This is a genomic window from Achromobacter sp. ACM04 (assembly GCF_014851465.1).
GTDB lineage: Bacteria > Pseudomonadota > Gammaproteobacteria > Burkholderiales > Burkholderiaceae_B > Achromobacter > Achromobacter aegrifaciens.
Window position 1 is genome coordinate 672,696 of record NZ_JACUZS010000001.1, and the last position, 57,081, is coordinate 729,776.

Below are 57,081 nucleotides of genomic sequence, written 5' to 3' on the forward strand. Positions count from 1 at the left end.
TCAGCATTGACACAATAAAACGTACAAGAATATAGTGGCTTCACTTCGTCGCCGTACCCACTCATCCAAGGAGCCCTGGGCAATGAAAGACGCCGCGCAGTCCCCTCAACTTCCCGGCCCGCAGTGCCAGGCGTATCTGGCCCGGCGCAATGCCGCGGTCGCGCTGGGCGTGGCCAATGGCCCTCCGGTGTTCGCGGCCGCTGCCCGCGGCGCCACGCTGACCGACCTGGACGGCAACGCGTACATCGATTTCGCCGGCGGCATCGGCACCCTGAACGTGGGACATGCGCACCCCGAGGTGGTGGCCGCCGTCCAGGCGCAGGCGGCGCGCTACCTGCACACCTGCTTCAACATCGTCATGTATCCGGAATACATCGAGCTGGCCGAGACGCTGGTCGGCCTGGTCCCGGGATCCTGGCCCAAGAAGGCCATGCTGCAGACGACTGGCGCCGAGGCCGTCGAAAACGCCATCAAGGTGGCGCGCCGCGCCACCGGCCGGCAGGCGGTGGTGGCCTTCGAGAACGCCTTCCATGGCCGCACCTACATGGCGCTGTCCCTGACCGCCAAGGCGCCCGCCTACAAGACCGGCTTCGGTCCCTTCGCATCCGAGGTCTATCGCGCGCCGTTCCCGGTGCGCTACCGCTCGGGGCTGACCGAAGCCGAATGCGCCGAGGCCGCCTTCAATGAATTCCGCCGCCTGGTCGAAACCGAGGTCACGCCGGAGCAGGTCGCCGCGGTGATCATCGAGCCGGTGCAGGGCGAGGGCGGCTTCCATGCCGCGCCGCCCGCCTTCCTGCAGGCGCTGCGCGCCTACTGCACCCAACACGGCATCGTGCTGATCGCCGACGAGATCCAGTCTGGTTTCTGCCGCACCGGTGAATGGTTCGCCACCCAGCATGCCGGCATCGAGGCCGACCTTTACACCCTGGCCAAGTCCATGGGCGGGGGGCTGCCGATAGCGGCGCTGGTGGGGCGCGCCGACCTGATGGACGCGCCCGCCGTGGGAGGCCTGGGCGGCACCTATGGCGGCAACCCGCTGGCGTGCGCCGCGGCGCTCGCCACCATTGCCGTCATGCGGCGCGAAGACTACGCGGCGCGAGCCAGCGACCTGGGCGGCCGGGTGCGCACACGCTTTGCGGACTGGGCCGGCCAGTACGGCATCGTCGGCGACGTGCGCGGCCTGGGCGCCATGGTGGCGTTCGAAGTCGTGCGCGGCGCGGGCGACGACAGTCCCGCTGGCGATCTGGCGGCCCACATCGTGCAGGCCGCCTACCAGGGCGGGCTGGTGCTGGTGAAGGCGGGCTTTTACGGCAACGTGATCCGCTTCCTGGCGCCGCTTTCCATTACCGACGAGGAACTGGCCCGCGGCCTGGACATCCTCGGACGCGCGGTGGCCGACGCCCAGCGCATCGCCGACGCCCGCGCGTCGCAAGCGGCTTGAGGAGCGCGCCATGCATACATTGTTGAAACTGAAGAACGCGCGCAAGGTGGTCAGCCAGCTGGGCGCGGCCAAGCCGGGCATGGAAGTGCTGGTGCTGTATGACCTGCATACCCACCATAACGTGGAGCCCCTGGCCATTGCGGTGGACGAGGCGGGCGCCGGCCTGCATCTGCTGCAGATCGCCGGCTCCGCGCGCCACGGCCGGCAGTTGTCGCCGGTGGTGGCCCAGGCCATGCAGGCGGCCGACCTGGTCATCGCGCTGACCCGCGCCAATGCCGCGCACACCGATGCGCGCCAGCAGGCCACGCGCGCCGGGGTCGGCGTGATCGTGCTGCCCGAATCACACCTGCCCGATTTCTTTCTGGCCGAAGGCTGGGACTGCGATTTCGATGCGTTGCGCCCGCAGATCCAGGGGCTGGCCGACGCGCTGACCCGCGCCGACACCGCCCGCGTCACTAGCGAACTCGGCACCGACGTGACCATGAGCATCGCCGGCCGCCGCGGCCGCGCGCTGCACGGCTTTGCCAACACCACCGACATTTCGGCGGGCTATTGCCTGGAGTCCAGCCTGGCGCCCGTGGAAGGCACGGCCGAAGGCGTGATCGTGGTCAACGCCAGCATCCCCGGCGTCTCGCTGATCCGCGACGAACCCGTGCGCATCCATATGGAAAAGGGCATGGCGGTGGCGATCGAGGGCGGCGCGGTGGCGCGCCAGTTCCGCGATCTGCTGGCCAGCTTCAACGATCCGCTGGTCTACAACCTGGGCGAGCTGGGCGTAGGCATGAACCCGCGCTGCCAGCTGGACGGCACCATGCTGTCCGACGAATCGGTCTACGGCTCGATCCAGCTGGCGCTGGGCACCAGCGCCTACATCGGCGGCACCGTCAAGGCGGCGGCGCACTACGACACCATCGTCACCGACGCCACGCTGGAACTGGACGGCAGGGTGGTGCTCAAGGGCACCGAACTGCGCCTGGAGGGCGCGGCATGAGCATAGACCTGAGCCGCGACGCCGACGGCGTGGCCACCGTGCTGATGAACCGCCCGGAAAAGCGCAACGCGTTCACGCTGGACATGTACCGGGAATTCGGCCGGGTCATGCGCGAACTCGACGCCGACGACGACGTGCGCTGCGTGGTGCTGCGCGGCGCGGGCGGGGCCTTCTGTGCCGGCAGCGACATCGGCGGCTTCGAGGAAGACCGCGACGGCGCCGCGCAAGCGGCCGAATACGCGCTCTTCACCCTGTCCATGACCGACACGCTCAAGCACCTGCGCCATCCGACCGTGGCCTGCATCGAAGGCGTGTGCGTGGGCGGCGGGCTGGAGCTGGCCGCCCTGTGCGACATCCGCATCGGCGGGCGCAACAGCCGCTACGGCATCCCGGTGAATCGCATCGGGCTGACCGTGGACCACCAGGAACTGACCGACCTGATCCGCGTGGTGGGCGCTGCGCGCGTGCTGGAAATCCTGCTGGAAGGAAACATCTTCGGCGCCGAAGAAGCCATGTCCAAGGGGCTGCTGACCCGCGTGGTGGATGACGAACGCGTGGCGGAACAGACCTACGCGACCGCCCGCCGCATCGCCGCGGCGGCGCCGCTGGTCAACCGCTGGCACAAGCGCTTCGTGAGCCAGCTGCGCGAAGGACGCGCATTGACTCCGGACGAACGCAGCGAAGCCTACGAATGCTTCGGCACCGAGGACTACCGGCGCGGCCGCGAAGCCTTCGCCGCCAAGCGCATTCCTGAATTCATCGGCCGCTGATCCGGCCACCGACCCAAGACGGACCGCATATGACTCAAGCTGCATCCCCCCTTGCCGGCATCAAGATCCTGGATCTTTCGCAGATCATGGCCGGGCCGTATTGCACCATGGTGCTGGCCGACCTGGGCGCCGAGGTCATCAAGGTCGAGAAGACCGGCGCCGGCGACGACTCCCGTGAAATGGGCCCCTATGTGAACGGCGAATCCACCTGTTTCGCCCAGATCAACCGCAACAAGCAAGGCGTGGCGCTGAACCTGAAGGACCCCGAGGCGCGCGAGGTGCTGTACGAGCTGGCGCGCTGGGCCGACGTGGTGGTGGAGAACTACCGCGTGGGCGTGACCAAGTCGCTGGGCGTGGACTACGAAACGCTGTCGCGCATCAATCCGCGCCTGGTGTATTGCTCCATCTCCGGCTACGGCCATTCCGGACCCTACGCGGGCAAGGGCGGCTTCGACCTGGTGGCCCAGGGCATGAGCGGCATCATGAGCATGACGGGCGAACCCGGCGGGCGGCCCCTGAAGTCGGGCATCGCCATCTATGACGTGGGGGCGGGACTGACCGCGGTCTACGCCATCCTGGCCGCCTGCATCCACCAGATGAAGACGGGCGAGGGCCAGCACATCGACATCGCGCTGGCCGAGTGCGGACTGCCCTGGTTCGTCTGGGAAGCCGCCGCCTATTTTGCCGACGGCACGGTGCCGGAAGGCACCGGCAGCCGGCACCGCGTGTCGGCGCCATATCAGGCGTTCAACACGCGCCAGGGCTACATCATGATAGGCGCGGCCAACCAGCGCACCTGGGAACGCCTGTGCGCGGATGTGCTGGAACGGCCTGAACTGATCACCGATCCGCGCTTCATTACCAACTCCGACCGGCTGACCCACATTGCCGAGCTGGAACCCATATTGGAAGCGGAGTTTGCGCGCGCCGACGCGGCCGAATGGATCGAGCGCTGCGAACGGGCGTCCGTGCCCTGCGGCCCGATCAACGATTTCGGCCAGGCCATGCAGGACCCGCATTACCTGGCGCGCGGCATGGTGCAGGAACTGGACCATCCCGCGCTGGGCAAGATGAAGACCATCGGCATTCCGACCAAGTTTTCCAAAACGCCAGGCGCCTTGCGCACGGCGGCGCCGCTGATGGGCCAGCACACCGACGAGGTGCTGCGCCGCTTTGGCGTGGCGGAAGACAGAATTGCAGGCATGCGCGCCCGAGGAGTCATCGCGTAGCAGGCAAACCGCAGCAGGCAGTATCGAAGTCGCATCCAAGCTACAAGGGGACGCCGGCGTTTTCGACGCCGGCGGCTATTCGAAGTTGAACAAAGATGTTCACGCCGCAAGGAACCTTCATGACACAGCCCATCCATCTCTCCCGCCGCGGCTTTATCGCGGCCAGCGCCGCGCTGGCCGCCTGCGCCGCCGCGCCCTCCCTGGTCCGGGCGCAGTCGGCCCAGCCGTTCCGCCTGGGGGCGCTCAATTCCATCACCGGCGTCGGCGGCCCCTACGGGCCGGCCATGCTGGAAGCCATCAAGATCGCCATCGACGAGGTCAACGCCGCCGGCGGCGCTGCCGGCCGCAAGATCCAGCTCTACGCCGAAGACGACCAGACCAAGCCCGACGCCGCCGTGCTGGCCGTGAAGAAGCTGATCGAGATCAACAAGGTCGAGGCGGTGGTGGGCATCTGGCCGTCGTCGGTGGGCCTGGCCGCCATGCCCATCACCAATGCCGCGGGCCTCATCACCATGAACACCTGCGGCGCGCCGGAAATGCTGACCGAGAACAAGCAGGGGCTGGCCTGGATGTTCCAGGCGTCCAACGCCGTGTTCGGCCGCGCCTTTGCGGAAGTGGCGCGCCAGCGCGGCTTCAAGCGGCCGGCGGTCATGGCTTTCAATAACTCCACCTTCGTGGGGCAGGCCAACTACTTTCGTGATGCCTGGCAGGAGAAGGGCGGCAAGGTCAGCGCCTTCACCATCTACGAACCCAACCAGACCACCTACCGCACCGAGCTGACCAAGGTGCTGGCCTCCAAGCCCGACGTGATCTCGCTGAGCGCCTACCGGCCCGACGCCACCATCATCCTGAAAGAGTGGTTCCAGACCGGCCAGGACTGCAAGTTCATCATGCCCGGCTGGACCGCCAACGAAGACCTGGTGAAGGCGCTGGGCAAGGAAGCCACCGAGGGCATCATCTCGATCTCCAACGTCGCGGCCCACGAGCACCAGGCGTACAAGACCTTCGCCGCCGAATTCCGCAAGCGCACCAAGCGCGAGCCGGACATCTTTGCTTCGCAGTCCTACGACATGGTGATCACGCTGGCGCTGGCGATCGAGGCGGCGGGGGCCACCGCGGACGTGGCCGCCATCAACGGCAAGATCCGCGCCGTGACCGCGCAGGGCGGCGGTGAAAAGGTCAGCGGCTTTGCGCAAGGCCAGGCGCTGCTGCGCGCAGGCAAGCCGGTGGACTACGACGGCGCATCCTCGCGCCTGGACTTCGGCAAGCAGGGCGAGACCGTGCCGGACTTTGGCGTCTTCGACATCCGCGACGGCAAGCTGGTGCTCAATGAAGTCATCGCCGGCAAAGTCTGACGATAAAAACACTAGGGGAACACAAGTATGGATGCAATCACCGTCATCAACGCCGGGATCAACGGCGTTGTGATCGGGATGCTGCTGGCCTTGCCGGCACTGGCGATCACGCTGGTGTTCGGCATCGCCCGCTTTCCCAATGCCGCCAGCGGCGACTACATGACGTTGGGCGCCTACGCCGCCGTCTTCACGCAGGCGCTGGCCGGCGGCTCGATGCTGGCGGGCGGCCTGGCCGCCGTCGCCGGCACCACCCTGGTCAGCCTGTTCTTCTATGCCTGGGTGTTCCGGCCGCTGGAGTCGCGCTCCAACGTGTCGCGCCTGATCGCGTCCATCGGCGTGGCGTTCGCGCTGCGCAGCACGATCACCTTCTTCGCCGGGCAGGACCAGTACACCTTCGACCTGCCGCTTACGCGCGCCTGGAATTTCGGCGGCGTGCGCATTTTGCCTACCGATCTCTACATCGTCGGCACGGCGGTGGCGGCGCTGGCGCTGGTGTTCGCGCTGATGCACATGACGCCCACCGGGCGGCGCATGCGGGCGGTGGCCGACAACCCGGAGCTGGCCGCGGCCAGCGGCATACGCGGACGGCGCGTGATGATCACGCTGTGGAGCATCGCGGGCGCCTATTGCGGGCTGGGCGGCGTGCTGCTGGGCATCAAGGCAGTGGTGATCCCCGAACTGGGCTGGGAACTGTTGATGCCCATGTTCGCGGCCGTGATCCTGGGCGGCATCGGCAATCCGGTGGGCGCCATCGTCGGGATCATGGTGTTCAGCATTGCGCAGGAAATCGCCAGCCTGGTGGTGGGACCTGCCTACAAGATCGTGTTCGCCTTCGCGGTGCTGCTGTGCGTGCTGCTGCTGCGTCCCCAGGGCATCTTCGGCCGTCCGATGGCGGCGAGGTGAAATCATGGAAGCCTATCTGATTGCTATCGCCATCGGGATCCTGATCTACATGCTGCTGGCCTTTGGCCTGTCGCTGCATTACGGGTTCACCGGACTGATCAACTTCGGCCACGTCGGCTTCTTCGCCATCGGCGCCTATACCTCGGCCCTGCTGTCGCTCAAGGGCGTGCCCATCCCCATCTCCATGGCGGCGGCCGCGGCCTTCGCGGCGTTGGCCGCGTGGCCGCTGGGCATGATCGCCTTGCGGCTGGGCAGCGACTACCTTGCCATCGTGACGCTGGGCTTCTCCGAGTCGGTGCGCATGATGCTGCAGACCGAGGAATGGCTGACGCGCGGGATGCACGGCCTGCCAGGCATCCCGCGGCTGTTCGCGGGCTGGGCCTCGCCGCAGACGGTGGACCTGTGGATCATGCTGCTGCTTCTGGCGGTCAACGCCGGCGCGTTGTTCCTCATCCATCTGGTGATACGCAGCCCGTTTGGCCGCGTGATCGAGGCGGTGCGGGACAACGAAGTCGCGGTGCGGGCGCTGGGCAAGGACCCGGCCCGCTTCAAGACCCGTTCGCTGATGCTGGGCGCGGGCCTGGCCGGCCTGGCGGGCGCCTTCCAGGCGCACTACCTGACCTTCATCAGCCCCGAGCAGTTCGTGCCGCTGATCACCTTCTACATCTGGATCGCCATCATCCTGGGCGGAGTGGGGCGCTTGAGCGGCGTGGTGGCCGGCACGGTGCTGCTGGTCGGATTCCTGGAAGGTTCGCGCTTCGTGCGGGACTTCGTCGGCGGCATCTCGGAGGTGCAGATGGCCAGCGTGCGCATCGGCGTCATCGGCCTGGCGCTCATCTGCGTGGTGCTTTACCGGCCCCAGGGCATTTTCGGCAATGCTGCCGCTACCCGCAGGAGAAAGGCATGACGCTGCTTTGCATCAAAGGGCTGAGCGCCAGCTTCGGCGGCTTCAAGGCGCTGGACGACGTGTCGCTGGAAGTGCGCAAGGGTGAAATGGTGGGGGTGATAGGCACCAACGGCGCGGGCAAGAGCACGCTGTTCTCGGTGGTCACGGGCTACATTCCGCCCAGTTCCGGGTCCGTGCGCTTCGCGGACGAGGACATCACGGGTGTGGCCGTGCACCAGCGCGTGCGCCGGGGCCTGGCCCGCACCTTCCAGGTGCCGCGCGAGTTCAGCCAGCTGACGGTCTTCGACAACATGATGGCGGCGGCGCCGGACCAGCGCGGCGAAAAGCTGGCGGCGCTGGTGTTCGCCCGCCGTGAGGTGGCCCGCGAAGAGGCGCGCAACGCCGAGCGCGTGCATGAACTGCTGGCCTTCCTGAACCTGTCGCGGGTCGCGGACGAGCCCGCCGGGAAACTGTCGGGCGGCCAGAAGAAGCTGCTGGAGCTGGGACGGCTCTTGATGCTGGAGCCGCGCTGCATCCTGCTGGACGAGCCGTTCGCCGGCGTCAACCCGGTGCTGATCGAGGAGCTGTCGGCGCGCATCGTGGAACTCAACCAGCGCGGCCTGACCGTCGCCATCATCGAACATAACCTGGAAGAGCTGTCGCGCATCGTGCCGCGCATGTACGTCATGGACCGCGGCCGCGTCATCGCCGAAGGCACGCCCGACAGCGTCCTGGCCAATGAACAGGTGCGCGAGGCGTACATGGGGGGAGTGATATGAGCCAGCTCGTCATGCAAGGCCTGTCCGGCGGCTACGGCGAGGTCGATATCGTGTCCGGCATCGACATGCACGTGGCGCCGCGCGAGATCGTTACCATCGCCGGCACCAACGGCGCGGGCAAGTCCACGCTGGTCAAGGCGGTGATGGGCCTGTTGCCGCGCATCGCCGGCACCATGGCCTTTGACGGCCGCGACCTGCTCACGCTGCCGGTCGAGGAGCGCGTGCGCATCGGTATCTCCTATGTGCCGCAGGTGCGCAATGTGTTCGGCGCGCTGACCGTGCTGGAGAACCTGCAGGTGGTGGAACACGTGCAGGCGCGTGAAAAGCGCATCCGCGACATGTTCGAGCTGTTCCCGGCGCTGGCCGGGCGGCGCAAGACCCACGCCGAGAACCTGTCCGGCGGCGAACGCCAGCAACTGGCCTTCGCCCGGGCGCTGATGTCCTCGCCGCGCCTGATGGTGCTGGACGAACCGTCCGCCGCCTTGTCGCCGGCGTTGACCGAGCAGGTGTTCGCCGAAGTGCGGCGGCTGCCGCAGATCGGCGTGGGCGTGCTGATGGTGGAGCAGCGCGCGCGCCAGGCGCTGGCGTTCAGCGACCGCGGCTACATGCTGGATTCCGGCCGCATCGTGCTGACCGACACGGGGCAGGCGCTGCTGGCCAACCAGCATATGAGCGATCTGTACATAGGACGGGGCGGCCACGCGGGCGCGGACCGTCCGCCCGGCGGCAGCATCCCCGCTTGAAACCGCCAGAGCCATCCCGCCGGCAGCCGCCGGCGGGATGGCAAATTCCTATTCCCATATCCCTTTGCAGGAGCCGTATCTTGCCTAATTCCGAAGCCATGGTTTCCCCGGCGTCCGTTGCGCGCCGCCCGGCGCCCGACGCCATCGCCGCCTTGACCGCCACCCAGGGCCTGGCCGCGCTGGAGCAGGGCACGCTGACCTGCGAAGCCTGGGCGCGCGCCTGCCTGGACCGCATCGAAGAGCGCAACGGCGGCGTCAAGGCCTGGGTCCGGGTGGACGCCGAGGGCGCGCTGGCCCGCGCCCGTGAATGGGACCGCCACGGCCGGCGGCGCGCGCTGGACGGCGTGCCGCTGGGCATCAAAGACACCATCGACACGGCGGCCATGCCCACCGAATTGGGCGACCCCGAGATCTTCCCCGGCCGCCAGCCCGAGGCCGACGCGCCCGTGGTGACGCAGGCGCATGAGCTGGGGTTCAACGTGCTGGGCAAGAACACCGTGTCGCGCCACGCCATCATGCTGCCGGGGCCTGCGCGTAATCCGCATGACCTGACCCGTACGCCGGCCGCGTCCTCGGCCGGTTCGGCGGCGGCCGTTGCCGATTTCATGGCGCCGCTGTCCATCGGCACGCAGACGGCGGGTTCGATTCTGCGGCCCTCGGCGTTCTGCGGCGCGGTGGGCTTCAAGCCCACGCTGGACGCCATTCCCTACGTGGCGATCCGGCGCTATTCGCGGGTGCTGGACGTGATCGGGCCGATCTCGCGTTCGGTCGACGACGCGGCCTTGTTCATGCGGGCGTTTACCGGCGATCCCCGGTTCGATCCGGCCTCCGCATTGCGCAGCGATTTCCGCCTGGGCGTTTGGCGGCCGAAGGACTGGGCCGACACCGAGCCCTGCATGCGCGAAAGCTTCGAGGCCAATCTGCGCGCCTTGTCGGCCGCAGGCGTCAAGGTCACGGAACTGGCCATGCCCGCAGCCTTCGACACCATGGGCGAGGCGCAGGACGTGATCATGGCCTACGACCTGGCGCGCGAGTACGCCGCCATCAAGCGCGATCATGCGGCGCTGTGCGATCCCGGGCTGATCGAGTACCTGACGATGGGCGAGGGCCTGTCCGCGGCCGAGTACGCGGGGGCGCTGGATGCCGCCGACGCATGCCGCCGGGCGTTCTACGACGTTGCGCGCGAAGTCGACGCAGTGGCCATGCCGTCCACGCTGGGCGAGGCGCCGCCGGCCAGCTCCACCGGCAGCTCCGCCTTCATCCGCATCTGGTCGCTGCTGCACAACCCGTCCATCACCTTGCCGGTGGCGCGCGGCCCCAATGGCCTGCCGCTGGGCTTCCAGATGGTCGGCTTCGTGAAGGAGGACGCAAGGCTGCTGTACTGGGCGCGTTGCGCCGAGCGCATCCTGGGGTCGACCGCGCACCAGCCCTGACCGGCCTCTGGCCGCGGCTTGCGCCGCCGTGCGCCGCCGGGGCGCGGCGGATGCTTTGGCGCCTTCGGGCGCATTTTTTGCGTCTGGGCTCTGGGGTTTTCCCTATTAATTCTCAGTATTCGGGAATAAAAAGCAGAGTAAGAGCCATAAATTGATAATCTGCGCTCCGTTAGCTTGGAGCCAAATGTTGAAAGCGGATCTATCAGTCGGGGCAGGCGCGGATCGCGTGCTGTATGTGCTGGCCACCCTGGCCAGGCACGACGGCCCCCTCAGCATCGCCGCCCTGGCCGAGCAGACCGGCCTGGCGCAAAGCACCCTCTACCGCCAGGTGGCGCTGCTCAAGCGCTGGGGCTTCGTTGCCGAGCACGATGGCGAGTACGGTCCCGGCCCGCTGTGCGTGCAACTGGCCTGGGGCTTTGACCAATCCTCGTTCCTGATCCATGAAGCGCAGCCCGACATGGCCGCGCTGGCCGCCGCTTCTGGCGAAACCATAGGCTTGCTGGTGGCGGTCAAGGATCAGGCCGTGTGCCTGGACATGATCGAGAGCCAGCATCCGCTGCGCTGTTCCTTCACCAAGGGGCGCGGCCTGCCGCTGGCGCGCGGCGCCTCGGCCAAGTCGCTGCTGGCTTTCATGCCGCTTGCCCGACAGCAGGCCGCGTTGGCGTATCTGGCGGCCGAGGCCGATGTGGACGCCGGCCGGCTGGGCCACGAACTGGAAGCCATCCGCACCCAGGGCTATGCCGTCACCGACAGCGAAGTCGATGCCGGCGTCTGGGGCGTCAGCGTCCCCATTTTTCAACGCGCCAACCAGGCCGTGGCCTCGATCACGCTGATGGCGCCGTCGACCCGGGCCGCCCAGCGGCCCGAGGCATTGACCGAAATGACCGTGGCCGCGGCCCGGCGCATCTCGGCGAAGCTGCAAGCTCATTAAGACCGCCTTCTTCCATTCCACGCCGTACCCGTAGACACCCGACTGCCGTATCCATATTCCATAGAGGACCCACCATGACCACTCGCCGCACACTGCTGACCGCCGCCCTGACGCTGGGCCTCGCCTGGAGCGCCGCCCCGGCGTTTGCCCAGGACACCATCCGCGCCGTCACCGACGCGACCTTCCCGCCGATGGAGTTCGTCAAGGACGGCAAGCGCACCGGCTTCGACATCGAACTGGTGGAAGCCCTGGCCGGCGCCATGGGCAAGAAGGTCGAATGGATCGACATCGACTTCAAGGGCCTGATCCCCGCGCTACAGGCCGGCCGCGCCGACATCGCCGTGTCCGCCATCTACATCACGCCCGAACGCGCCAAGGTGGTGGACTTCACCGATCCGTACTACGCGGGCGGCCTGGTCGTGATGACCAAGAAGGACGGCCCGGTCAAGACCCTGAAGGACCTGGACGGCCGCAAGGTGTCGGTGCAGGTGGGCACCAAGTCGGTCAACTACCTGAAGGAACACTACCCGGCGGTGCAGCGCGTGGAAGTCGAGAAGAACCAGGAGATGTTCAACCTGGTGCAGATCGGCCGCGCCGAAGCCGCCGTGACCGGCAAGCCCGCCGCCAAGCTGTTCGCCCAGAGCACGCCGGACCTGACGGTGCTGAACGACCAGATCACCACCGAGGACTACGGCATCGCCGTGCCCAAGAACAAGCCGGAGCTGACCCGTGAGCTGAACGCCGCGCTGCAGAAGCTCAAGGCCGACGGCAGCTACCAGGCCATCGTCAACAAGTGGTTCGAGGCCCCCGCGAAATGAACCTGGATTTTTCTCCCGTCTTTGCCGACTTCGGCGCGCTGATCAATGGCGCCGTGGTCACCGTCGAGGTGACCGCGGGCGCCTTGCTGCTGGCCTGCGTCATCGGCCTGCTGGTGGGCGTGGGACGCCTGAACCCCAAGCGCTACGTCATCTACAACCTGTGCAGCGTTTATTTGCTGCTGTTCCGCGGCACGCCCTTGCTGGTGCAGCTGTTCATCTGGTTCTTCGGCCTGCCGCATTTCGGCATCACCCTGCCGGCGTTCGCCTGCGGCGTGCTGGGCCTGGGCATGTACTCGGGCGCCTACGTGTCCGAAATCGTGCGCGGCGCGATCCAGTCGGTGGACCGCGGCCAGACCGAAGCGGCGCGCTCGCTGGGCATGTCGTCCGGCCAGGCCATGCGCATCATCGTGCTGCCGCAGGCCGTGGTGCGCATGATCCCGCCGCTGGGCAATGAATTCATCGCGCTGATCAAGAACTCGGCCCTGGTGTCGCTCTTGACGATCCATGACCTGATGCATGAAGGCCAGAAGATCATCAGCGTGTCCTATCGCTCGCTGGAAACCTATCTGGTGGTGGCGCTGATTTATCTGATCCTGACCACGGCCACCATGCTGGTGCTGCGCAAGGTTGAACACCGCCTGCGCGCGGGAGGGATGGTGCAATGAACTCCGCAATGAACTCCGCTACGACCCGGGCCGCGGACCCGCAAGAAATGATCCGCATCCGCGGCCTGCGCAAGTCCTACGGCGACCACGAGGTCTTGCGCGGCATCGACTTCGACGTGCTGCCGTCCCAGGTGGTGGTGGTGATCGGGCCCAGCGGCTCGGGCAAGAGCACCTTGCTGCGCTGCTGCAACGGCCTGGAAGTGGCGCAGACCGGCACCATCGACATCTGCGGCCAGACCCTGCTGGACCACGGCGAGCTGTTGCCCGAGGCCGAGCTGAACCAGCTGCGCATGCAGGTGGGCATGGTGTTCCAGGGCTTCAACCTGTTCCCGCACCTGTCGGTGCTGGACAACGTGACGGTCGGTCCGCGCAAGCTGCGCGGCATGGGCCGCGAAGAAGCGCATGCGCTGGCGGCGGACCTGCTGGACAAGGTCGGCCTGGGCCAGAAGATGTCGGCCATGCCGGCCAGCCTGTCCGGCGGGCAGAAGCAGCGCGTGGCCATCGCCCGCGCGCTGGCCATGCAGCCCAAGGTCATGCTGTTCGACGAGCCGACCTCGGCGCTGGATCCGGAGCTGGTGGGCGAAGTGCTGCAGGTCATGAAGCTGCTGGCCAAGGAAGGCATGACCATGATGGTGGTCACGCACGAAATGGGCTTCGCCCGTGACGTGGCCGACGTGGTGGCGGTGATGGACGGCGGCGTGATCCTGGAATCCGGTTCGCCCGACGTGATCTTCACGCAGCCGCGCGAGCCGCGCACCCGCGAGTTCCTGCAGGCGGTGCTGAACGCGGGGCAGGGGGCGGCATGAGCGTGGCGCAATTCGACCCAAGTCTCTGGAAGGCCCGCGACGACAGCGCCGAACAAGGCGACACGCGCCGCCTGGCGCATATCGTCGAAGCGGCCAGTGGCCAAGCCCGCAAGGGCGAGGCGGTGCTGCTGGGCTTTGCCTGCGATGCCGGCGTGGCCCGCAACCAGGGCCGCATCGGCGCGGCCGAAGGCCCGTCGGCCATCCGCAAGTTCCTGGCGGGCCTGCCGGCCCACGGCCTCACGCGTTTGCTGGACGCGGGCGACGTGGCCTGCGAGGGCGACCGGCTGGAGGACGCGCAGGAGCAACTGGGCCTGCGCGTGGCGGAACTGATGGAGCAGGGCGCACGCCCGCTGGTGCTGGGCGGCGGCCATGAGATCGCCTGGGGCAGCTTCCAGGGCCTGGCGCGCTGGCTGGACGCCCGCGGCGACACGGAACCCGTGCTGGTGCTGAACCTGGACGCGCACTTCGACCTGCGTACCGGGCGGCCCGGCAGTTCCGGCACGCCCTTCGACCAGATCTCGCGCTATTGCGAGGAACGCGGCCGGGCCCTGCAATACGCCTGCCTGGGCGTATCGCGGCTGGCCAATACGCCGGCGCTGTACGCGCGCGCCGCGGAAGTCGGCGCGGTCTGGGTCGAGGACCGCGACATGCAGGAGCGCCATCTGGCCGCGCGCCTGGCCAACGTCGACGCCTTGCTGGCCCGGGCCCGGCACGTCTACCTGACCATAGACCTGGACGTGCTGCCCGCGGCGGTCATGCCCGGGGTGTCGGCGCCGGCGCCCTATGGGGTGCCGCTGGCGGTGATCGAGGAAATCGTGCTGCGGGTCAAGGCCAGCGGCAAGCTGCGCCTGGCCGACATGGCGGAGTTCAACCCGCGGTTTGACGTGGACGGCCACGGCGCGCGGGCGGCTGCCCGCCTGGCCTGGCAGTTGTTGAACGATTGAGCGGACCGGCGTCTCATCCTTCGGATGGGGGCAGGACCATACGGGGCGGTTTCCTGGGAGGAAACCGCCCCGTTTTTCGTCCTCCTTATGGCGGGCGGCAGGGCTTGCAGCTTATGGCTGGCAGGCTGGACGCTGCCGATTTGGCGGCTTAGGATAAGGGCAGCATCAGGCTTGGGTTTGCGGCCCGTTCAACCGCCGCAACAGTTATGTGTCCCCAATTAAAATATTTTCGTTTTAAATGGGGACGCTATAACTTTCGTGGATAAAATGGCGCAACTTTGTCAGGAGAGCCAGCTCATGTCTCAAACTCCCACCCACGCATTGCCGTCTTATCTGAACGCCGAGGACCTCGGCCCCTGGGGCAACTATCTGCAACAAGTCGACCGGGTCACCCCGTATCTTGGTTCGCTGGCGCGTTGGGTCGAGACCCTGAAGCGCCCGAAGCGTTCCCTGATCGTCGATGTGCCGATCGAACTCGACAACGGCAGCATTGCCCACTTCGAGGGCTACCGCGTCCAGCACAACACCTCGCGCGGCCCCGGCAAGGGCGGCGTGCGTTTCCACCAGGACGTCACGCTCTCCGAAGTGATGGCGCTGGCAGCCTGGATGTCGATCAAGAACGCTGCGGTGAACCTGCCTTACGGCGGCGCCAAGGGCGGCGTGCGCGTCGATCCGCGCAAGCTGTCGGCCTCCGAACTCGAGCGCATGACGCGCCGCTACACCTCGGAAATCGGCGTCATCATCGGACCGTCCAAGGACATCCCGGCGCCTGACGTGAACACCAACGCCCAGACCATGGCCTGGATGATGGACACGTACTCCATGAACGAAGGCGCCACCGCCACCGGCGTGGTCACCGGCAAGCCGATCGCGCTGGGCGGCAGCCTGGGCCGCGTGGAAGCCACCGGCCGCGGCGTGTTCGTGGTGGGCTGCGAAGCCGCGCGCGATCTCAACATCGACGTGTCCAAGGCGCGCGTGGTGGTGCAGGGCTTCGGCAACGTGGGCGGCACCGCCGCCCGCCTGTTCCATGAAGCCGGCGCCAAGGTCATCGCCGCGCAGGATCACACCGGCACCGTCCACAATCCCGCGGGCCTGGACGTGCACAAGCTGCTGTCCTACGTGTCGCAACATGGCGGCGTGGGCGGCTTCTCCGGCGGCCAGGCGATGGACAAGAACGAGTTCTGGACGCTGGAAACCGAATTCCTGATCCCGGCCGCCCTGGAAAGCCAGATCACCGTCGACAACGCCGCCAAGGTGCGCGCGAAGATCGTCGTGGAAGGCGCCAACGGCCCGACCACGCCGGAAGCCGACGACATCCTGGCCGAACATGGCGTCTACGTGGTGCCGGACGTGCTGGCCAATGCCGGCGGCGTGACGGTCAGCTACTTCGAATGGGTGCAGGACTTCTCCAGCTTCTTCTGGAGCGAGGACGAGATCAACCAGCGCCTGGAGCGCCTGATGCGCGAAGCCTACGCGTCGGTGTCGCAAGTGGCCAAGGAACACAAGGTCACCCTGCGCACGGCGGCGTTCATCGTCGCTTGCACGCGCATCCTGCAAGCGCGTCAGGTGCGCGGCCTGTACCCCTGATACCCGATACGGCGGGGCGTCTCCGGACGTCACGCCGAGGAGGGCAGGAGACAAAAACGGAAATCGCCCCGCAAGGGGCGATTTCCATTTGCGTGGCTGCAAGCGCATCACGTTGCGCGCATGGATAGCACACCGACATTGCAGGCCTGCGAGGGCCGCGCCCTACGTGGGGGCTGTCGGCAGGACGCCACATCCCCCTCACTTTTTTGCGGCCTAGGGAATTTCCCAGCTTGCGTTACAAGAACTGACACATTGCGTCCCTAGAATTCGTTCCTGCCATGCGCCGAGCGCGCCGCACGCGATGCGTGCCAGCCCGGATGCGCATGTCTGTTCAATCAATGGGAATTTGCAATGAAAAAGACTTTGTTCGTCACCGCCATGCTGGCCGCGTTCGGCGCAACGGCGCAAGCGGAAACCTCGGTGACGCTCTATGGCCTGATCGATACGGGTATCGGCTACCAGCGCATCAAGGGCGATGGTTACCATGAGTCCAAGGTTGGCATGGTCAATGGCGTGTCCAGCGGTTCGCGTTGGGGCCTGCGCGGCGCCGAGGACCTGGGCGACGGCCTGAGCGCCGTGTTCACGCTGGAAAGCGGCTTCAACTCGGCCAACGGCACGTCGGGCCAGAACAGCCGCCTGTTCGGCCGCCAAGCCACCATCGGCCTGAAGAGCACCTCGTGGGGCCTTCTGGAACTGGGTCGTCAGACCAACATCGCCTCGAAGTACTTCGCCGCGATCGATCCGTTCGGCGGCAGCTACGGCCAGGCCAACGTCGGCGTGGCCTTCAGCGCCGCCAACACGGTCCGCTACGACAACATGGTGCAGTACTCGACGCCGTCGTTCAGCGGCCTGCAGTTCGGCATCGGCTACTCGTTCAATGCCTCCGACACGACCACCGCGCAGACCGGCTTCAAGACCGCCGACAACACCCGCGCCATCACGACCGGCCTGCGCTATGTCAGCGGCCCGGTGAACGTGGCGCTGACGTATGACCAGCTGAACCCCGCGAACCAGTTGAACACCGACGCCACGCCCAAGTCGTGGATGATCGGCGGTTCGTACGACTTCGAAGTGCTGAAGCTGGCGCTGGCCTACGGCCAGACGCGTGACGGCTGGTTCACCGGCCAGGGCGCCAATGCCTTCGGCAGCGGCAGCCCCACGGCCAAGGGCTTTGGCACCAACGTTGCGGTGTCGGGCTTCAAGGCCAATTCCTACCTGGTGGGCCTGAGCGTGCCGATTGGCGGCGCCAGCAACATCCTGGCTTCGTGGCAGCGCGCCGACACCGACAGCACCAAGCTGACCGGCGACGACGCCACCATGAACATCTACAGCCTGGGCTACACCTACAACCTGTCCAAGCGCACCAACCTGTACGCCTTGGGTTCGTATGCCACCAACTTCGCGTTCACCGACGGCGTGAAGAGCACCGTGGCCATGGTGGGCGTGCGTCACCGCTTCTAAGACGAGAGGCGCGCATGGGCGGCGCTTGGGCGCCGCCCTGCCGCCGCGGTTGCACTGAGCGGACTGGGCGTCTTACCCGGCCACAGACGCGAAAAAAGCGGCCACCTCCCTAGCTCCATCCTCAGTCCGCTCAACCGAACCCCGGCTTGCTGCCGCAGGGAGCGCCCGCGCAGGCCGCGGGCGTTTCCAGGGGCGGCTTATGAAGCCGGCAGCAGCTCAGGCTTCAGGATCCCGCGCAGTTCCGAATACGGAATGTTCAGCTCGGGTTCGCCATGCGAGTACGGCGCGATGGAATAGGCGTCGTACTTGACCACGATGCCCTCGCGCGTCAGCGCATAGTTATCGCTTTCCTGGAACGGCCACATCTTGTTGTAAGCCGTCGGATCGCGGCGCGCATCCGGATTGCCGGCCAGCCACTTGGCATGCGCCTGGCGCAGCGCCGCCACGTACTGCGGATGGCGGCCCGGTATCAAGGCTTCTTCCAGGCTCATCACGCGGCCGTGGCTGCGCTCCCAGTTCAGGTACTGGGTGGCCGGAATGCCGTGCGCCGCGCCAGTGAGGAATTGCTCGGTGTGCAGTTCGACGGCCACGATGTCGCCTACCGTGTCCTTCACGCTGGCCTTGAAATAGGTGGCGTCGCGCGCGCGAGCCACCGACCAGAAATACTGCGTGTATTCGGACAGCGTGTCATAGGGCCCGCGGCGGTTGGCATCGGTGCCGGTCATGTAGGCCAGCACGTGGTCTACCAGCGCGGTCAGCTTGGGGATGCCGGGAAACGCGACGCTGTCGATTTCGATGCGGGGGCAATCGCCCTCGCAGCCTGGCTTGCTGGACGCCCACTTGATGCGCTCGGTGGACAGGTCGCCGACTTTTTCCGGCGTGGACGCCGAGGCCGGAGCCTGCGTGGCCAGGGTGATGTCCGCGGGCGGCGTACTGCCGCAGCCCGCCAAAGCCAGCAGGGCCGCGCCCAGGATGAGACCGCTTATCGCGCCTTGCGGCGTGAATGTGCGACGCATTGAAACTACCTCCAGAAAATCGGGGCGCGGCCGTTCAGGGCACCACGCCGGTCCACTCGGGCGTGGCGAACTTCTCGGCCGCCTGCGCCTGCGCACGCGCCAGCGTGTCGCTGCCTATCTGCCCGGGGGTGAGACGGTGCAGGCCGGCAAAAGTTTCCACCATGCGGTCGATGATCACTTCCCGCGCCAGCCCGGTCTGGGTGCGCAGGGGATCGACGCGCTTCTTGGCGCTGGTGGTGCCTTTGTCGGACAGTTTTTCGCGGCCGATGCGCAGGACCTCGACCATTTTATCCGCGTCGATGTCGTAGGACATGGTGACGTGGTGCAGCACTGCGCCGCCGCGGCGGGCCTGCGCCGCGCCGCCGATCTTGCCGATGTCCGAGGCGATGTCGTTGAGCGGCTGGTACCAGGCCTTGATGCCCAGGCCCTGCAGGGCGGTCAGCACCCAGGCGTCCAGGAAGGCGTAGGACTCCTGGAAGCTCATGCCATGCACCAGCGCCTGGGGGGCGCTGAGCGAATAGGTGATGGAGTTGCCGGGTTCCATGAACATCGCGCCGCCGCCGCTCACGCGCCGCACGACCTGGATGCCATGGCGGCGCGCGCCTTCGGGATCGACTTCGTTCTTCAAGGATTGGAAGCGGCCGATCACGACCGCGGGCGCGGCCCATTCCCAGATGCGCAGCGTGGGCGGACGCAGGCCGGCGCCGACCTCGTCGGTGATGACGGCGTCCAGCGCCATGTGCAGCACCGGGTCCTGCGGCCCTTCATGGATCAGCTGCCAGTCGTAGTCGTTCCAGTCGGTGCGCGTCATGCCAGCGCCCTCCGCAGCACCACGGCAACGGCCTCGGCCGAGAAGCCGAACATTTCGGCATCGGCGGGCAGGGCCGATTGCACGGCCAGCGCCAGTTCCAGTTCGCTGGCGTCGGCCGGCAGGCCGTTCAGGCCGCTATTGATGGCGTCCAGCGCCTCGGGCGGCTCAAGAAAAAAGTCGCCGCTGATGCGCACGTCGGCCAGGCGGCCGTCGCGCACTTCCAGATCCGCGACGACCAGTTTGCCGCCGGGGACTTTGTATTCGCCATGCATGGGCGCTCCTTGCTGTATCAGTACCAAAAACTACAGGCTGAGCTTCATGCCGTCATGGCTGGCTTTGAAGCCCAGGCTTTCATAGAACCTGCGCGCGTCGGGCCGGGCGCGGTCCGTGGTCAGCTGCACCAGGCTGCAGCCCTGGATGCGGCATTGCTCGATCGCCCATTCGAACATCTTGCGTCCGAGGCCCGCGCCGCGCGACGACGAGGCGATGCGCACGCTCTCGATCTGTCCGCGCCATTGGCCCAGCCGCGACAGGCCGGGTATGAACGATAACTGCAAACAGCCGACCAGGTTCGAGTCCTGCTCGACCACGGCCAGGAATTGATTGGGGTCCTGGCCGATTGCGGCAAAGGCGGCAGCATAGCGCGGGTCCAGCGGCAGCGCGGGATTCTCGCGCGTGGCGCCGAGTTCATCGTCGGCCAGCAGGGCGACGATGGCCGGCAGATCCCCCAGGCGCGCGCGGCGGAAAACCAGTTGCGGGTCGGGCATGGCGGCTCCTTCAGCGGGTGGTGTTCTGGGCGGTCTGGCCGAACAGGATGCGGCGCGATTCCTCGTCGCTGATGGACGGCGCCGTGTTGATGGTGTCGGCCAGGGCATAGGCGCGCTGCGTGGCGGGGCGGGCCGCGATGGCGTCGAACCAGCGCTTGAGGTGCGGGAACTCGTTCAGGTCCTGCCCCTGCTTGGCGTGCGGCACGATCCAGGGATAGGCCGCCATGTCGGCGATGGAATAGTCGCCGGCGACGAACTCGCGGTCCGCCAGGCGCTTGTTCAGCACGCCGTAGAGGCGGTTCGTTTCCTTGACGTAGCGGTCGATGGCGTAAGGGATGCGCTCTTGCGCGTAGCCGGAAAAGTGGTGGTTCTGGCCGGCCATGGGACCCAGGCCGCCCATCTGCCAGAAGAGCCACTGCGACACTTCAGCGCGGCCGCGCACGTCGGCGGGCAGGAATCGGCCGGTTTTCTCGGCCAGATACAGCAGGATGGCGCCCGACTCGAACAGCGAGATCGGCGCGCCGCCGCCGGCCGGGGCCTGGTCGACGATGGCGGGAATGCGGTTGTTCGGGGCAATGGCCAGGAACTCGGGCTTGAACTGATCGCCGCGGCTGATGTTCACCGGATGGATCTTGTAGGGCAGGCCGGTTTCTTCGAGGAACAGCGTGATCTTGTGGCCGTTGGGGGTGGTCCAGTAGTAGAGATCGATCATGGGATGTCCTGTGCGTCGCGCCGGCGGCGGCCGGCGCAGGGAAAGGCCATGATAGCGGGGCCGGCTTCGCGCCGGCCCCAATAACCGGGGGGCGGGTACGGGTTTGCCCCGGGGGCTTGCCCTGGCAGCGGCCCGCGTTCAGGCCGTGCCTGCGCGCGGCCGCCCCGGCAGGCGCCAGCTCCAGTTCAGGCTCACGCCCGCCGCCGCCAGGAAGATCATGGCCACGCCCGCGATCTGCGTGGCGTCCATGCGGTGGCCGTAGACCATGAAGTCCAGCAGGATCGCGACGGCAGGATAGATGAAGCTCAATGCCGCGGTGGACGTGGTAGGCAGCTTCTGGATGGCCGAATACATCAGGATGTACATCAGGCAGGTGTGGATCAGCCCCAGGGCCACCAGGTAGCCCCATTGCAGCGGCGCGGCGGGCAGGGCGTTGAAGTCCGCCATGGGCAGCAGCATCACCGCGCCCAGCGTCACCTGCACCAGCGCCAGCACCTGCGGCGGAATGTGCTTGAGCCGCTTGACGATGATGGCGGTGACGCCATAGAGCGCCGCCGCGCCCAGCCCCAGCATCAGCCCCGACAGATAGGCGCGGCCGTCCGCGCCGCCAGCTTCGGACAGGCGCAGCACCAGCATCAGGCCGGCGAAGGCCAGCACCGACCAGGCCAGCTTGCCGCGCGTGGGCCGCTCGCCCAGGAACAGCACGCCCAGGCCGATCAGGAAGAAGGGCTGCACGTTGTAGACCGCGGTGGCCAGCGAAATGGACGCCAGCCGATAGGCGGAAAACAGCAGCACCCAGTTCAGCACCAGCGCGGCGCCCGCGGCCAGGGCCAGCATCAGCGTGCGGGCGGTGAACAGGCCCGGCTTGAGCAGGCCGCGCGCCCAGCAATACACAAACAGGGAGAGGGCGCCGAACACGCAGCGGAAGAAGACCACGTTCCAGGCGCTTTGCCCCGACTCCAGCACAAACACGCCCAGGGTGCCGGACAGGGTCATCGCCGCGGCCATCTGGGCCAGGCCCACGCGTTCTGATGAGGGATTCATGAGGTTCTCCAGGGCCTTGCGGCCACGATATTCGATGGAGAAATTATCCCAGGCGGATCAAGCTGGTTATATGATGTTGATGTGGTGAATCGATTCCGAAACCTTTGTTTAGGTGGAATTTATGCAAAACGACCTAAAAAGTGAAAACCCGGTCCTGGACGGTATCGACCGCCGCCTGGTGGAGATGCTGACCACCAATGCGCGCACCACCACGGCCGACCTGGCGCGCCAGGTCGGGATGTCCGCGCCCAGCGTCGCGGACCGCCTGCGGCGGCTGGAAGAATCGGGCGTGATCCGGGCCTACACCCTGGACGTGGACCCGGTCGCGTTGGGCTACGCGCTGGAGGCCATCGTCCGCATCCGCCCCTTGCCCGGGCAGCTGCGCCACGTGGAAGGCCTGATCCAGCAGATTCCGGAATTCGTGGAATGCGACAAGGTGACGGGCGACGATTGCTTCATCGCCCGCGTGGTGCTGCGCTCGATCTCGCATCTGGACGGCATCCTGGAGCGCGTGACCGAATTTGCGGAAACCAATACCGCCATCGTCAAGTCCCACACGGTGCGCCGCCGGCTGCCGCCGCTGCGCTGACGCGCGGCTCAGACCGGCGCGGACAGCGCCTTTTCGATGTCGTCCTTGATGCCGGCCGGGGTATCGGTGGGCGCGTAGCGCTTGATGACCTGGCCGTCGCGGCCCACCAGGAACTTGGTGAAGTTCCACTTGATGCCCTCGGTGCCGAAGACGCCGGGCTTCTCGCCCTTGAGCCAGCGGTAGAGCGGGTGGGCGTCCTCGCCGTTGACGTTGATCTTGGCGTAGAGCGGAAAGGTGATGTCGTACTGCGTGCTGCAGAAATTGCGGATTTCGGCTTCGTCGCCGGGTTCCTGGTGGCCGAACTGGTCGCAAGGAAAACCCAGCACCGCGAAACCATCGTCGTGGAACGAGCGGTAGAGTTCTTCCAGGCCGGCGTACTGCGGCGTGAAGCCGCATTTGGAGGCCACGTTCACCACCAGCAGCACGCGGCCGCGGTACGTGTCCAGGGACTGTTCCGTGCCGTCGATGGCGCGGGCGGAAAAATCGTAGAGGGTGCTCATGCGGGCTCCTTAGGCGTCCGAACGCGAGGGCGTCAGCGCGCCGGCTTGTTGTCCAGCGAGTGTAGCCCCGGCATCGCGGCCGTAGTAGCGCGTACCCCACAAGGTCAGCAGCAGGACGGCGGCGGTGATGCCGGCCGACATCCAGGGCAGGTCCGTCAGCGGCAGGCCGTGGCCCAGGGCCACGCTGCCCAGCCAGGCGCCGCCCGCATTGCCCAGGTTGAAGGCGCCCTGATTGAGGGTCGACGCCAGGTTGGGCGCGTCGGCCGCCTGGTCCACGATCAGCGTCTGCAGCAAAGGCACGACGGCAAAGCCCAGCACGCCCCAGATGAAGGTCATGACCAGCATGGGCGCCAGCGCGTGGATGGCCTGGCTGAGCGCCAGGAAGACCAGCAGCAGGCCGATGAAAATGCGGCGCAGCGACACTTCCAGGTTGCGGTCGCCCAGCTTGCCGCCCAGGGTGCTGCCCACGGTCAGCGCCACGCCGAAGAGCAGCAGCACGCCGGTGACGCCGCGTTCGGACACGCCGGTCACTTCGCGCAAGAGCGGCGCGATGTACGTCAGCACACAGAACAGCGCCGCGGAGGCCAGCACGCTGGCGGCCAGCGGCCAGACCACGCGCACGTCGCGCAGCACCTTGAATTCGCGCAGGATGTTGCCGGGCTGCATGGGGATGCGGGCCGGCAGCCAGACGGCCAGCGCGGCCACGGCCAGCAAACCGATGCCGCTGACCACCCAGAAAGTCGAGCGCCATCCGGCCACCTGGCCCAGCGCCGTGCCCAGCGGCACGCCCAGCACGTTGGCCAGCGTCAGGCCGGTGAACATCAGCGCAATGGCGCTGGCGCGCTGGTTGCGCGGCACCAGGTCCGCGGCCACCACGGCTCCCAGGCCGAAGAAAGCGCCATGGCAGAAGGCGGTGAACACGCGCGCCGCCATCAGCAGCGCGTAGTTCGGCGCCAGCGCGCACAGCAGGTTGCCCACCACGAAGGTGCTGGCCAGGCCGATCAGCGTGGCCTTGCGCGGCAGCCTGGCGGTGAGGATGGCCATGATGGGCGCACCGATCACCACGCCCATGGCGTAACCGGTGATCAGCAGGCCTGCGACGTCAATGCTGACTTGCAGGTCGGCGGCGACGTTGGGCAGCAGGCCCATGATGACGAACTCGCTGGTGCCGATGCCGAAAGCGGCGGCGGCCAGCGCGATAAGGTGCAGGGGCATGGGACAGGGCCGGGACGAAAGGAAGGCGCCGGCGCAAAGAGAAGGCAAGGGCGGAATTCTAGGGCAGCGCCGCGCAAGCGTCGGGGGAAAGCCCTATTCTGAATAAGGGTATACCCTTAAATTGACGCGGCGCGGGCCTTTGTTCCGGACCGGCCGCGACGTCGCCAAGGGCTTGCGCGGCGCGGGGCCATTGGGCGGGTTTCGCCACAGCCGTCCTATCATGTCCATCAGATCCAAATGCGCGCGCTGTAGGAGAAATCGGCAATGGAAGGAATGATTGAACGCCTGGAGGCGATGCTGGCCAAGGGCACGGACAACATGCTGCTGCGTTTTTCGCTGGGAAAGGCCTACGCGGAGCAGGATTGCTTCGCCGATGCCGAGCCCCATCTGCGCGCGGCGCTGGCGTTCGATCCCGCCTATTCGGTGGCCTGGAAATGGCTGGGCAAGGCTTGCCTGGGACAGGGCGACAAGAGCGGCGCGCGCGCCGCCTGGGAATCGGGCCTGCAGGCCGCGCAGGCGCGCGGCGATCAGCAGGTGGTGAAGGAGTTGCAGGTGTTCATCAAGCGCTTGGACAAGGAGGCTGCGGCTGGGCACGCGTGAGCCGGAATACCTCGATGGCGTGGCGCAGCTCCTCGGTTTCGGCCCGCTGCGCAACCGTCCCAGGCGCATCCGCTATGCCGGTGTGCACGTCGCGGGCCAGGCCGACCAGATTCCTGCGCGTGGCCTCCAGCGAAAATCTTAATGCGCCGATCTCATCGTCCGGATTGCCCGGCGCCAGCGGCGTGCCCAGATTGCCGGCCGCGATCTGCCGCGTGAAGTTGGTGGCCGTGGCCAACAGGCCGGACAGGGAGCGGCCATAGGCCCAACCCGATGCGAAGATCAGGCAGACGCCAGCGGCCAGCACTGCCGTGGCCAAGGCCAGTTGCTCGATATTCAGGTTGGCCGCCATGCCATGCAGCGCGAAGCCGCCGGCGGCCAGGAACAGCGCGGACGAAAGTCCCGCCCAGGCCAGCATGCGCGCGCGTATGCCCGACGCCCGCCAGTCGCGCAGACGCGCCAGCGGGCCTCCCGGCAGGATCCGCCCCGCGCGCAACCGCAAGCCGCCGGTAATGCCGGTGCGCAGGCGCCGGTAGGCGCTGTCCGCGGTGTCGATCTGGGCGCGCGTTGGTTTGACGCGCACGCAGGCATAGCAGACGGTGACGCCGCGCTCCACCACCGGGGTGATGCTGGCCAGCGACCAATAGTGGCCGCCATGCTTGCGCCGGTTCTTGATCACGCCCGTCCATGACTGGCCCCGCTGTATCGTGCGCCACAAGTCGTCGTAGGCGGCCAACGGCATGTCGGGATGGCGCATGGTGTCATGGCCCTTGCCCATCAGATCCGCCTGCGTGTAGCCGCTGACCTCCAGGAACGCCGGATTGGCGTAGATGATGCGGCCGCGCGCGTCGGTGCGGGTGATGAGGCACTGCTCGTCGTGCAGCGTGTATTCCTGGTCGTGGACCTGCGGATGGTCGCGCATGGCTGTGTCGTCCTGCGATCGGCGTTGGCGGAATGTCGTAGACCGATCATCCGGGACGCGGACGGAAGCGGCGTTGACCTAGGTCAAGCGGGGCCGACGTCGTTCCCGCCCGCGGCCAGCGTCTCAGGCCGGCGGCAGCCCGCTGAACGCCTCCAGCGCGCGCAACCGGCTCTGGGCCAGGTCGACAATGGGCAGCGGATAGCCGGCGGCGGCGCGCTCCATCGGGCTGGGATCATGGATGGCGCGGCCGTCCAGATGCGCCAGTTCCGGCAGCCATTCGCGCAGGAACACGCCGTCCGGATCGAACTTGCGCGACTGCGACAGCGGATTGAAGATGCGGAAGTAGGGCACGGCGTCCGCGCCCGTGGACGCGCTCCATTGCCAGCCGCCGTTGTTGGCGGCGAGATCGCCGTCCACCAGCTGCGCCATGAACCAGGCTTCGCCCAGCCGCCAATCGATCAGCAGGTTCTTGGACAGGAACATGGCCGTCACCATGCGCAGGCGGTTGTGCATCCAGCCCAGCGCCAGCAACTGCCGCATGGCCGCGTCGACGATGGGAATGCCGGTCTGGCCCTGCTGCCAGGCATGCAGGTCCTCAGGCGCGTCGCGCCACGGCACCGCGGCGGTCTCCGGCTTCATGGGCTGGTGCATGGACAGCGCCGGGTAGGCGGCCAATAGATGCTGATAGAACTCGCGCCACAGCAATTCGTTGATCCAGGTGGCGGCGCCGCGCTTCCCGCCCTCTATTTCCCCGTGGTTTGCGGCCTGCGCCGCGCGCAAGGCCTGGCCCGGCGACAGCACCCCCGCCGCCAGATAGGGCGACAGGCAGCTGGTGGCGGGCAGCGAGGGAAAATCGCGTTCTTCCTGGTAGGCGTCGATGACGCCGTCGGCAAAGGCTTCGAGGCGTTCGCTGGCCGCGTCCTCGCCAGCGGGCCAGAGCGCGCGCACAGGCTCGGCGGGCGCATCGAAACCCTCGAAGGCCGCGGGCAGCGGATCCGCCGGCCAGGGCGGCGGGGTCTGCGCGCGCGGGGCGGGCAGGGCGCGCAGCGGCGCCGTGCGCAGCCGTTCGCGGCAGGCCCGCGCGTATGGGGTATAGACGCGGTAGCACTCGCCCTTGCCGGTCAGCACCGTGCCGGGCCGCAGCAGCGAAGCGCCATGATGCAGGGTCCAGTCCACGCCCAGGGCTCGCAGGCTGGCGGCGACCGCGGCATCGCGGCGGCGTTCGTTGACGGCCCATTCGGCGTTGGCGTGGACCTGGCCGATGGCGTGGTCGCGGCAGAAAGCGGCCAGCGCGTCCGGCGCCTCGCTCCAGTCATGCACCGTCAGCAGCCGCAACGGAATGCCCAGGCGGCCGAGTTCGCGAGACAGTTCGCGCAGATTGCGCAGCCAGAAATCCACCTTGGCCGGCGCGTCGCCGTGCTGCCGCCATTGGCCGGGCGCGGCCAGGAACAGGGCGGTGACCGTGCCGGCTTCGGCGGCCGCGGCCAGGGCAGGGTTGTCATGCGCGCGCAGGTCGGTGCGCAGCCAAAGCAGCGTGTTCATGGGTGGTCCAGGGCAGGGGCGGCGAGGCTGGCATTCTATATTGCGCCCGCCGCGCGGACGCGCCGGCAGACCGGCCTTGGAAGACGATGTAAAAACTACGAGTAGATGTGTCCTGGCTTGCGCCGGCTGGCGCCGCGGGCCTCGCGGGGGAAAGCGCCCGGCGCGGCCGGATTGCGCCGCTTTGCGGTCAAACCATGAAACACGCTGGCGCGCCGCGGATATTGACGCCGCCTGGTCCCCGCCCTGTAATTCAAATAAACGACTAGAGCAAGATGAACGCTATGGGAAATCTGATGGACCTACGCCCGTCTTTTCTGAGGGGCCGCACACCCGCAGGCAACGCGTCCCGCGACGTCTTGCAAAAACTCTGGCGCTCGGTGGATCTGCCCGGCGAATCGCTGGACCATGTGGTGTTGACTGGCGCCGATCCGGTACTCCCATCGTCCTTCGCTGTCGGCATGGCGGCGCAGACCAGCATGGCCGCGGCCGCGCTGGCCGCCGCGGAGATCTGGAATCTGCGCGGCGGCGCCAGGCAGCAGGTCGGCGTCGACATGCTGCACGCCGCGCAGGAATGCCGCAGCCACTACACCATCAACGGCATCACGCCCAATCCCTGGGACCCCATCACCGGGCTGTACCGCTGCGGCGACGGCGGCTGGGTCCGAATCCATGCCAATTTCGCTCATCACCGCGATGGCGCGCTGGCGCTGCTGGGCTGTCCGGCCGGCGAAGACACTACCCGCGCGATGGTCGAGCGCGCCTTGAGCCGCTGGAAGGCCCTGGACTTCGAACAGGTGGCCGCCGACGCGGGCCTGCCCGTGGCCGCCATGCGCAGCTTCGACGAATGGGACCGCCACCCCCAAGCCCTGGCGGTGGCCGCGCAGCCCCTGCTGACCATCGAGCGCATCGGCGAAGCCGATCCGCGTCCCTTGCCCAAGTACGGCAATGGCGCCCGGCCGCTCAAGGACATCCGCGTGCTGGACCTGACCCGCATCATCGCTGGCCCGGTCTGCGGACGGGCGCTGGCGGCGTACGGCGCCGATGTGATGCTGCTCAATTCCCCGCATCTGCCCAACATCGACAACATCATCGATACCAGCCGCGGCAAGCTGTCGGTGCTGGCCGATCTGGATACGGCCGACGGCCGCATCGCGCTGGGCAACCTGCTGCGCAGCGCGCACGTGTTCGTGCAGGGCTACCGCCCCGGCGGCCTGGCCGCGCTGGGCTTCGGCCCGCAGGACGCGGCGCGCATCCGTCCGGGCATTGTCTACGTGTCCTTGACCGCCTATGGCGACAAAGGTCCCTGGGCCGGCCGCCGCGGCTTCGATTCCCTGGTGCAGACCGCTACGGGCTTCAACCACGCCGAGGCGCAGGCCGCGGGCCAGGACACGCCCAAGCCCATGCCCATGCAGATCCTGGACCATGCCTCGGGCTACCTGATGGCGTTTGGCGCGCAAGCCGCGCTGGCGCGCCAAATGACCGAAGGCGGCAGCTGGCATGTGCGCGTGTCGCTGGCGCAGACCGCGCATTGGCTGCGCGGCCTGGGCCGTGTCGAGGGCGGCCTGGCCTGTCCGATGCCGGGTTTCGAGGGCCTGCTGGAAACCGAGCCCTCCGGCTTTGGCGAACTGGTGGCTCTGCGCCACGCCGCTCAGTTCTCCGATACGCCGGCCCGCTGGACGCGTCCGTCCAGCCCGCCCGGCACGCATCCGCCGGTCTGGCCATTCAACTAGAAACACCCGCTCAAGCCTGCGCGCCGCCGGCGTCTGGCTGGAAGCAGCGCGTCTCCAAGCAAGGGCCGCGGTTTCATCTGCGGTTCTGTCTGATTTTCATGTAAGCGCCTCAGCACGGCCCCGGAGCCTGTGGCCGGCGCTCTGCCTGCACTTCTTGCGTCCAGCCATGGCTGAGGCGCTTCCATCTCTTCCCACGCAAGCCCGCCCGATACCGCCATGCGCAGCTATCGGGTTTTCTGTTATGGAATCAATAAATTACATATTGATATCAACAGTCATATAAATAGCATGTCGTCATATTTTGTCATTGTTAAGTAACAACCAGAATCCCCGGGTGTAGTCGCTGGGAGTGCGCGCAGGACTTCGTCCTGGATGTGGCTCAGAACGGATCCGCCGACGCCGCAGTTCAGTAGCTTGGCGACTTTGCCTGGCCGGCGCATCTCCCGCCCGCGGGATTCCTTTCAGACAAGGTCATGACGATGCTGAAGCCATCCAAGGCACACGCTTGGTGCATAGCGGCTGCGCGCCAAGTCAGAAAGGCGCTGTGCGTGGCGCTTTCCAGTTTGCTCCTGTTCCAGGGCTGCGCCGCGCCGCTAGCCGGCGAACACCGCAAGCCGCTCCCCGACGCCGAAGGCCGCGCCGCATCCGCCAGCATTGCCGCTCAGGACCGGGCGCGGGCGATGGATCCAAGCGCGGCCGCGGCCAGCGCGCCTATCCCCGGCGGCATGGATCCCGCGCCCGATCTGGAGGGACGCCCCTTGCCCGCCAATCCCAACCAAATGGCGAGCGCGGACGCCAGGTCGACGGCCAGCGGCAAGGCCATCGGTGCAGCCCAGCAAGCGGCGGAAAGCTGGCTGCGCCAGTTCGGCACGGCCAGGCTGGACCTGCTGGGCAGCTTCCATGGCGGCGCTCTGGATATGTTGTTCCCGCTGCGCGATTCCGGGACGAGTCTGATTTTTTCCCAATTCGGCGCGCGCCGGACCAATCTGCTGCAAGAGTCATATCGGACCACGGTCAACCTCGGGCTGGGCTACCGCCATTTCGGCGATGGCTACATGGCTGGCGTCAACGCATTCCTGGACCAGGACGTGTCGCGCGGCCATCGGCGCCTGGGTCTGGGCGGCGAATGGTGGGCGGATTATCTGAAGCTCAGCATGAACGGCTATTTCCGGCTGAGCGACTGGAAGCGTTCGCCCGATGCGCGGGACTATCAGGAACGCCCGGCCAGCGGCTGGGACATCCGGACCGAAGGCTATCTGCCGCAGTATCCGCAGCTGGGCGGCAAGCTGATGTTCGAGAAGTACTACGGCGACGAGGTCGGGCTGTTCGGCGCCAGCAACCGGCAAAGAAATCCCAGCGCCTGGACCCTGGGCGTTTCCTATACGCCGGCGCCGCTGGTCACGCTGGGCCTGGACCATCGCATGGGGCAGGGCGGGCAGTCCGACACCAGCTTCAAGCTGGGCCTGAAGTACGCGCTTGGCGTGCCTTTGGCCAAGCAGTTGCAGCCGGGTGAAGTCGCGCGCAGCCGCAAGCTGGCCGGCATGCGCATGGATCTGGTCGAACGCAACAACGAAATCGTCCTGGAATACAAGAAGAACGATCCCATGACGATACAGCTGCCGGCGGCTGCTTCCGGATATCCTCGGACGGCCCTCAGCTTTCCGGTAACGCTGACGGGCGCGGATGCCGCGCCCCGGATCGAATGGTCCGGTTCCGCGGCGCCGTTTGCGATGCCATACAGCGGCGGCGCGTCCGCATCGCTGATGCTGCCCGATTACCGCAGCGGCGGCATCAACAGCTATCAGCTGATGGCGTCCGCTACGGATGTGCACGGCCGCAAGATCAGGTCCAACGTCATGACCGTGAGCGTCAACCCGCTCAGCGTCAGCGTCGCGCGTTCCAAGGCCGCCGCCATGGCGGACGGCGTGGACAACGTCAGATTCACGGCCCAGGTTCGCGGCGTCCAGGCCGAACCCATGGGGGGGCGCACCGTCACATGGGTCCTGCAGGGGGCCGGCACGATCCGGGAGTCTTCGGACCGCACCGATGCCGATGGCGTGGCGTACGCCCTGGTCAGCAGCACTGTCTCGGGCACGATCGGGGTCGAGGCAATGGAGGCGCAAGGGTTCAAGGGCAGGAGCGAGGCAGAGTTCCTCGAAGCGCCGGGCACGGCCAGCGTGGCGCTGCTCGTTGCGCAGCCCGCGTCCATTCTTGCAAACGGCAGGGACAAGACTGTATTGAAGGCGACAGTCAAGGACGGCAAGGGCAACGCAGTGGGCGCGGGCGTCGCGGTGAACTGGACCGCCACCGGCGGGCGGCTTTCCAGTAACAGCAGCAATACCGACGCGAGCGGCATTGCCGTGGCGGAACTGCTGTCCGCCACTGTTCCAGGCCTTGCGGCCATCACCGCCAGGGCCGGAGCCGAGGATCCGGGCAAGACGGGATCCGTCGCATTCCTGCTCGATGCATCCGATGCCCAGGTGCTGCGGCTCACGCCAAGCAAGACCACCGCCCTGGCCGATGGCCTGGACACGGTGACCTTCACCGCCACCGTCGCGGATGGCCGAGGCAATCCGGTGGGAGCGGGCGTCGCCGTCAACTGGGGCGCCAGCCTGGGCACGCTGGGCGCCGCTTCCAGCAACACGGACGCGAGCAGCCAGGCCACGGTCGTACTGACCGCGCCGACCGCGGCTGGCGCGGCGACCGTCACCGCCAGGGCCGCAAGCGGCGACCCGGGCAAGACCGCCGCGGTCGCGTTCGTCGCGGATGTCGCTAACGCGCGCGTCGTCCAGCTCACGCCCAGCCAGGCCAGGGGCACGGCCAATGGCGCGGATGCCGTGGTTTTCACCGCCATGGTTGAAGACGGCCGCGGCAATCCGGTGGGGGCGGGCGTCACCGTCAACTGGAGCGCCAGTCTTGGGACGCTCGCCGCTACCAGCGTCACCAACGCCAGCGGCCAGGCTTCCGCCTTGCTGATCGCGCCGATCGTTCCCGGCACGGCAACCGTCACGGCCCGGGCGGCGGATGGCGATGCCGGCAAGACCGCGTCAGCCGTCTTCGCGGCAGACGAACTGAGGGCCCGCGTGGCCGCGCTAAGCCCAAGCAAGACCACCGGCCTGGCCAACGGCACTGACACCGTCACACTCACGGCCACGATCGATGATGGCAGAGGCAATCCGTTGGGGGCGGGCATCGTCGTCAACTGGAGCGCCGATCGGGGCTCGATAGGCGCTTCCAGTATCACCAATGCCAGCAGCCAGGCCACCGTCGTCCTGACCGCGCCTACCGCGACCGGAGCGGCGACTGTTACCGCCAAGTGCGCGCCGGCCCGCCAGGCGAAGAGCGCCGGCGGAGATCCCGGCAAGACCGCCGCCGTCGATTTCATCGCTGACGCCTCCAGCGCCCACGTCATCGAGCTGGCCGCGAGCAAGACCGACGCGGTGGCTAACGGCGCCGATACCGTGACCCTCCGGGCCGTCGTCGTCGACAAGCAAGGCAATCGGGTGGGCGCAGGTGTTACCGTCAACTGGAGTACAAGTCTGGGCCAGCTCCCCGCGGCCACCACGACCGATAGCAAGAGCGAAACCTCGGCCGTCCTGATCGCGCCGACTTCCACGGGCGTCGCGACGGTTACCGCCAAGGCTGCGGGCGGCGATGCGGGGCAGGTGGTGTCTATCACCTTCATGGCCGACGCGTCGACCGCCCGTGTGGCGACAGTCGCGGCGAGCAAGACGAGCGGCTTGGCCGATGGCACGGATACCGTGACCTTCACGGCCACGGTTGCGGACGCCAAGGGCAATCCGGTGGGCGCGGGCGTCCCGGTCAACTGGGGCGCCAGTCTGGGCACGCTGGCTGCAACGGTCAGCAAGACCGACGCCAACAGCCAGGCCTCGGCTGTATTGACCGCGCCGACTGCGGTGGGCACGTCGACCGTCAACGCCCGGGCCGCGGGCGGCGACGCGGGCCAGACTGCCACGATAGCCTTTACGGCCGACGCTTCCAGCGCCCGAGTGGTTAGTTGGGCGTTCAGTAGCAATAGCTCGCCGGTACGGGCCAATGGCGTAGACGCCATTATCCTCAGGGCCCACGTGAAAGACGCCATGGGCAATCGCGTGGCCGGGGCGACGGTCGACTGGACCACCAGCCTGGGCAGCCTTGCTAGCGCGACAAGCGTTAGCGACGTCACTGGCGAGGCTCTTGTCAAGCTGGTGTCGACCACCGCCGGTGAAGTTGTCGCCACGGCCAAGGCAGGGGCGGCGGATCCGGGCAAGATCTTGCGCGTGGGTCCCTTCGTGGCCGATCCCGCCACCGCCCGCGTGGTCGTGCTTACGCAAAACAAGACCAATGGCGTCGCCGATGGCGCAGATACGGTGAGATTTACGGCCACGGTACAGGACGCACACGGCAATGCGATGATGAGGTGGGACGTCAACGGCACGCCGAGGCCGCTCGACATTCCCGTCAATTGGACCACTTCCGGCGGCAGGCTGGCCGCAACTGCCAGCAGCACCGATGAGACCGGCAAGGCCACAATGGTATTGACCGCGCCGAAGGTTGCCGGCAGCGTGAATGTCTCCGCCATGGCCCCTGGGCGGGATGCGGGCCGGACAGCCAGCGTGACCTTTGCGGCCGCCACGCCCCGCACCCGCGTCGGCAGCGCTTCGGCCAGCAAGACCAGCATCGTGGCCAATGCCCGCGATACCGTGATCTTCACGGCGGTAGTGCTGGACGGCAACGGCAATTCAGGAGGCGCAGGCCACGTGGTCAACTGGAGCACCGATCTTGGCACGCTGGAGGCGTCATCCTCCAGGACCAACGCCAAGGGCGAGGCCACGGTTGTGCTGACGGCGGGAAAGCTCGCGGGGCAGGCCACGGTGACTGCCAAGACGGGCGCAGACGATTCGGGCCGTGCCTTCCGCGTGGCATTGACCGCTGATCCGATAACCGCCCGCGTCGCTTCCCTGGCCAGCAGCAAGACCTCTGCCCGGGCTGACGGTCAGGAAAAGCTGATCCTTAAGGCGACCGTGAAGGATGCCAACGGCAATCTGGAGGTCGCGGGCGTCACGGTCAACTGGCGGACCAACCTCGGCACGCTGGCCTCGGCAACCAGCAGTACGGATAGCAATGGCGTTGCCACGATGGAACTGCGCGCGCCAGGCGCTCCAGGTATCGCCGTGCTTACCGCGAGGGCAATCGCGGCGGACGGGGGCAAGACCGTGCGCGTGGAGTTCATATCGTCGAGTACGATCCCGCCGCGGCCATGGCAATGAGCAGGCATGTGCGCGGATACATGCGGGACTGCCGTCATGGACGGACTTGCGGCCGAACAGTAGCGGCGCATGCCCGCCAGCGCCGCCTACTGCTTGGCCTTCCAGTCGCGCAGTGCGCGCATGGTGTTGGCCACGTGGGAGTCCGGATTCATGTCGGTGTATTCATACAGGATCTTGCCTTGCGGCGAGATCACGTAGGAGATGCGCTGCGCGTACTCGGGACGCTTGTCGTGGACCGCGTCGTAGGCCTTCATGATCTTGCCATCGCCGTCGGCCGCTACCGCGAACTTGCCGCGGCATTCGCTGACCGAGAACTTGTTCAAGGTGTCGATATTGTCGGTCGACACACCGATGACGGTAGCGCCCAGGGACTTGTAATCATCGGTGGCTTCGGCGAAGTTGTGCGCCTCTATCGTGCAGCCCTGGGTGAACGCGGCGGGGAAGAAATACAAGACCACCGGACCTTGCTTGAGCGCCTCGCTCAGCGAGAACGTGTAGACCTTGCCGCCCAGCGATGCCTGGGTGCTGAAGTCCGGGGCGGGCGCGCCCACGTCCAGCGCGGCCTGGGCCGAGGGACCGGCCAGCAGACTGCAAAGCAATAACCAGGGGGCAATGCGCTTCATCGGAATCTCCAGGAATTTCAGGGGCCGCGCGGCAACGGGTCTACTGTAGCCGTGCAGGAGGCGAGGGTCCAGTAAGCGGCGCGGCGGCGTCGCCCGTCCTAGTCGCGTCCGGAGCCGCCGCGGCCATTCCCGTTGCCATTGCCGTCTCCGCGCGGTTGGTCGCGCTGCTGTTGTTGACGCGCCTGCTGCTGGGCCTGTTGGTCGCGCTGCTGTTGTTGACGCGCCTGCTGCTGAGCCTGCTGGTCGCGCTGCTGTTGCTGACGCGCCTGCTGCTGGGCCTGCTGGTCGCGCTGCTGTTGTTGACGCGCCTGCTGCTGGGCCTGCTGGTCGCGTTGTTGTTGTTGTTGACGCGCCTGCTGCTGGGCCTGCTGGTCGCGCTGCTGTTGTTGACGCGCCTGCTGCTGGGCCTGCTGGTCGCGCTGCTGTTGCTGACGCGCCTGTTGCTGGGCCTGCTGGTCGCGTTGCTGCTGCTGGCGTTCCTGCTGCTGGGCCTGTTGGTCACGTTGCTGTTGCTGACGCGCCTGTTGCTGGGCCTGCTGGTCGCGTTGCTGTTGCTGGCGTTCCTGCTGCTGGGCCTGTTGGTCACGTTGCTGTTGCTGCTGCGCCTGCTGATCGCGCTGCTGTTGCTCTCGCGCCTGTTGCCCCTGCGGCTGCTGGGGGCGGCCTGTCTGCCCGGCAGACATATCGCGTCCGCGTTGCATGTCGCCGTGGTCCGCGTTGTTCCGGTCAGCGCCGCCGCGGTTATCGCGCCCGTTGTTGTCCTGGCCGCGATCGCGTCCGTCGCGTCCATTGTCCGGACGCTGGCCTTCATGCGGCCGGCCATTGGATTGATGGTCCACGTAGGCCTGGGGCGGCCGGCCCTTGTTGTGGTCGTAGAACTGAGCCCGGTTATTGCCGGCGTCGCGCGCGTAGCCGCGCTGTATGTCGGTCTGCGGAGAATGGCGGTCCTTGCGCGCGGCAAGTTCGCGCGGGTCCGCGTTGCGCCGGATGCCGGATGGGCCGCCGTGGTAGCTGACGCGGCGGTTGTCCACGTTGTTCACGACCACGGTGTGGTTATAGACATTGGTCACGCGCGTGACGTTCACGTTCGTGACGGAACGGTTGTAGTAGAAGCGGTCGCGCTTCCAGTAACCGCCCACATAGCCCAGGCCGTTGTAGCCAAAGCCGTAGTTGATTCCGCCATAGAAGCCCACGTGTGGACCCCAATAGCCGGGGGTCCAGAGGTAGATGCCATTGCTGAAGCCCCAATAACCGGGTGTCCAGAGCGCGCCGGCATAGGGCGCGAGCACCCATGCGCCGGGTACCCAGAAAAACCCGTAGCGGTTCAGGCTCCAGTAGCCCGGCACCCACATATAGCCGTCGGCGGGCGCTGGCGGCTGGACATAGACGGGTAAGGGCGGGGGCGGCTGGGGGCTGCGGTCCACCAGTGCCAGGTTGGCGTTGGCGGGATCGCCGTCGTCATAGACGGGCGCGGCGGGCGCCGGCGGCGGCTCATAGGTCTGCGCCGCCACGCTGGCACAGGCAACCATCAGGACAGCCGCGGCCAAAGGGCGCGGGCGCAGGATCCGGGAACAGGTATTCATGGTTTTTCCTTGGCGCAACGGGCGCGCGGATCAATAGCCACGATAGTAGTAATGGGGGGCTGGATACGCCGGGTAGTAATAATGCGGCGTGTAGTAGACCGGCGCGGGACGATAGTGCGCGGGCCTGGCGGGTACGACCACGCAACCGGTCAAGGCGCTGGTCACGGCCAGCATCAGCAATAGACTTTTCTTCATTTTGCGACTCCTGCCGAGCGCCTGGCGTGGTTCACGCCTTTTTTGCGCTCGTCAGGATTAGGCCACAGGCCGGTCTCCACGGTTCTGCACTGTAATCGTTCCGAAACAGCTTTCCGGTGACGGATATTTGCGCCTGCGTGACCGTCGATGTCGTTCGTATCAATGTCCGCGCAAAAGAAAAGGGGCCGCCTCGGCGACCCCCTCATAGCGCGTAGCGCCGTGTTACGGCTGTCAGTTCCAGCGGCCGCCGTTACCGGCGAGGCTGAAGCGGCCCGCGCCCATGAAGGCGATGGCCAGGCCGGTGAACAGGAACATGCCTTGCAGTTCCAGCGCCCAGCCACCGTTGTTGGTCATGCTGCTGATCTGGCCGGAGTGGGCCAGCAGGATGGCGACGACCATGTTGATGGCGATCAGCAAACCGCCCAGGCGGGTGTAGATGCCGACGATGAGCAGCACGGGGGCGAGGATTTCGCCGACGTAGGCGCCATAGGCGAGGAAGCCGGGCAGGCCGTGCGAGGACAGCATGCCGCTGATGCCGCCGACGCCGCCGCCGGTCAGTTTGAACAGGCCATGCAGCAGAATCAGAATACCGAGGGTCAGGCGCAGGATCAGCTTGCCAGTGTCGTCGGATTTGATCATGGTGAGTTTCTCATCTATTGGTTGAAAGGGGACCGCGGCCGTTGGAACAGGGCGCGAGCCTTTGGTTCCGCGCCCCGGTGATCGCGGGCAGGGCGGCCGCCGGGGCAGGCCGCGCCATTATTGCAAAACCCGAGCAAAACCATCAAGTTTTTGTCGCCCGCCGACACTCAGAACTCTTCCAGATAGCGCATGCGGAAGCGCCGGCCCTTGATATTGCTGTTGGACAGACGCGAGAACGCCTGCTTGGCGATCTGCCGGTCCAGCGCCACGTAGGAGTTGAATTCGGTGATGTTGATCTTGCCAACCTGCTCGAACGTCAGGCCGCCGTCGCCGGTCAGCGCGCCCAGCAGGTCGCCCGGGCGCAGCTTGTCCTTCTTGCCGCCCTGGATGCACAGCGTGATCATGGGCGCGCGCAAGGGACGATCCGCCTTGGGCCGCAAGGCCTTGATGTCGCCCCACACCAGCGGCGCGCCCTGATACTGCTCGATCAGGTTGGCCCAGCGCATCTCCTCGGGCGAGCACAAGCTCAGCGCCAGGCCCTTTTGTTCGCCGCGGCCGCTGCGGCCGATGCGGTGCACGTGGACCTCGGTGTCCTTGGTCACGTCGACGTTGATCACGGCGCCCAGGTTCTGGATGTCCAGGCCGCGCGCCGCCACGTCGGTGGCCACCAGCACGGCGCAGCTGCGGTTGGCGAACTGGATCAGGATTTCATCGCGCTCGCGCTGTTCCAGGTCGCCGTTCAGGGCCTGGGCGCTGATGCCCTCGGCCTGCAGCCGTTCCACCAGGTCGTGGCTGCGGATCTTGGTGTTGCAGAAGGCCAGCGTGGATTCGGGGCGGAAGTGCGCCAGCAGGCGCGTCACTGCGTCGAGCCGGTCCTTTTCGTCGATTTCGTAGAAGATCTGCTCGATGCGGCTGGCGTCATGCTGCGCCTCGACCTTGACCTCGGCGGGATTGCGCAGGAAGCGGGCGCTGAGCTTGCGGATGTTGTCGGGATATGTTGCCGAGAACAGCAGCGTCTGGCGCTTGGTCGGGCAATGCGAGGCGATGGCCACGATATCGTCATAAAAGCCCATGTCGACCATGCGGTCGGCCTCGTCCAGCACCAGGGTGTTCAGGCCCGACAGGTCCAGGCTGCCGCGCTCCAGGTGATCCTGGATCCGGCCGGGCGTACCCACCACCAGGTGCGCGCCGCGCGCCAGCGATTCGGCTTGGGGACGGGCGGCGGCGCCGCCGCACAGGGTCAGGATCTTGACGTTGGCGATCTGGCGGGCCAGCCGGCGCAACTCCTGTGCGACCTGGTCCGCCAGTTCGCGCGTGGGGCAGACCAGCAGTGCCTGTGGGGTCAAGCGCGCGGGATCGAGCTTCTGCAGCACGCCCAGGCCGAAGGCCGCGGTCTTGCCGCTGCCGGTCTTGGCTTGCGCAATGAGGTCGCGGCCTTCCAGGATCAGCGGCAGGCTCTGGGCCTGGATGGGTGTCATCTGCTCGAAGCCCAGGCTCTTCAGGTTGTCGAGCAGGGCGGGCAGCAGGGGCAGGGAGGTAAAGGAAGTGTCGGTCACGATAGAAGAGTGTCGCTTTCTGCCCGGCATCGGCCTGGCGGCAAAAGGAAGGGGCGGCTGCGTCATGAGGCAGGCGCGCGTACGCCCAAGAGTGTAATGCCTGCGGCCGATGGCCCTTGCAACAAAGGCGGAACATAGCGTTCCAGACGCGCCCCTGGGCGGGCGGGAGCCGCCGGCCGCTAGGCGTCAGGCCCGTAGGTGCCGGCCAGCGCCCGGGCGGCCTCTTGCATGCGCGGCAACCAGGCGCGCGCGCCTTCGATGGACAGCCGGGCCACCGGTGCGTGCAAGGCGACCGCGGCGATGGCGCGCGTGCCATGCAGAATGGGCACCGCCATGCAGACGATGCCCAGCAGGAATTCCTCGCGGTCGAAGCTCGCGCCTTCCTTCTTGATGGTGCGCAGTTCCTGTTCCAGCGAGGCCACGTCGCACAGCGTGTTGGGCGTGTAGCGCGGCAAGGGCGCCGCGGCCAGCAGCCGCTGGCGCGCCTCGCGCCGCATGTGGGCCAGGAACAGTTTGCCGCTGGCCGAGCAATGCAGCGGCACGCGCGAGCCCGATTGCAGGTTCACCCGCAGCGGCCAGGCGGTTTCGACGCGGTCCAGGTAGATGACCTCGTCGCCGTCCAGCATGGTGCAGTTGCAGGTTTCGCCGATTTCGTCGACCAGGCTGTCCAGGATGCGGTGGCGTTCGCCGCGCAAGGGCGAATTCAGCAGGGTTTCACGTGCCAGCGCGCTCAGGCGCGGGCCGCTGACGTAACTTTTGCCGGCGGGCTCGCGCAGCAGCATGCCGGCGTCGACCAGCCGCGACAGGATGCGCAGCACGGAGGGCTTGGGCAGGCCGGTGGCGTCCGTCAGCGCGGCCAGCGATACCGGCTGCCCCGAGCGGGCGACCTGTTCCAGCAGGGTCAGCGCGCGCAGCGCTGCGGAGGATTCGTCTTTCATCTTTCAATAATTGAAGATTCGGCGGCTTGCTGCGCATCGTCGCACGGATTTTGCAGAAAATGAAACGCCGTGGGCTGGGAACGGGCAGGTTTCTGCTGCAGTATCGGATCATGCCGGCCCAGATGCAATCCGACACCGCCGGCCTGCCAGGAGAGAGACCATGAGCAGCAAGCAACACATGACCCCCAGCGAAGCGTTTGTGGAAACGCTGGTCGCGCAGGGCGTCAAGGACGTATTCGGCATCGTCGGCTCGGCCTTCATGGACGCGCTGGACCTGTTCCCGGCGGCCGGCATCCGCTTCGTGCCGACGGTGCACGAGCAGGGCGCCGCGCACATGGCCGACGGCTACTCGCGCGTGACCGGCCGCCACGGCGTCTGCATCGCGCAAAACGGCCCCGGCATCACCAATTTCGTGACCGGCGTGGCAGCGGCGTACTGGGCGCATAGCCCGGTCGTGGCCATCACGCCCGAGACCGGCACCGCGGGCATGGGGCTGGGCGGCTTCCAGGAAACCGAGCAGTTGCCGATCTTCTCGCGCATCACCAAGTACCAGGCCCATGTGAACCGGCCCGACCGCATGGCGGAATTCACCGCCAAGGCCTTCGACAATGCGCTGGCCGAGCGCGGTCCGACGCAGTTGAACATCCCGCGCGACTATTTCTACGGCGAGATCGACGTGGCCATTCCGGAACCGCGCCGCATTCGCCGCGGTCCGGGCTCGGAAGAGGACCTGGAGGCGGCGGCGCAAATGCTGGCGCAGGCCAAGTTCCCCGTCATCGTGGCGGGTGGCGGCGTGCTGTTCTCGGAAGGGCAGGCGGAATGCGTGGCTCTGGCCGAACTGCTGGGCGCGCCGGTGGTCACCAGCTACCTGCACAACGACGCATTCCCGGCCAGCCACCCGCTGTGGTGCGGCCCCTTGGGGTACCAGGGCGCCAAGGCCGGCATGAAGCTGCTGTCGCAGGCCGACGTGGTGCTGGCGCTGGGCACGCGCCTGGGACCCTTCGGAACCTTGCCGCAGCACGGGCTGGACTACTGGCCGCAGGGCGCGCGCATCATCCAGGTGGACGCCGACCACCGCATGCTGGGCCTGGTGCGTCCGGTGTCGGTGGGCATCTGCGGCGATGCCAAGCCGGCGGCTGCGGCGCTGGCGGGCAAATTGCGGGGACGCGAGATCGCTTGCGCCGCCACCAAAGGTGGCCGCGCCGAACAGATCGCGGCGCAGAAGGCCGAATGGGAAAAGGAACTGGACAGCTGGTCGCACGAACGAGACGACTGGAGCCTGGACATCATCGAGCACGGCGGCGGCCGCATGCATCCGCGCCGCATGCTGCGCGAGCTGGAACGCGCCATGCCCAAGCATGTCATGGTGTCCACCGACATCGGCAACATCTGCTCGGTGTCCAACAGCTATCTGCGCTTCGACGAGCCGAACTCCATGCTGGCCGCCATGAGCTTCGGCAATTGCGGCTACGCCTTGCCGGCGCTGATCGGCGCCAAGCTCGGCCGGCCCGACCGTCCCGCCGTGGCCTACGTGGGCGATGGCGCCTGGTGCATGAGCTTCCAGGAATTGCTGACCTGCGTGCGCGAGAAGATACCGGTGACGGCCGTGGTGTTCCACAATGGCCAATGGGGCGCGGAAAAGAAGAACCAGGTGGACTTCTACGGCCGCCGCTTCGTCGGCAGCAACCTGAAGAACCCGAACTTTTCGGAGTTGGCGCGGGCCATGGGCGCGGAAGGCATCAGGGTGGAGCATGCCGACCAGGTGGGCGCCGCCTTGCAGGCCGCATGCAAGGCGCAGTCCGAAGGCAAGACCACCGTGCTGGAGATGATGGTCAGCCAGGAACTGGGCGACCCGTTCCGCCGCGACGCGCTCAAGCAGCCGGTACGCTTCCTGGACAAGTACAAGCAGTACGTGAACCAGCCTTTCCATCCGGGCGAGGTGCCGCTGTCGATCGATCCGGCCAAGCGCTGATCGCGTAGCGTGCGTCCGGCGCGGCGGCGGCCGCGCCGGATTTCTTCCGCCAGGCGCCGCGAATCTCCGCGGCAGGAGCAGACAGAAATGGAAAGCGATCGCTTGTTCGAGCCGCTGCGCAATGCCGCGCTGTCGGCCGGCCGCTTGCGCACTGCGGTAGCGTATCCGCTGTGCCCGACCAGCCTGGGCGCGGCCGTGCAGGCGCGCGACGCCGGCTACATCGAGCCGGTGCTGGTCGGCCCGGCCGCCAGGCTGCGCGTCCTGATGGCGGAGCTGGGGCTGCGCGACAACGAAGTGGAAGTGGTCGACACGCCGGATGACGAGTGCCAGGCCGCGCGCGCGGCGGCGGCGCTGGCCCGGGACGGCGCGGTGCGCATGCTGATGAAGGGCAGCCTGCACACGGACCACTTCATGTCGGCCGTGGTGGCGCGCGACGCCGGCCTGCGCACCGATCGGCGCATCAGCCACGCCTTCGTGATGGCGGTGGCGGCGTACCCCAAGCTTTTCATCCTGACCGACGCGGCCGTCAACATTGCGCCCACATTGCAGGAGAAAGCCGACATCGCGCAGAACGCCATCGACCTGGCGCGCGCGCTGGGCGTGGACCGCCCCAAGCTCGCGGTGCTGTGCGCTACGGAATCCGTCAATCCTTCCATGCCCGCCACGCTGGACGCGGCGGCCCTGTCGAAGATGGCCGACCGCCAGCAGATCCGCGGCGGCGAGATCGACGGCCCCTTGGCCTTCGACAACGCCATCTCGCGCGAGGCAGCCGATCAGAAGGGCATCGTCTCGCGCGTGGCGGGCGATGCCGACATCCTGCTGGTGCCCGATATCGAGGCCGGCAACATGCTCTACAAAGAGCTGACCTGGCTGGCCGGCGCAGGTACCGCCGGACTGGTGCTGGGTACGCGCGTGCCTGTGCTGCTGACCAGCCGCTCCGATTCCATGCAGGCCCGCGTCAACAGTTGCGCAGTCGCTTCGCTGTACGCGCGGGCGCTGGCAGCCTGAATCCAGACCGTCCGCGGGGCTGGCTCCAAAAAGTCCGGCGGTTTGGTACTAAGCCTGGACCAGCAGGCTGGATACGCTAGCCCCAAGGCCATCCGATGAATGGCTCGTGACACTGGACATCAAGGGGTAGAACATGCGCAGCGCAAAAAAATGCCTGACCACGATACTGACGGCGTTGGCCCTTGCGGGCGGGGCCATGGCTGCGGACGCGCCCAAGTCCGGCGGTACGTTGGTGATAGGGTCGACGCAGGTGCCGCGGCACCTGAACGGCGCGGTGCAGTCGGGCATCGCAACCGCCTTGCCCAGCACGCAGCTGTTCGCCAGCCTGCTGCGCTACGACGCCGAATGGAAGCCGCATCCCTATCTGGCGCAGTCCTGGGAACTGGCGCCGGACGGCAAGTCGCTGACCCTGCATCTGCGCAAAGATGCGGTATTCCATGACGGCAAGCCAGTGACTTCGGCCGACGTGGCGTTCTCGGTCATGGCGGTCAAGAAGAACCATCCGTTCCAGACCATGTTCGCGCCTGTCGAGGCCGTGGACACGCCGGATCCCTACACCGTGGTGCTGCGCATGAGCAAGCCCCATCCGGCCATCCTGCTGGCGCTGTCGCCGGCCCTGATGCCGGTGCTGCCCAAGCACATCTACGACGATGGACAGGACCTCAAGAGCCATCCGCGCAACTCGGCCGACGTGGTCGGATCGGGTCCGTTCAAGTTCAAGGAATTCAAGCCGGGCCAGGAAATCGTGCTGGAGAAGTTCGACAAGTTCTTCCTGCCCGGCAAGCCCTACCTGGACCGGATCGTGGTGAAGATCAATCCCGACGCCACCAATCTGCTGATCGGGTTGGAGCGCGGCGACATCGGCGTGTTGCCCTTCATGACCGAGCCCACCATCCTGCGGCGCGCCAAGGAAAATTCCGCCATCGTCATGACCAGCAAGGGCTATGAGGGCATAGGCGCCCTGAGCTGGCTGGCTTTCAATACGGCGCGCAAGCCCTTGAACGACGTGCGGGTGCGGCAGGCCATCGCCTATGCCACCGACAAGGGCTTCATCACCAAGGCGCTGAACGCGGGCTTCGCCAAGCCCGCCGACGGGCCTATCATCGGCACCAGCCCGTTTGCCACGCAGGACGTGGCGAAGTATCCGCTGGACCTGAAGAAATCCGAGCAACTGCTGGAAGAGGCAGGCTACAAGAAGGACGCCAAGGGCGAACGCCTGTCGCTGACGGTGGACTACATGCCGGGTTCCGACGTGCAGGGCAAGAACGTGGCGGAATACCTGCGCAGCCAGTTGAAGAAGGTCGGCATCGCGGTGCAGGTTCGCGCCTCGCCTGATTTCCCGACCTGGGCCAAGCGCATCGCCGGCAAGGATTTCGACATGACCACGGACATCGTCTTCAACTGGGGCGATCCGGTGATCGGCGTGCACCGCACCTACCTGTCCAGCAATATCCGCGACATCATCTGGACCAACACGCAGTCCTATTCCAACCCCAAGGTGGACGAACTGCTGGAACAGGCCGGGACCGAAACCGACGCGGACAAGCGCCGCGCGCTGTACGCCGAATTCCAGCGCCTGGTCACGGCCGACGTGCCCATCGACTTCCTCACGGTCATTCCGTACCACACCCTGTCGCTGAAGAAGGTGCACGGCCTGCCGGACGGCATCTGGGGCGTCATATCGCCCATGGACGACACCTACCTGCAGTAGGGTGGAGCCGCCATGACGCGCTATCTCTTGCGCCGCCTTGCCTATGCGCTGGTGCTGCTGCTGGCCGTGGTGACGCTGAATTTCCTGCTGATCCACATCTCGCCGGGCGATCCGGTCGAGACCATCGCGGGCTCCATGGGCGGCATCAGCGAAGAACTGCGTGCGCAGCTGCGCGCGCAGTACGGGCTGGATAAGCCCTTCCTGACGCAACTGGGCATCTACCTGATGCAGGTGCTGCGGGGCGACCTGGGCTATTCCTATTTCTTCAACGTGCCGGTGGCGCAGCTGATCTGGGACCGCGTGCCTGCCACGCTGCTGCTGGTGGTGACCTCGGTGCTGAGCGCGTTCCTGGCCGGCACGCTGCTGGGCACGCTGGCCGCGCGCAAGCCCAATGGGCCGCTGTCGCAAGGCATCACGCTGTTGTCGGTGGTGGGCTACTCCGCGCCGGTGTTCTGGACGGGCATCATCCTTATCATCCTGTTCGCCTCGGCGCTGCCGATCTTCCCGGTGTCGGACATGCGTTCCGCCGGCGGGCCGCAGGACGGCTGGGCGGGTGTGCTGGACGTGCTGCATCACCTGGTGCTGCCGGCCTTCACCCTGGCCTTCGTCTACCTCGCGCAGTACAGCCGGCTGGCGCGCGCCAGCGTCATGGAGGCGCTGTCGGCCGACTACATCCGCACCGCGCGCGCCAAGGGCTTGCCGGAACGCTCCGTGCTCTACAAGCACGCGCTGCGCAACGGCGTGCTGCCGGTGGTGACCATGCTGGGCCTGCAGTTCGGCAACGTGCTGGCCGGCGCGATCCTGGTCGAGACGGTCTTCAACTGGCCCGGGCTGGGCCGGCTGGCGTTCGACTCCGTGCTCAGGCGCGACTATCCCACGCTGCTGGGCATCCTGCTGTTCGCCTCGCTGCTGGTGGTCGTGATGAATCAGCTTACCGATCTGGCCTATCGCCTGATCGATCCCAGGATCAAGACCTCATGAGCCAGACTCCTCCCGCCGTATCCATCGCCGCCATGCAAGGCCAGGCGGCGCGGCCGCCGGCCCGTCCGTCGTACGAGGCCTTGCGGGTATTCGCGCGCAATCCCGCGGCGCTGGCTGGCGTGCTGCTGCTGGCCGCCATTCTGGCCGTGACGCTCTTTGGGCCCATGATCATGGAGGCGGATCCCTTCGAGATCGCCGGCGCTCCCATGACGCCGCCGGGCGCGGACGCGCTGCTGGGCACCGACTACCTTGGACGGGACGTATTGACCGGCATGGTCTATGGAGGCCGAGCCACCTTGCTGGTCGGCGTGGTGGCGGCCGTGCTGTCCATGGCCATCGGGCTGACGGTCGGCGCGCTGGCGGGCTACTACGGCGGCTGGATCGACGAAACCCTGATGCGCATCACCGAATTCTTCCAGGTGCTGCCGACCCTGCTGTTCGCCATGGTGCTGGTGACGCTGTTTTCGCCGTCGCTGGCGACCATCGCCATCGCCATCGGCGTGGTCAGCTGGCCGGGCACGGCGCGGCTGGCGCGCGGCGAGTTCCTGCGCCTCAAGCGCCGCGAGTACGTGCTGGCCGAGAGGGTGATAGGCGCGGGCGACGCGCGCATCATCTGGCGCGTGATCCTGCCCAACGCGCTGGCGCCGCTGATCGTGTCGGCGACGCTGGCAATAGGCACGGCGATCCTGTTCGAGGCCGGCCTGTCGTTCCTGGGGCTGGGCGACCCCAACATCATGAGCTGGGGCTTGATGATAGGCAGCAATCGCCCCTACATCCTGACCGCGTGGTGGGCGGTGACCCTGCCGGGCGCCGCCATCTTCGTGACCGTGCTGGCCGTCAGCCTGATCGGCGACGGGTTGAACGACGCGCTCAACCCGAACTCGCGGGGGCGGGCATGAACGCCGCGCTGCAGGCGCCCGTGCTGGAGGTCGACAGCCTGAGCCTCGAGTTCCAGTCGCGCGGCCGTGTCGCCGAGGTGCTGAGCGCGGTGAGCTTCGACTTGAACCCCGGCGAAACCCTGTGCCTGGTGGGCGAGTCCGGCTGCGGCAAGAGCATGACGGCGCTGGCCATCATGCGGCTGATACCAGCGCCGGGGCGCATCGGCGGGGGCTGCGTGCGCCTGCGCGGCGACGACCTGGCCGGCCGCGACGAGGAGGCCATGCGCCAGGTGCGCGGCAACAAGATCTCCATGATCTTCCAGGAGCCCATGACGGCGCTGAATCCCGTGTATACGGTCGGCGACCAGATCGCGGAGCCCCTGCGGCTGCATCAGGGCCTGAGCAAGAGCCAGGCGCGCGAGCGCGCCATCGAAATGCTGAAGTCGGTGGGCATCCCCTTGCCGGAGCGGCGCGTGGACGATTATCCGCACCAGATGTCCGGCGGCATGCGGCAGCGCGTGATGATCGCCATCGCGCTGGCCTGCGATCCGGATGTGCTGATCGCCGACGAGCCGACCACGGCGCTGGACGTGACGGTTCAGGCGCAGATCTTCGACCTGCTGCGCGAACAGCAGGCGCGGCGCGGCACCGCGGTGCTGCTGATCACGCATGACATGGGCGCGGTGTCGGAGATGGCCGACCGGGTCGTGGTCATGTACGGCGGACGGGTGGTGGAGCAGGGCGGCGTGCGCGAGATCCTGGCGCAGCCCCGCCATCCCTACACCCAGGGGCTGATCGCCTGTCTGCCGGAGCTGGACCGCGAGCCCGACGACGTGCGCCCGGACCTGCCGGAGATTCCCGGCGTGGTGCCCTCGATCTGGGAGCGCGGCGCGGGCTGCCCCTTCATGGAACGTTGCGGGCAGGCCATGGCGCGCTGCCGCGACGCGTTTCCGCCCCTGACCCGTGTAGGCGAGGGGCAGGAAGTCGCCTGTTGGCTGTATCCGGAGACCGCGCAATGACGTCACCGCAATCTTCCGCCTTGCTGTCCGTGCGCGATCTTGCCGTGCATTTTCCCATCGGCGGGCGTGGCCGCGACGGCAAGCCGGTGGTCGTGAAGGCCGTGGACGGCGTGTCCTTCGAGCTGCAGCGCGGCCGCACGCTGGCGATCGTGGGCGAGTCCGGTTCGGGCAAGACCACCACGGCCTTGTCCGTGCTGCGGCTGGCGGACCCGACCGCGGGCTCCATCCACTTCGACGGTACGGACATGACGGCGCTGAACGGCTCCGCCCTGCGCCGCATGCGCCGCCGCGTGCAGCTGGTGTTCCAGGATCCGTATTCCTCGCTCAATCCGCGCCAGCGGGCGGGCGACATCGTGCGTGCGCCGCTGGACCTGATGGGCATCGATCCGCCCGGCGGACGCGAGGCGCGCGTGGCCCGCATGTTCGAACTTGTGGGCCTGCGCCCGGAGCAGCGGCAACTGTTTCCGCACCAGTTTTCCGGCGGCCAGCGGCAGCGGCTGAACGTGGCGCGGGCGCTGGCCAGTGCGCCGGACCTGATCGTCTGCGACGAACCGGTGTCCGCGCTGGATATCGCCATCCGCGCGCAGATCCTGAACCTGCTGCGGCGCATTCAACGCGAGCAGGGCCAGTCGTTCCTGTTCATCTCGCACGACATGGCGGTGGTGGAGCACATCTGCGACGACATCGCTGTCATGTACCTGGGCAAGATCATCGAGCAGGCCACCCGCAACGCCTTCTTCACGCGGCCGCTGCATCCCTACAGCGTCGCCTTGATGTCGGCGGTGCCGACCGTGAAGGGAGGGCGCGAGCTGGCCGCGCGCCGCGTGCGGCTGGCGGGCGATCCGCCCAGTCCGGTCGATCCGCCGCCGGGCTGCCGTTTTGCCGGACGCTGCCCGGCCGCGCAGCCGCTCTGTACCACGCGCGAACCCGGCTTGCGGGAAGTCGCGCCGGGCCACCGCGTGGCCTGCCATTTCGTCGAATCCCGCGATGGCGTCCTGGCGTCGCCGCTGCAGGGATGAGCCCACCCTCCGATAGAAGGACAGACAGATGACCGACACCCGCGCCCGAACCACGATCTATGCCGCGCGCAGCATCCTGACCATGAACCCGATGCAGCCCCGCGCCACGCACGTGGCGGTGCGCGAGGGCCGCATCCTGGGCGTGGGCAGCCGCGAGGAACTGGCGGGCTGGGGGCCGGCCGACCTCGACGAGCGCTATGCGGACAGGGTGCTCATGCCAGGCCTGGTCGAAGGGCATTGCCATCTGCCGGAAGGCGGCATGTGGAAGTTCGTGTACGTGGGCTTCTACGACCGGCGCGGACCCGATGGCAGGCTGTGGGAAGGCTTGAAGAGTTTCGATGCGGTGGCCGCGCGGCTGCGCGAGGCCGAACGCGTCCTGGCGGCCGGCGAGACGCTGATAGGCTGGGGCTTCGACCCGATCTTCTTCGAAGGCGCGCGCATGCGCGTGCAGGACCTGGACGCGGTGTCCGCCGAGCGGCCCGTGGTGGTCATGCATGCCAGCATGCACCTGATGAACGTGAACACGCCCATGCTGGCGCGCGCCGGCATAGACCGCGATACCGACATCGAGGGCGTGACGCGCATGGAAGACGGACGGCCCAGCGGCGAACTCTGCGAATTCGCCGCGATGTTCCCCGTCATGCGCCTGATCGGCAGTCCATTCCGCACCGTGGGCGTATCGGAAGAGGGCCTGCGCATGTTCGGCAAGGTGGCGCAGTGGGCGGGCGTCACCACGGCCACGGACCTGGTCAATGAACTGGGCGACGAGGGCCTGGCGACGCTGGCCCGCATCACCGCCGAACCGGACTATCCCGTGCGCATCGTGCCGGCCGCGTCCGCGCTGACCTACGCGGGCGATCCGCAGCGCTGCCTGGCCAAGCTGGCCGAGGCCCGGCGCCTGAACAACGACAAGCTGCATCTGGGCATGGTCAAGCTGGTGGTGGACGGTTCGATCCAGGGCTTTACCGCCCGGTTGCGCTGGCCCGGCTACTACAACGGCGCGCCCAACGGCATCTGGGTGATCGCGCCGGCCGAGCTGGACGCAATGGTCCAGACCTACCACGACGCCGGCGTGCAACTGCACATACACACCAATGGCGACGAAGCCACCGAGCTTGCGATCGACGCGGTGGATCGCGCCTTGCGCCGCAGCCCGCGGCGCGATCACCGCCATACCTTGCAGCATTGCCAGATGGCCGACGCGGCCCAGTTCCGGCGCATGGCCAGCCTGGGCATGTGCGCCAATCTCTTTGCCAACCACATCTTCTACTGGGGCGACGCCCATCACGCCCTGACCATGGGGCCGGATCGCGCCAGGCGCATGGACGCCTGCGCCTCGGCGGCGAGCGCCGGCGTGCCGTTCTCCATCCATTCGGATGCGCCCATCACGCCGCTGGGACCGCTATTCACGGCCTGGTGCGCCGTGAACCGCCAGACTTCGTCGGGCAAGGTGCTGGGGGAGTCCGAACGCATCGGTGTGGAGCAGGCCTTGCATGCGGTCACGCTGGGCGCGGCCTACACCTTGCACCTGGACCATCTCGTCGGCTCCATCGAGGTCGGCAAGCATGCGGACTTCTGCGTGCTGCAGGACGATCCGCTGGAGGTGGCGCCCGAGAAGCTGAAGGACGTGCGCGTACTGGGCACCGTGATCGGCGGCAGACCCTTGCCACTGCGGGAAGCCTGAGATGGCGGCCCATGGCGCACCGCGAATTGCGCTGACCGTGGTGGGCGGATTCCTGGGCGCGGGCAAGACCAGCTTGCTCAATCATGTGTTGTCCCGCAGCCAGCGCCGCGCGGCGGTCCTGGTCAATGACTTCGGCCCGGTCGATATCGATGCCGGGCTGATCGCGCAGCGCAGCGACCAGGTGATCAGGCTGGCCAACGGCTGCGTCTGCTGTTCCGTGGCGGGCGGCCTGGACGATGCCCTGGCGCGCGTGCTGGCGCTGGACCCCTTGCCGGAATGGATCGTGATCGAGGCCAGCGGCGTGTCGGATCCGGGCCGCATCGCGCAGGTCGGCATGTCGGATCCCATGCTGCAGCTTGAGGGCGTGGTGGTGCTGGCAGATGCCGCGAACGTGCGCACGCTGGCGGCGGATCCCTTGCTGGCCGATACCGTGGAACGCCAGCTCAAGGCTGCGGATCTGCTGGTGTTGAACAAGACCGATCTGGCGTCCGCCGCCGAACTGGCGTCGTTGCGTTCATGGCTGCAAGCGGCGACACGCGGGGCCGCGATGGTCGAGACGCGCGAAGGGCGCGTGGACCTGCGCCATCTGCTGGGCGAAGGCGGGTCTTGCGGCCTTGCGCAGGCATGCGCCAGCGGCGCTTGCAACCATGCGGGACACGTCCACGCCGCGATGCCCGACGACCCCGACCATCCATTCCAGAGCTGGCTGTGGCGCGCGCCCGCGCTGCTGGACGCCGACCGGCTCGCCAGCCGGTTGCGCGACGCGCCCAGGCAGCTGCTGCGGGCAAAGGGCTGGGTGCGCACCGATCGCCACGGCCTGGTGCTGGTGCAACTGGCGGGCCGGCGCGTGCGCTACGACACGCAGGCCAGGCCGCCCGAGGATCTGGACGAGCCGTCGCTGGTGCTGATCGGCATGCGCGGCGCCGTTGATCCCGCGGACGTCGACGCCTGGCTGGCGCCGGCGGCGGCGTGAGGGGCGGGCGTAGATAGGTATAGATTTATTGGATTGCTTGTCAATTTTTTCCTTGTTGACCGATTCGAGGCAAACGGGAGAATTCGCCGGTTCGATAGCCGGCCCTTCTCCCGGCTGCTTACTGACCTATCGGCTTACAAGGAGCGAATCATGACAGGCATTTCCGGGGGCTTGCGCAAGGCCGCAATCGTATTCGGCGGCTCGCGCGGCATCGGCGCCGCCATTGTCCGGCGGCTGGCGGCCGACGGCGCGGACGTGGCGTTCACCTATGTTTCCGCGCCGGAGCGCGCGCGCGAGACCGCCGCCGCGATCGAAGCGGGCGGGGCGAGGGCGCTGGCCATTCATGCCGACAGCGCGAACTCGGAGGCGATTCGCCTGGCCGCCGCGCGCGCGGCCGAGCATTTCGGACGGCTCGACATCGTGGTGGTCAACGCCGGCATCCTGAAGTTGGGCGGGGTGGCCGACGTGAGCGTGGCGGATCTCGACCAGATGCTGGCCGTCAATGTGCGCGGCGTGTTCCTGGCGATCCAGGCCGGCGCTGCGCACCTTGCGCGCGGCGGCCGCATCGTTACCATCGGCAGCAATTTGGCCGCGCGCATCGGCGGGCCGGCCGTGAGCGTCTATGCGATGACGAAGGCGGCGGTGGCGACGATGGTCAAAGGCATCGCGATCGATCTTGCACCCCGCGGCATCACCATCAACAACGTGCAGCCCGGGCCGATCCAGACCGATATGACGGTCAACCATCTTGATGCGGTCGTTCCGCTGATCCCGTTGCAGCGCGCCGGCAGCGCCGATGAAATCGCGTCGCTGGTGGCATGGCTTGCCGGCGCCGAATCGGGATACATGACGGGGGCCAGTTTGACTGCCGATGGCGGGATGACGCTGTAGCCGGCGCCGTCCGCAACACGGCGGGACGCCCAACCGGGTGGCCGGTTGCGTATTGCGCGGCCTGCCACCCGATGTCGCTTCTGGTGCAAGCGATTTCCCGTTTCTGGTTCTAGACCCTGCCTGGGGGCTCACTTACCTTTGGTCCTGAATGCTGGCGCGTGTTGCGCCCGCGTCTACCGGAGGTATGCAATGCAGAAGACCGTCACCGCGGACATGCTGGCCGAATTCGCGGCGGCCTGGAACCGCCACGATATCGACGCCTTGATGTCCTTCATGAGCGACGACTGCGTGTTCGAGACCGTGGCCGGCCCCGAGCGATGGGGCGCGCGGCACGAAGGCCGCGAGGCGGTGCGGGCGGCCTTCGCGGCGGCCTGGGCGAATTTCCCCGATGCGCAGTGGCAGAACGGCACGCATTGGGTCGCAGGCGACCGCGGCGTGTCCCAATCGACCTTTACCGGCACCGCCGCCGACGGCTCCCGCGTGGAGGCGGACATGGTGGACGTCTTCACCTTCCGGGACGGCAAGATCCGCGTGAAGAACGCCTACCGCAAGCAGCGCCCGGTATTGCCGGCCCGCGGTTGAACACGCACCCGCATCCAGCAACCGGAACGCAGCATGGATACTCAAATGTCCTTCCAACCTGTAGGTCCGGCCCCCGCTGGCCGGACGGCGATCAGCGCCTACAACCCGGCCTACGATCCGCTGGTGTCCCCGCCCGGCCGCGGGCAGGACTACGCGCCCACCTACTGGGTCGCGACCGCCGGTGAACCGCCCGAGGATGACGGCCCTGTCAACGGCGATATCGACGCCGACGTGGTGATCGTGGGCTCGGGCTTTACCGGGCTGTCGGCGGCGTTGACGCTGGCGCGCGACTTCGGCGTGAAGGCCGTGGTGCTCGAGGCCAATCGCGCGGTGTGGGGCTGCACCAGCCGCAACGGCGGACAGGGACAGAATGCGTCCGGACGCCTGTACCGTTCGCAATGGATAGCGCGCTGGGGCCTGGCGACCGCCAAGCGCCTGGACGCCGAGATCCGCGAAGGATTCGAATATTGGAAGAGCCTGGTGGCCCAGGTGGATTGCGACGCGCAACCTGGCGGCCATCTGTACACGGCGCACCGCCAGAAGAAGATGGCGTTCCTGGAAAACGAAGCCCGCGTGATGCGCGAGGTGTTCGGCTATGACGCCCGGATGTTGAGCCGGGAGGAACTGCGCGAACGCTACGTGTACGACCGCGAGGCGGTGGGCGCGATGCACGAGCCGGATGGCGTAGGCGTGCATCCGTTGAAGCTCGCCTATGGCTATATGCGGCAGGCGCGGGCCCTGGGCGTGCGCATCCATCCGGGCAGCCCGGTGCTGGGCTGGCGCGCCGAGAATGGCGGCGTGCGGCTGCAGACTCCCAACGGCTACGTGCGCGCGCGGCGCGTGGCGTTCGCCACTGGCGGCTATACCGCGCAGGGCGTCAACCGTTTGCTGGACAACCGCATCATGCCGGTGCTGTCGAACTCGCTGGTGACGCGGGTGCTGACGCCGGCGGAACGCGATGCAGCGGGCCTCAAAAGCACGGTGTTCATCACCGACACGCGAACCCTGCGCTTCTATTACCGCCTGCTGCCCGACGGCCGCATGCAGATCGGCAGCCGCAGCGCGCTGCGCGGCGCCGACGCGCAGCATCCGCGCCATCTGGCTCTGCTGCGCGAAGGGCTGGCGCGCAAGTTCCCCACGCTGGCGGGCGTGGACGTGGACTATTCCTGGTGGGGCTGGGTGGACGTGAGCCACGACATGATGCCGCGCGTGACCCAGCCCGACCCGGCGCAGCCGGTCTATTACGCCTTCGGCTACGGGGGCAATGGCGTGGCGTTCTCGGCCCACGCGGGCAAGCGCCTGGCGCAACGCATGATGGGCAAGGACGGCGTGGCCTGGGACCTGCCGATCTACGACTCGCCCTTGCCGGGGCATATGTTCGCGCCGTTCCGCAGGCTGGGCCAGGGCCTGCTGTACCGCTGGTACTACCTAAGAGACGAAGTGCTCTAGCGCGTGCAAGTCCGGGCCCTGCGGGGCCTGCTTGCCGTCCGCGGCGCGGCCGCGGTAGCGGTCGACCACCTTGGCCAGCCGGGCAATCCCCGGCTCGATGTGTTCCGGCCGGATCGATGTGAAGCCGACCCGCAGGAAGTTGCGCGGCGCGTCGGCTCCGTTCATGAAGAAGACGTCGCCGGGCTCCACCACCACGCCCTCGGCCAGCGCGGCCTCGGATAGCTCGCAGGCGTTGAGCCAGGGCGGGCCTTGCAGCCAGCAGGACGAGGATCCGGTAATGGGTATGACCTTGAAATCGGGCAGGTGCCGCGCCAGCGCGCGGGCCAGTTCGGTGCCGCGCTCCTGGTAGGCCTGCGATTGCCTGCGCAGCAGCGAATGGTGGTGCCCCAGCGAAATGAACAGCGAAAACGCCCGCTGGATGTAGGCCGAAGGGTGGCGCAGCATGAGCCGGCGCAGGGCGCGCAGTTCCGCGGTGAGTTCGCGTGGCGCCACGATGTAGCCGATGCGCAGGCCGGGCGCGAAGGACTTGGCCAGGCTGCCCACGTAGATCACGCGGCCGTCGCGGTCCAGGCTCTTCAAGGCGGGAATCGCGCCTTCGCCCCAGCGGCTTTCGCTTTCGAAGTCGTCCTCGATGATCAGGCTGTCGGCCTGGCGCGCCAGCGTCAGCAGGTTCTGGCGGCGCTCCGGCGATAGCGTGACCGTGGTGGGGCACTGGTGCCCCGGCGTGACGAAGATGTAGTCGCAGCCCAGCAGATGGGTGCCGGTGCACAGCCCTTGTTCGTCCACCGGCAGCGGCAGCAGGTTGCGCGTGTGGCTGGCGAAGATGTTGCGGGCGTCGGGATAGCCGGGGTCTTCCATGCCGACCACGGTGTCCTCGTTGACCAGCAGATCGGCCAGCAGGTAAAGCGCATGCTGCGCACCCACGGTGATGACGATTTCCTCGGCGTCGGCCCAGACGCCGCGCCGGGGCAGCACCTGGGTGCGGATCTGCTCGATCAGCGCGGGGTCGTCGTGGGTGATCAGGTCCGGCGCCCAGCTGCGGATGTCCAGCACCGACAGCGCCTTGATGCAGCATTCGCGCCATTCCGCGGTGGGGAACAGGTCCTGGTCGAACTGGGCGTAGACAAAGGGATAGGGCTGCTTCTGCCAGTCGCGCGGCTTGGTGATGTTGCGTTGCCGGGACGGGCGGAAGCGCAGCCTTTCGTCCCAGCGCACGTCCGGCTCGCCGCCGTCGGCGGGCGGGGCGTCGGAAGCCGGACCGGAATGGCCGCGCATGACTGTGTCGCTGACGAAGTGGCCGCTGCGTTCGCGCGACACCAGATAACCCTCGCTCACCAGTTGCTGGTAGGCGAACACGACAGTGTTGCGCGCGATGCGCAGCTGGTCGGCCAGATGCCGGCTGGACGGCACCGGCGTGCCCGGCGGCAGGTGGCCGCTGAGGATGGCGGACACCAGCATCTGGCGCACGCAGCCCTGCAGGCTGAGGTTGGGCGCGCTTTCGCGTTCGAACAGGCGCTCCCACAACACAGGCTTGAGCATCGAGGCCTGGCTGGACATGACGGCTCCTTGTCTAGGCCGCGCAGCCGGTAGCCGCTGCGCAGGCGCCGCTCTTGAGGATAGAGGAGCCGGATGGGGGACGAAATGAGGGATTGCCCGGGCGCGTTTCAGACCCGTCCCTTCCATGGAATGGCGAACTTCTCCAGATAACGGACCAGCAGGTCGAAGGCGAAGGCGAACACGCCGATCACGATGATGCCCATGATGACGGTGTCGCTGGCCAGGAACTGGGCGGCGTTCAGCACCATGAAGCCCAGGCCGCGGTCGGCGGCCACCATTTCGGCGGCCACCAGCGTGGTCCAGCCCACGCCGATGCCGATGCGCATGCCCGTGAAGATCTCCGGCATGGCGGCCTTCAGGATCACGTGCCAGACCACCTGCGCAGGCGTGCCGCCCATGGCGTAGGCCGCGTGGATCTGTTCGATCGACACCGAGCGCACACCGGCGCGCGCCGCGATCGCCATGGGCGCGAAGATCGCCAGGTAGATCAGCAGGACCTTGGGGAATTCGCCGATGCCGAACCAGATGATGATGAGCGGCAGATAGGCCAGCGGCGGCAGCGGGCGGTAGAACTCGATGGGCGGATCGAAGATGCCGCGCGCGTACCGGTTCACGCCCATCAGGATGCCGACGGGAATGGCGGTCACGCAGGCCAGGAAGAAGGCCCCGAACACCCGCGACAGGCTGGCCAGCGCATGTTCGGTCAGCGTGGAGTTGGCCACGCCGTCGGTCATGGCCGAGACGAACTTGTCGTACACCGCCAGGGGCGAGGGCAGGAACAATGGCCGCACCCAGCCGGCGCTGGTCACCAGGAACCACAGCCCGATGAGCGCCAGGCTGGTGATCAGGCTGATGTGGCCGCTGTAGCCCGCGCCCGGCGCGCCGTAGACCTTGCCCGGCGCGGCGGGCTTGTGTCCCGGGCGGCTGCTAGCCATGGAAGCCTTGGGGGGAGGAGGCTCGCTCGTCGCCATAGATGATGCCGAGGACTTGTTCGCGCATGGCGATGAAGTCGGGACTGGATTTGATGCTGCGGCCATCGCGGGTCTCCAGGTAGCGCCGGTTGAAGTCCGGCGTGAAGGTATGCGTGATGCGGCCCGGGCGGGGCGACATGACGATCAGCCGCGAACCCAGAAACAGCGCTTCTTCGACGCTGTGCGTGATGAAGAAGAACATCTTGTTGGTCTGCCGCCAGATGTCCAGCAGCAGCTCCTGGATGGTTTCGCGGGTCAGCGCGTCCAGCGCCGCCATGGGCTCGTCCATCAGCAGCATGGCGGGGTTGCAGGTCAGCGCGCGCGCAATGCCCACGCGCTGCTGCATGCCGCCGGACAGCTGGTAGATCATGTGGCGGTGGAAGTCCTGCAGGCCC

General features: G+C 67.3%; 52 protein-coding genes (1 of these 52 cut by a window edge). 33 read left to right on the forward strand and 19 right to left on the reverse strand.

The annotated features are described in order from the left end of the window. Window positions 1–82: 82 nt before the first annotated feature. From gabT to IB259_RS03350, 17 genes are all read left to right on the forward strand, one after another. Window positions 83–1,441 (forward strand): 4-aminobutyrate--2-oxoglutarate transaminase, encoded by a 1,359-nt coding sequence (gene gabT, locus IB259_RS03270; protein ID WP_054456752.1) that lies wholly within the window; start codon window positions 83–85, stop codon window positions 1,439–1,441. Window positions 1,442–1,451: 10 nt separating this feature from the next. Next, entirely contained in the window at window positions 1,452–2,432 is a 981-nt protein-coding gene (locus tag IB259_RS03275; protein ID WP_175180816.1) for an aminopeptidase, read from the forward strand. Beyond that, entirely contained in the window at window positions 2,429–3,202 is a 774-nt protein-coding gene (locus tag IB259_RS03280; protein WP_175213253.1) for an enoyl-CoA hydratase/isomerase family protein, read from the forward strand. The genes IB259_RS03275 and IB259_RS03280 overlap by 4 nt, the downstream gene beginning before the upstream one ends. Window positions 3,203–3,231: 29 nt before the next feature. Continuing rightward, entirely contained in the window at window positions 3,232–4,431 is a 1,200-nt protein-coding gene (locus IB259_RS03285) for a CaiB/BaiF CoA-transferase family protein (protein WP_054456755.1), read from the forward strand. 119 nt (window positions 4,432–4,550) lie between these two features. Further along, a complete protein-coding gene (locus tag IB259_RS03290) occupies window positions 4,551–5,786 on the forward strand; it encodes an ABC transporter substrate-binding protein (RefSeq protein WP_225588714.1) in 1,236 nt (411 codons plus the stop codon). Between the two features lie 27 nt (window positions 5,787–5,813). Beyond that, window positions 5,814–6,689 (forward strand): branched-chain amino acid ABC transporter permease, encoded by an 876-nt coding sequence (locus IB259_RS03295; protein WP_054456757.1) that lies wholly within the window; start codon window positions 5,814–5,816, stop codon window positions 6,687–6,689. Between the two features lie 4 nt (window positions 6,690–6,693). After that, window positions 6,694–7,596, forward strand: coding sequence for a branched-chain amino acid ABC transporter permease (locus IB259_RS03300; RefSeq protein WP_088140207.1), 903 nt, complete (start codon window positions 6,694–6,696; stop codon window positions 7,594–7,596). Then, window positions 7,593–8,354, forward strand: coding sequence for an ABC transporter ATP-binding protein (locus tag IB259_RS03305; protein WP_054456759.1), 762 nt, complete (start codon window positions 7,593–7,595; stop codon window positions 8,352–8,354). Before IB259_RS03300 ends, IB259_RS03305 begins: the two co-directional genes overlap by 4 nt. Continuing rightward, window positions 8,351–9,097, forward strand: a complete 747-nt coding sequence (locus IB259_RS03310) for an ABC transporter ATP-binding protein (protein WP_192327498.1) — start codon at window positions 8,351–8,353, stop codon at window positions 9,095–9,097. Before IB259_RS03305 ends, IB259_RS03310 begins: the two co-directional genes overlap by 4 nt. Window positions 9,098–9,177: 80 nt before the next feature. Continuing rightward, the gene (locus IB259_RS03315) at window positions 9,178–10,530 is read left to right on the forward strand and encodes an amidase (RefSeq protein WP_225596767.1); all 1,353 of its coding nucleotides are present in this window, start codon (window positions 9,178–9,180) and stop codon (window positions 10,528–10,530) included. A gap of 184 nt (window positions 10,531–10,714) precedes the next feature. After that, window positions 10,715–11,461 (forward strand): IclR family transcriptional regulator, encoded by a 747-nt coding sequence (locus IB259_RS03320; RefSeq protein ID WP_054456762.1) that lies wholly within the window; start codon window positions 10,715–10,717, stop codon window positions 11,459–11,461. Between the two features lie 74 nt (window positions 11,462–11,535). Further along, window positions 11,536–12,279 (forward strand): transporter substrate-binding domain-containing protein, encoded by a 744-nt coding sequence (locus tag IB259_RS03325; protein ID WP_119451092.1) that lies wholly within the window; start codon window positions 11,536–11,538, stop codon window positions 12,277–12,279. Continuing rightward, window positions 12,276–12,944, forward strand: coding sequence for an amino acid ABC transporter permease (locus tag IB259_RS03330; protein ID WP_013393489.1), 669 nt, complete (start codon window positions 12,276–12,278; stop codon window positions 12,942–12,944). The genes IB259_RS03325 and IB259_RS03330 overlap by 4 nt, the downstream gene beginning before the upstream one ends. Before the next feature lie 47 nt (window positions 12,945–12,991). Beyond that, on the forward strand, window positions 12,992–13,750 hold the full coding sequence (locus tag IB259_RS03335; RefSeq protein ID WP_175162966.1) for an amino acid ABC transporter ATP-binding protein: 759 nt from the start codon (window positions 12,992–12,994) through the stop codon (window positions 13,748–13,750). Further along, on the forward strand, window positions 13,747–14,694 hold the full coding sequence (hutG, locus tag IB259_RS03340; protein ID WP_054456765.1) for a formimidoylglutamase: 948 nt from the start codon (window positions 13,747–13,749) through the stop codon (window positions 14,692–14,694). The genes IB259_RS03335 and hutG overlap by 4 nt, the downstream gene beginning before the upstream one ends. 297 nt (window positions 14,695–14,991) lie before the next feature. Then, a complete protein-coding gene (locus tag IB259_RS03345; RefSeq protein ID WP_054456766.1) occupies window positions 14,992–16,281 on the forward strand; it encodes a Glu/Leu/Phe/Val dehydrogenase in 1,290 nt (429 codons plus the stop codon). A gap of 351 nt (window positions 16,282–16,632) precedes the next feature. Further along, complete coding sequence (locus tag IB259_RS03350) at window positions 16,633–17,742, forward strand: porin (RefSeq protein WP_054456767.1); 1,110 nt, start codon at window positions 16,633–16,635, stop codon at window positions 17,740–17,742. A gap of 197 nt (window positions 17,743–17,939) precedes the next feature. Here the strand turns inward: IB259_RS03350 and IB259_RS03355 are convergent, their stop codons facing one another. From IB259_RS03355 to IB259_RS03380, 6 genes are all read right to left on the reverse strand, one after another. Next, entirely contained in the window at window positions 17,940–18,758 is an 819-nt protein-coding gene (locus IB259_RS03355; protein WP_054456768.1) for an RsiV family protein, read from the reverse strand. Window positions 18,759–18,792: 34 nt separating this feature from the next. Continuing rightward, on the reverse strand, window positions 18,793–19,569 hold the full coding sequence (locus IB259_RS03360) for a biotin/lipoate A/B protein ligase family protein (RefSeq protein WP_054456769.1): 777 nt from the start codon (window positions 19,567–19,569) through the stop codon (window positions 18,793–18,795). Then, on the reverse strand, window positions 19,566–19,841 hold the full coding sequence (locus IB259_RS03365) for a lipoate protein ligase C-terminal domain-containing protein (protein WP_192327501.1): 276 nt from the start codon (window positions 19,839–19,841) through the stop codon (window positions 19,566–19,568). Before IB259_RS03365 ends, IB259_RS03360 begins: the two co-directional genes overlap by 4 nt. 30 nt (window positions 19,842–19,871) lie before the next feature. Further along, window positions 19,872–20,336, reverse strand: a complete 465-nt coding sequence (locus IB259_RS03370; protein ID WP_054456770.1) for a GNAT family N-acetyltransferase — start codon at window positions 20,334–20,336, stop codon at window positions 19,872–19,874. 10 nt (window positions 20,337–20,346) lie between these two features. Then, window positions 20,347–21,048: a glutathione binding-like protein gene (locus IB259_RS03375; RefSeq protein ID WP_119451095.1), complete on the reverse strand. Its 702-nt coding sequence runs from the start codon at window positions 21,046–21,048 to the stop codon at window positions 20,347–20,349. Between the two features lie 138 nt (window positions 21,049–21,186). Continuing rightward, entirely contained in the window at window positions 21,187–22,092 is a 906-nt protein-coding gene (locus tag IB259_RS03380; RefSeq protein ID WP_054456772.1) for a DMT family transporter, read from the reverse strand. Window positions 22,093–22,213: 121 nt separating this feature from the next. On the opposite strand from IB259_RS03380, the gene IB259_RS03385 reads away from it, so the two are divergent. Then, window positions 22,214–22,681: an Lrp/AsnC family transcriptional regulator gene (locus IB259_RS03385; RefSeq protein ID WP_054456773.1), complete on the forward strand. Its 468-nt coding sequence runs from the start codon at window positions 22,214–22,216 to the stop codon at window positions 22,679–22,681. An 8-nt stretch (window positions 22,682–22,689) separates the two neighbouring features. On the opposite strand, the gene IB259_RS03390 is transcribed toward IB259_RS03385, so the two are convergent. Together IB259_RS03390 and IB259_RS03395 are read right to left on the reverse strand one after the other, a co-directional pair. Beyond that, window positions 22,690–23,181, reverse strand: a complete 492-nt coding sequence (locus IB259_RS03390) for a glutathione peroxidase (RefSeq protein ID WP_059380299.1) — start codon at window positions 23,179–23,181, stop codon at window positions 22,690–22,692. Window positions 23,182–23,190: 9 nt separating this feature from the next. Further along, window positions 23,191–24,396 carry an MFS transporter gene (locus IB259_RS03395; RefSeq protein WP_192327504.1) on the reverse strand — a complete coding sequence of 402 codons (1,206 nt, stop codon included), beginning with the start codon at window positions 24,394–24,396 and terminating at the stop codon, window positions 23,191–23,193. 264 nt (window positions 24,397–24,660) lie between these two features. Here IB259_RS03395 and IB259_RS03400 point away from each other — a divergent pair, with 264 nt between their 5' ends. After that, a complete protein-coding gene (locus IB259_RS03400; protein ID WP_082401201.1) occupies window positions 24,661–24,996 on the forward strand; it encodes a tetratricopeptide repeat protein in 336 nt (111 codons plus the stop codon). Here IB259_RS03400 and IB259_RS03405 read toward each other — a convergent pair. Both IB259_RS03405 and phrB read right to left on the reverse strand, forming a co-directional pair. Next, window positions 24,956–25,915 carry a PAS domain-containing protein gene (locus IB259_RS03405; RefSeq protein WP_192327507.1) on the reverse strand — a complete coding sequence of 320 codons (960 nt, stop codon included), beginning with the start codon at window positions 25,913–25,915 and terminating at the stop codon, window positions 24,956–24,958. The two genes, IB259_RS03400 and IB259_RS03405, sit on opposite strands and share 41 nt — an antisense overlap. A gap of 123 nt (window positions 25,916–26,038) precedes the next feature. Then, window positions 26,039–27,457: a deoxyribodipyrimidine photo-lyase gene (gene phrB, locus IB259_RS03410; RefSeq protein ID WP_054456777.1), complete on the reverse strand. Its 1,419-nt coding sequence runs from the start codon at window positions 27,455–27,457 to the stop codon at window positions 26,039–26,041. 281 nt (window positions 27,458–27,738) lie between these two features. Here phrB and IB259_RS03415 point away from each other — a divergent pair, with 281 nt between their 5' ends. Both IB259_RS03415 and IB259_RS03420 read left to right on the forward strand, forming a co-directional pair. Next, the gene (locus tag IB259_RS03415) at window positions 27,739–29,187 is read left to right on the forward strand and encodes a CoA transferase (RefSeq protein WP_119451098.1); all 1,449 of its coding nucleotides are present in this window, start codon (window positions 27,739–27,741) and stop codon (window positions 29,185–29,187) included. Window positions 29,188–29,735: 548 nt separating this feature from the next. After that, window positions 29,736–34,457 (forward strand): Ig-like domain-containing protein, encoded by a 4,722-nt coding sequence (locus IB259_RS03420; protein WP_192327510.1) that lies wholly within the window; start codon window positions 29,736–29,738, stop codon window positions 34,455–34,457. An 86-nt stretch (window positions 34,458–34,543) separates the two neighbouring features. Here IB259_RS03420 and IB259_RS03425 read toward each other — a convergent pair whose 3' ends face one another. The 6 genes from IB259_RS03425 to IB259_RS03450 form a co-directional block, all read right to left on the reverse strand. Then, window positions 34,544–35,080: a peroxiredoxin gene (locus IB259_RS03425; RefSeq protein WP_192327512.1), complete on the reverse strand. Its 537-nt coding sequence runs from the start codon at window positions 35,078–35,080 to the stop codon at window positions 34,544–34,546. A gap of 98 nt (window positions 35,081–35,178) precedes the next feature. After that, window positions 35,179–36,663, reverse strand: a complete 1,485-nt coding sequence (locus IB259_RS03430) for an adenylate cyclase (protein WP_192327515.1) — start codon at window positions 36,661–36,663, stop codon at window positions 35,179–35,181. Window positions 36,664–36,693: 30 nt separating this feature from the next. Continuing rightward, window positions 36,694–36,858 (reverse strand): hypothetical protein, encoded by a 165-nt coding sequence (locus IB259_RS03435; protein ID WP_175180823.1) that lies wholly within the window; start codon window positions 36,856–36,858, stop codon window positions 36,694–36,696. Window positions 36,859–37,089: 231 nt separating this feature from the next. Beyond that, entirely contained in the window at window positions 37,090–37,497 is a 408-nt protein-coding gene (locus IB259_RS03440) for a DoxX family protein (RefSeq protein ID WP_054456781.1), read from the reverse strand. Window positions 37,498–37,664: 167 nt separating this feature from the next. Next, window positions 37,665–39,053, reverse strand: coding sequence for an ATP-dependent RNA helicase DbpA (dbpA, locus tag IB259_RS03445; RefSeq protein WP_119451102.1), 1,389 nt, complete (start codon window positions 39,051–39,053; stop codon window positions 37,665–37,667). Between the two features lie 179 nt (window positions 39,054–39,232). After that, on the reverse strand, window positions 39,233–39,991 hold the full coding sequence (locus IB259_RS03450) for an IclR family transcriptional regulator (RefSeq protein ID WP_192327518.1): 759 nt from the start codon (window positions 39,989–39,991) through the stop codon (window positions 39,233–39,235). 160 nt (window positions 39,992–40,151) lie between these two features. On the opposite strand from IB259_RS03450, the gene xsc reads away from it, so the two are divergent. The 12 genes from xsc (at window position 40,152) to IB259_RS03510 (ending at window position 54,158) form a co-directional block, all read left to right on the forward strand. Then, a complete protein-coding gene (gene xsc, locus IB259_RS03455; protein WP_054456784.1) occupies window positions 40,152–41,963 on the forward strand; it encodes a sulfoacetaldehyde acetyltransferase in 1,812 nt (603 codons plus the stop codon). A gap of 39 nt (window positions 41,964–42,002) precedes the next feature. Continuing rightward, complete coding sequence (locus IB259_RS03460; RefSeq protein ID WP_370528697.1) at window positions 42,003–42,971, forward strand: bifunctional enoyl-CoA hydratase/phosphate acetyltransferase; 969 nt, start codon at window positions 42,003–42,005, stop codon at window positions 42,969–42,971. 133 nt (window positions 42,972–43,104) lie between these two features. Continuing rightward, window positions 43,105–44,682: an ABC transporter substrate-binding protein gene (locus IB259_RS03465; protein WP_054456786.1), complete on the forward strand. Its 1,578-nt coding sequence runs from the start codon at window positions 43,105–43,107 to the stop codon at window positions 44,680–44,682. A gap of 12 nt (window positions 44,683–44,694) precedes the next feature. Next, window positions 44,695–45,663 carry an ABC transporter permease gene (locus IB259_RS03470; protein ID WP_054456787.1) on the forward strand — a complete coding sequence of 323 codons (969 nt, stop codon included), beginning with the start codon at window positions 44,695–44,697 and terminating at the stop codon, window positions 45,661–45,663. After that, window positions 45,660–46,562: an ABC transporter permease gene (locus IB259_RS03475; RefSeq protein WP_119451104.1), complete on the forward strand. Its 903-nt coding sequence runs from the start codon at window positions 45,660–45,662 to the stop codon at window positions 46,560–46,562. The genes IB259_RS03470 and IB259_RS03475 overlap by 4 nt, the downstream gene beginning before the upstream one ends. Further along, on the forward strand, window positions 46,559–47,560 hold the full coding sequence (locus tag IB259_RS03480; RefSeq protein ID WP_054456789.1) for an ABC transporter ATP-binding protein: 1,002 nt from the start codon (window positions 46,559–46,561) through the stop codon (window positions 47,558–47,560). The genes IB259_RS03475 and IB259_RS03480 overlap by 4 nt, the downstream gene beginning before the upstream one ends. Next, window positions 47,557–48,579, forward strand: coding sequence for an ABC transporter ATP-binding protein (locus tag IB259_RS03485; protein WP_054456790.1), 1,023 nt, complete (start codon window positions 47,557–47,559; stop codon window positions 48,577–48,579). The genes IB259_RS03480 and IB259_RS03485 overlap by 4 nt, the downstream gene beginning before the upstream one ends. 28 nt (window positions 48,580–48,607) lie before the next feature. After that, a complete protein-coding gene (locus IB259_RS03490; RefSeq protein WP_192327521.1) occupies window positions 48,608–50,263 on the forward strand; it encodes an amidohydrolase in 1,656 nt (551 codons plus the stop codon). 1 nt (window position 50,264) lies between these two features. Then, on the forward strand, window positions 50,265–51,236 hold the full coding sequence (locus tag IB259_RS03495; protein ID WP_192327524.1) for a GTP-binding protein: 972 nt from the start codon (window positions 50,265–50,267) through the stop codon (window positions 51,234–51,236). A 150-nt stretch (window positions 51,237–51,386) separates the two neighbouring features. Then, the gene (locus tag IB259_RS03500) at window positions 51,387–52,127 is read left to right on the forward strand and encodes an SDR family oxidoreductase (protein ID WP_175163750.1); all 741 of its coding nucleotides are present in this window, start codon (window positions 51,387–51,389) and stop codon (window positions 52,125–52,127) included. Window positions 52,128–52,316: 189 nt separating this feature from the next. Then, window positions 52,317–52,709, forward strand: a complete 393-nt coding sequence (locus IB259_RS03505) for a nuclear transport factor 2 family protein (protein WP_119451107.1) — start codon at window positions 52,317–52,319, stop codon at window positions 52,707–52,709. A 45-nt stretch (window positions 52,710–52,754) separates the two neighbouring features. Continuing rightward, window positions 52,755–54,158 carry an FAD-binding oxidoreductase gene (locus IB259_RS03510; protein ID WP_199728321.1) on the forward strand — a complete coding sequence of 468 codons (1,404 nt, stop codon included), beginning with the start codon at window positions 52,755–52,757 and terminating at the stop codon, window positions 54,156–54,158. Here IB259_RS03510 and IB259_RS03515 read toward each other — a convergent pair. The 3 genes from IB259_RS03515 to IB259_RS03525 form a co-directional block, all read right to left on the reverse strand. Beyond that, window positions 54,138–55,715 carry a PLP-dependent aminotransferase family protein gene (locus tag IB259_RS03515; RefSeq protein ID WP_192327527.1) on the reverse strand — a complete coding sequence of 526 codons (1,578 nt, stop codon included), beginning with the start codon at window positions 55,713–55,715 and terminating at the stop codon, window positions 54,138–54,140. The genes IB259_RS03510 and IB259_RS03515 overlap by 21 nt on opposite strands. Before the next feature lie 107 nt (window positions 55,716–55,822). Then, complete coding sequence (locus IB259_RS03520; RefSeq protein ID WP_054456796.1) at window positions 55,823–56,650, reverse strand: ABC transporter permease subunit; 828 nt, start codon at window positions 56,648–56,650, stop codon at window positions 55,823–55,825. Then, window positions 56,643–57,081, reverse strand: partial view of a taurine ABC transporter ATP-binding protein gene (locus IB259_RS03525; protein WP_054456797.1) — the 3' portion only. 395 nt of this gene lie beyond the right edge of the window; 439 of the gene's 834 nt are visible here — the last part of the coding sequence; the start codon falls outside the window, past its right edge; the stop codon is at window positions 56,643–56,645. Before IB259_RS03525 ends, IB259_RS03520 begins: the two co-directional genes overlap by 8 nt.

Bases quoted from the DNA above. Each gene is read 5' to 3' on its own strand.
- gabT (WP_054456752.1), top strand. From the start codon at position 83: ATGAAAGACGCCGCGCAGTCCCCTCAACTTCCCGGCCCGCAGTGCCAG.
- IB259_RS03275 (WP_175180816.1), top strand. From the start codon at position 1,452: ATGCATACATTGTTGAAACTGAAGAACGCGCGCAAGGTGGTCAGCCAG.
- IB259_RS03280 (WP_175213253.1), top strand. From the start codon at position 2,429: ATGAGCATAGACCTGAGCCGCGACGCCGACGGCGTGGCCACCGTGCTG.
- IB259_RS03285 (WP_054456755.1), top strand. From the start codon at position 3,232: ATGACTCAAGCTGCATCCCCCCTTGCCGGCATCAAGATCCTGGATCTT.
- IB259_RS03290 (WP_225588714.1), top strand. From the start codon at position 4,551: ATGACACAGCCCATCCATCTCTCCCGCCGCGGCTTTATCGCGGCCAGC.
- IB259_RS03295 (WP_054456757.1), top strand. From the start codon at position 5,814: ATGGATGCAATCACCGTCATCAACGCCGGGATCAACGGCGTTGTGATC.
- IB259_RS03300 (WP_088140207.1), top strand. From the start codon at position 6,694: ATGGAAGCCTATCTGATTGCTATCGCCATCGGGATCCTGATCTACATG.
- IB259_RS03305 (WP_054456759.1), top strand. From the start codon at position 7,593: ATGACGCTGCTTTGCATCAAAGGGCTGAGCGCCAGCTTCGGCGGCTTC.
- IB259_RS03310 (WP_192327498.1), top strand. From the start codon at position 8,351: ATGAGCCAGCTCGTCATGCAAGGCCTGTCCGGCGGCTACGGCGAGGTC.
- IB259_RS03320 (WP_054456762.1), top strand. From the start codon at position 10,715: ATGTTGAAAGCGGATCTATCAGTCGGGGCAGGCGCGGATCGCGTGCTG.
- IB259_RS03325 (WP_119451092.1), top strand. From the start codon at position 11,536: ATGACCACTCGCCGCACACTGCTGACCGCCGCCCTGACGCTGGGCCTC.
- IB259_RS03330 (WP_013393489.1), top strand. From the start codon at position 12,276: ATGAACCTGGATTTTTCTCCCGTCTTTGCCGACTTCGGCGCGCTGATC.
- IB259_RS03335 (WP_175162966.1), top strand. From the start codon at position 12,992: ATGATCCGCATCCGCGGCCTGCGCAAGTCCTACGGCGACCACGAGGTC.
- hutG (WP_054456765.1), top strand. From the start codon at position 13,747: ATGAGCGTGGCGCAATTCGACCCAAGTCTCTGGAAGGCCCGCGACGAC.
- IB259_RS03345 (WP_054456766.1), top strand. From the start codon at position 14,992: ATGTCTCAAACTCCCACCCACGCATTGCCGTCTTATCTGAACGCCGAG.
- IB259_RS03350 (WP_054456767.1), top strand. From the start codon at position 16,633: ATGAAAAAGACTTTGTTCGTCACCGCCATGCTGGCCGCGTTCGGCGCA.
- IB259_RS03355 (WP_054456768.1), bottom strand. From the start codon at position 18,758: ATGCGTCGCACATTCACGCCGCAAGGCGCGATAAGCGGTCTCATCCTG.
- IB259_RS03360 (WP_054456769.1), bottom strand. From the start codon at position 19,569: ATGACGCGCACCGACTGGAACGACTACGACTGGCAGCTGATCCATGAA.
- IB259_RS03365 (WP_192327501.1), bottom strand. From the start codon at position 19,841: ATGCATGGCGAATACAAAGTCCCCGGCGGCAAACTGGTCGTCGCGGAT.
- IB259_RS03370 (WP_054456770.1), bottom strand. From the start codon at position 20,336: ATGCCCGACCCGCAACTGGTTTTCCGCCGCGCGCGCCTGGGGGATCTG.
- IB259_RS03375 (WP_119451095.1), bottom strand. From the start codon at position 21,048: ATGATCGATCTCTACTACTGGACCACCCCCAACGGCCACAAGATCACG.
- IB259_RS03380 (WP_054456772.1), bottom strand. From the start codon at position 22,092: ATGAATCCCTCATCAGAACGCGTGGGCCTGGCCCAGATGGCCGCGGCG.
- IB259_RS03385 (WP_054456773.1), top strand. From the start codon at position 22,214: ATGCAAAACGACCTAAAAAGTGAAAACCCGGTCCTGGACGGTATCGAC.
- IB259_RS03390 (WP_059380299.1), bottom strand. From the start codon at position 23,181: ATGAGCACCCTCTACGATTTTTCCGCCCGCGCCATCGACGGCACGGAA.
- IB259_RS03395 (WP_192327504.1), bottom strand. From the start codon at position 24,396: ATGCCCCTGCACCTTATCGCGCTGGCCGCCGCCGCTTTCGGCATCGGC.
- IB259_RS03400 (WP_082401201.1), top strand. From the start codon at position 24,661: ATGGAAGGAATGATTGAACGCCTGGAGGCGATGCTGGCCAAGGGCACG.
- IB259_RS03405 (WP_192327507.1), bottom strand. From the start codon at position 25,915: ATGCGCGACCATCCGCAGGTCCACGACCAGGAATACACGCTGCACGAC.
- phrB (WP_054456777.1), bottom strand. From the start codon at position 27,457: ATGAACACGCTGCTTTGGCTGCGCACCGACCTGCGCGCGCATGACAAC.
- IB259_RS03415 (WP_119451098.1), top strand. From the start codon at position 27,739: ATGGGAAATCTGATGGACCTACGCCCGTCTTTTCTGAGGGGCCGCACA.
- IB259_RS03425 (WP_192327512.1), bottom strand. From the start codon at position 35,080: ATGAAGCGCATTGCCCCCTGGTTATTGCTTTGCAGTCTGCTGGCCGGT.
- IB259_RS03430 (WP_192327515.1), bottom strand. From the start codon at position 36,663: ATGAATACCTGTTCCCGGATCCTGCGCCCGCGCCCTTTGGCCGCGGCT.
- IB259_RS03435 (WP_175180823.1), bottom strand. From the start codon at position 36,858: ATGAAGAAAAGTCTATTGCTGATGCTGGCCGTGACCAGCGCCTTGACC.
- IB259_RS03440 (WP_054456781.1), bottom strand. From the start codon at position 37,497: ATGATCAAATCCGACGACACTGGCAAGCTGATCCTGCGCCTGACCCTC.
- IB259_RS03450 (WP_192327518.1), bottom strand. From the start codon at position 39,991: ATGAAAGACGAATCCTCCGCAGCGCTGCGCGCGCTGACCCTGCTGGAA.
- xsc (WP_054456784.1), top strand. From the start codon at position 40,152: ATGAGCAGCAAGCAACACATGACCCCCAGCGAAGCGTTTGTGGAAACG.
- IB259_RS03465 (WP_054456786.1), top strand. From the start codon at position 43,105: ATGCGCAGCGCAAAAAAATGCCTGACCACGATACTGACGGCGTTGGCC.
- IB259_RS03470 (WP_054456787.1), top strand. From the start codon at position 44,695: ATGACGCGCTATCTCTTGCGCCGCCTTGCCTATGCGCTGGTGCTGCTG.
- IB259_RS03475 (WP_119451104.1), top strand. From the start codon at position 45,660: ATGAGCCAGACTCCTCCCGCCGTATCCATCGCCGCCATGCAAGGCCAG.
- IB259_RS03480 (WP_054456789.1), top strand. From the start codon at position 46,559: ATGAACGCCGCGCTGCAGGCGCCCGTGCTGGAGGTCGACAGCCTGAGC.
- IB259_RS03485 (WP_054456790.1), top strand. From the start codon at position 47,557: ATGACGTCACCGCAATCTTCCGCCTTGCTGTCCGTGCGCGATCTTGCC.
- IB259_RS03490 (WP_192327521.1), top strand. From the start codon at position 48,608: ATGACCGACACCCGCGCCCGAACCACGATCTATGCCGCGCGCAGCATC.
- IB259_RS03495 (WP_192327524.1), top strand. From the start codon at position 50,265: ATGGCGGCCCATGGCGCACCGCGAATTGCGCTGACCGTGGTGGGCGGA.
- IB259_RS03500 (WP_175163750.1), top strand. From the start codon at position 51,387: ATGACAGGCATTTCCGGGGGCTTGCGCAAGGCCGCAATCGTATTCGGC.
- IB259_RS03505 (WP_119451107.1), top strand. From the start codon at position 52,317: ATGCAGAAGACCGTCACCGCGGACATGCTGGCCGAATTCGCGGCGGCC.
- IB259_RS03510 (WP_199728321.1), top strand. From the start codon at position 52,755: ATGTCCTTCCAACCTGTAGGTCCGGCCCCCGCTGGCCGGACGGCGATC.
- IB259_RS03515 (WP_192327527.1), bottom strand. From the start codon at position 55,715: ATGTCCAGCCAGGCCTCGATGCTCAAGCCTGTGTTGTGGGAGCGCCTG.
- IB259_RS03520 (WP_054456796.1), bottom strand. From the start codon at position 56,650: ATGGCTAGCAGCCGCCCGGGACACAAGCCCGCCGCGCCGGGCAAGGTC.